At 73.3% G+C, this 56,707-nt stretch carries 49 protein-coding genes and 1 pseudogene (1 of these 50 cut by a window edge); 25 read left to right on the forward strand and 25 right to left on the reverse strand.

What is annotated here, in order from left to right; all coding sequences use genetic code 11:
* Window positions 1-527: 527 nt before the first annotated feature.
* Window positions 528-1,481: an ROK family protein gene (locus ACZ4WH_RS14010; RefSeq protein ID WP_468180004.1), complete on the reverse strand. Its 954-nt coding sequence runs from the start codon at window positions 1,479-1,481 to the stop codon at window positions 528-530.
* Between the two features lie 219 nt (window positions 1,482-1,700).
* Here ACZ4WH_RS14010 and ACZ4WH_RS14015 point away from each other — a divergent pair, with 219 nt between their 5' ends.
* Window positions 1,701-2,750, forward strand: a complete 1,050-nt coding sequence (locus ACZ4WH_RS14015) for a LacI family DNA-binding transcriptional regulator (RefSeq protein WP_468180005.1) — start codon at window positions 1,701-1,703, stop codon at window positions 2,748-2,750.
* Between the two features lie 168 nt (window positions 2,751-2,918).
* On the opposite strand, the gene ACZ4WH_RS14020 is transcribed toward ACZ4WH_RS14015, so the two are convergent.
* Window positions 2,919-4,217, reverse strand: coding sequence for a DUF6986 family protein (locus ACZ4WH_RS14020; protein WP_468180007.1), 1,299 nt, complete (start codon window positions 4,215-4,217; stop codon window positions 2,919-2,921).
* Between the two features lie 206 nt (window positions 4,218-4,423).
* On the opposite strand from ACZ4WH_RS14020, the gene ACZ4WH_RS14025 reads away from it, so the two are divergent.
* On the forward strand, window positions 4,424-5,329 hold the full coding sequence (locus ACZ4WH_RS14025) for an endonuclease/exonuclease/phosphatase family protein (protein WP_468180008.1): 906 nt from the start codon (window positions 4,424-4,426) through the stop codon (window positions 5,327-5,329).
* A 61-nt stretch (window positions 5,330-5,390) separates the two neighbouring features.
* Here ACZ4WH_RS14025 and ACZ4WH_RS14030 read toward each other — a convergent pair whose 3' ends face one another.
* The 4 genes from ACZ4WH_RS14030 to ACZ4WH_RS14045 form a co-directional block, all read right to left on the reverse strand.
* Window positions 5,391-6,353 (reverse strand): electron transfer flavoprotein subunit alpha/FixB family protein, encoded by a 963-nt coding sequence (locus ACZ4WH_RS14030; protein WP_468180009.1) that lies wholly within the window; start codon window positions 6,351-6,353, stop codon window positions 5,391-5,393.
* A 52-nt stretch (window positions 6,354-6,405) separates the two neighbouring features.
* Entirely contained in the window at window positions 6,406-7,191 is a 786-nt protein-coding gene (locus tag ACZ4WH_RS14035) for an electron transfer flavoprotein subunit beta/FixA family protein (protein ID WP_468180011.1), read from the reverse strand.
* A gap of 227 nt (window positions 7,192-7,418) precedes the next feature.
* Window positions 7,419-7,928 carry a flavin reductase family protein gene (locus tag ACZ4WH_RS14040; RefSeq protein ID WP_468180012.1) on the reverse strand — a complete coding sequence of 170 codons (510 nt, stop codon included), beginning with the start codon at window positions 7,926-7,928 and terminating at the stop codon, window positions 7,419-7,421.
* A 208-nt stretch (window positions 7,929-8,136) separates the two neighbouring features.
* Window positions 8,137-8,538, reverse strand: a complete 402-nt coding sequence (locus ACZ4WH_RS14045; RefSeq protein ID WP_468180014.1) for a TlpA family protein disulfide reductase — start codon at window positions 8,536-8,538, stop codon at window positions 8,137-8,139.
* A 333-nt stretch (window positions 8,539-8,871) separates the two neighbouring features.
* Between ACZ4WH_RS14045 and ACZ4WH_RS14050 the strand changes: the two genes are divergently transcribed.
* Window positions 8,872-9,600 carry a lysophospholipid acyltransferase family protein gene (locus ACZ4WH_RS14050; protein WP_468180016.1) on the forward strand — a complete coding sequence of 243 codons (729 nt, stop codon included), beginning with the start codon at window positions 8,872-8,874 and terminating at the stop codon, window positions 9,598-9,600.
* Between the two features lie 30 nt (window positions 9,601-9,630).
* Here ACZ4WH_RS14050 and ACZ4WH_RS14055 read toward each other — a convergent pair whose 3' ends face one another.
* The 5 genes from ACZ4WH_RS14055 to ACZ4WH_RS14075 all read right to left on the reverse strand — a co-directional run bounded on the left by ACZ4WH_RS14055 (window position 9,631) and on the right by ACZ4WH_RS14075 (window position 14,273).
* Window positions 9,631-10,341, reverse strand: a complete 711-nt coding sequence (locus ACZ4WH_RS14055; RefSeq protein WP_468180018.1) for a B3/B4 domain-containing protein — start codon at window positions 10,339-10,341, stop codon at window positions 9,631-9,633.
* 10 nt (window positions 10,342-10,351) lie between these two features.
* A complete protein-coding gene (locus ACZ4WH_RS14060) occupies window positions 10,352-10,942 on the reverse strand; it encodes a transglutaminase domain-containing protein (protein WP_468180021.1) in 591 nt (196 codons plus the stop codon).
* Window positions 10,943-11,020: 78 nt separating this feature from the next.
* Window positions 11,021-12,091, reverse strand: coding sequence for a threonine aldolase family protein (locus ACZ4WH_RS14065; RefSeq protein WP_468180023.1), 1,071 nt, complete (start codon window positions 12,089-12,091; stop codon window positions 11,021-11,023).
* Window positions 12,088-12,837 carry an SDR family NAD(P)-dependent oxidoreductase gene (locus ACZ4WH_RS14070; protein WP_468180025.1) on the reverse strand — a complete coding sequence of 250 codons (750 nt, stop codon included), beginning with the start codon at window positions 12,835-12,837 and terminating at the stop codon, window positions 12,088-12,090. The genes ACZ4WH_RS14065 and ACZ4WH_RS14070 overlap by 4 nt, the downstream gene beginning before the upstream one ends.
* 38 nt (window positions 12,838-12,875) lie before the next feature.
* Complete coding sequence (locus tag ACZ4WH_RS14075; RefSeq protein ID WP_468180027.1) at window positions 12,876-14,273, reverse strand: DUF6421 family protein; 1,398 nt, start codon at window positions 14,271-14,273, stop codon at window positions 12,876-12,878.
* A gap of 403 nt (window positions 14,274-14,676) precedes the next feature.
* Here ACZ4WH_RS14075 and ACZ4WH_RS14080 point away from each other — a divergent pair, with 403 nt between their 5' ends.
* Window positions 14,677-15,360: a glycerophosphodiester phosphodiesterase gene (locus tag ACZ4WH_RS14080; RefSeq protein ID WP_468180028.1), complete on the forward strand. Its 684-nt coding sequence runs from the start codon at window positions 14,677-14,679 to the stop codon at window positions 15,358-15,360.
* 45 nt (window positions 15,361-15,405) lie between these two features.
* Here the strand turns inward: ACZ4WH_RS14080 and ACZ4WH_RS14085 are convergent, their stop codons facing one another.
* Window positions 15,406-15,945 carry a GNAT family N-acetyltransferase gene (locus tag ACZ4WH_RS14085; protein ID WP_468180029.1) on the reverse strand — a complete coding sequence of 180 codons (540 nt, stop codon included), beginning with the start codon at window positions 15,943-15,945 and terminating at the stop codon, window positions 15,406-15,408.
* A 71-nt stretch (window positions 15,946-16,016) separates the two neighbouring features.
* Between ACZ4WH_RS14085 and ACZ4WH_RS14090 the strand changes: the two genes are divergently transcribed.
* Window positions 16,017-16,409: a VOC family protein gene (locus ACZ4WH_RS14090; RefSeq protein ID WP_468180030.1), complete on the forward strand. Its 393-nt coding sequence runs from the start codon at window positions 16,017-16,019 to the stop codon at window positions 16,407-16,409.
* Window positions 16,410-16,467: 58 nt separating this feature from the next.
* Here ACZ4WH_RS14090 and ACZ4WH_RS14095 read toward each other — a convergent pair whose 3' ends face one another.
* Both ACZ4WH_RS14095 and ACZ4WH_RS14100 read right to left on the reverse strand, forming a co-directional pair.
* On the reverse strand, window positions 16,468-17,049 hold the full coding sequence (locus ACZ4WH_RS14095) for a MarR family winged helix-turn-helix transcriptional regulator (protein ID WP_468180032.1): 582 nt from the start codon (window positions 17,047-17,049) through the stop codon (window positions 16,468-16,470).
* On the reverse strand, window positions 17,046-18,758 hold the full coding sequence (locus ACZ4WH_RS14100; protein ID WP_468180033.1) for an FUSC family protein: 1,713 nt from the start codon (window positions 18,756-18,758) through the stop codon (window positions 17,046-17,048). Before ACZ4WH_RS14100 ends, ACZ4WH_RS14095 begins: the two co-directional genes overlap by 4 nt.
* Before the next feature lie 166 nt (window positions 18,759-18,924).
* Here ACZ4WH_RS14100 and ACZ4WH_RS14105 point away from each other — a divergent pair, with 166 nt between their 5' ends.
* From ACZ4WH_RS14105 to ACZ4WH_RS14120, 4 genes are all read left to right on the forward strand, one after another.
* Window positions 18,925-19,476 (forward strand): DUF5134 domain-containing protein, encoded by a 552-nt coding sequence (locus ACZ4WH_RS14105; RefSeq protein ID WP_468180035.1) that lies wholly within the window; start codon window positions 18,925-18,927, stop codon window positions 19,474-19,476.
* Window positions 19,477-19,680: 204 nt separating this feature from the next.
* Window positions 19,681-20,394, forward strand: coding sequence for a phosphatase PAP2 family protein (locus tag ACZ4WH_RS14110; protein WP_468180037.1), 714 nt, complete (start codon window positions 19,681-19,683; stop codon window positions 20,392-20,394).
* A gap of 10 nt (window positions 20,395-20,404) precedes the next feature.
* Window positions 20,405-21,094 (forward strand): HAD family hydrolase, encoded by a 690-nt coding sequence (locus tag ACZ4WH_RS14115; RefSeq protein ID WP_468180039.1) that lies wholly within the window; start codon window positions 20,405-20,407, stop codon window positions 21,092-21,094.
* Window positions 21,095-21,248: 154 nt separating this feature from the next.
* Window positions 21,249-21,917, forward strand: coding sequence for a TetR/AcrR family transcriptional regulator (locus ACZ4WH_RS14120; protein WP_468180041.1), 669 nt, complete (start codon window positions 21,249-21,251; stop codon window positions 21,915-21,917).
* 18 nt (window positions 21,918-21,935) lie between these two features.
* Here the strand turns inward: ACZ4WH_RS14120 and ACZ4WH_RS14125 are convergent, their stop codons facing one another.
* Window positions 21,936-22,475 (reverse strand): DUF6214 family protein, encoded by a 540-nt coding sequence (locus tag ACZ4WH_RS14125; RefSeq protein ID WP_468180043.1) that lies wholly within the window; start codon window positions 22,473-22,475, stop codon window positions 21,936-21,938.
* A gap of 198 nt (window positions 22,476-22,673) precedes the next feature.
* Here ACZ4WH_RS14125 and ACZ4WH_RS14130 point away from each other — a divergent pair, with 198 nt between their 5' ends.
* Window positions 22,674-24,014, forward strand: coding sequence for an FAD-dependent oxidoreductase (locus ACZ4WH_RS14130; RefSeq protein WP_468180044.1), 1,341 nt, complete (start codon window positions 22,674-22,676; stop codon window positions 24,012-24,014).
* Between the two features lie 126 nt (window positions 24,015-24,140).
* A complete protein-coding gene (locus ACZ4WH_RS14135) occupies window positions 24,141-25,532 on the forward strand; it encodes a nucleobase:cation symporter-2 family protein (RefSeq protein ID WP_468180047.1) in 1,392 nt (463 codons plus the stop codon).
* Here ACZ4WH_RS14135 and ACZ4WH_RS14140 read toward each other — a convergent pair.
* Entirely contained in the window at window positions 25,449-25,805 is a 357-nt protein-coding gene (locus tag ACZ4WH_RS14140; RefSeq protein ID WP_468180049.1) for an ArsR/SmtB family transcription factor, read from the reverse strand. The genes ACZ4WH_RS14135 and ACZ4WH_RS14140 overlap by 84 nt on opposite strands.
* A gap of 128 nt (window positions 25,806-25,933) precedes the next feature.
* On the opposite strand from ACZ4WH_RS14140, the gene ACZ4WH_RS14145 reads away from it, so the two are divergent.
* Complete coding sequence (locus ACZ4WH_RS14145; protein ID WP_468180051.1) at window positions 25,934-27,013, forward strand: NADH:flavin oxidoreductase/NADH oxidase; 1,080 nt, start codon at window positions 25,934-25,936, stop codon at window positions 27,011-27,013.
* Window positions 27,014-27,678: 665 nt separating this feature from the next.
* On the opposite strand, the gene ACZ4WH_RS14150 is transcribed toward ACZ4WH_RS14145, so the two are convergent.
* The 4 genes from ACZ4WH_RS14150 to ACZ4WH_RS14165 form a co-directional block, all read right to left on the reverse strand.
* Window positions 27,679-31,968, reverse strand: a complete 4,290-nt coding sequence (locus ACZ4WH_RS14150; protein WP_468180053.1) for an HAD-IC family P-type ATPase — start codon at window positions 31,966-31,968, stop codon at window positions 27,679-27,681.
* A 9-nt stretch (window positions 31,969-31,977) separates the two neighbouring features.
* The gene (locus ACZ4WH_RS14155; RefSeq protein ID WP_468180055.1) at window positions 31,978-32,496 is read right to left on the reverse strand and encodes a hypothetical protein; all 519 of its coding nucleotides are present in this window, start codon (window positions 32,494-32,496) and stop codon (window positions 31,978-31,980) included.
* Between the two features lie 136 nt (window positions 32,497-32,632).
* Window positions 32,633-33,958: an SGNH/GDSL hydrolase family protein gene (locus tag ACZ4WH_RS14160; protein WP_468180057.1), complete on the reverse strand. Its 1,326-nt coding sequence runs from the start codon at window positions 33,956-33,958 to the stop codon at window positions 32,633-32,635.
* A 185-nt stretch (window positions 33,959-34,143) separates the two neighbouring features.
* Window positions 34,144-35,403: an extracellular catalytic domain type 1 short-chain-length polyhydroxyalkanoate depolymerase gene (locus ACZ4WH_RS14165; RefSeq protein ID WP_468180059.1), complete on the reverse strand. Its 1,260-nt coding sequence runs from the start codon at window positions 35,401-35,403 to the stop codon at window positions 34,144-34,146.
* A 526-nt stretch (window positions 35,404-35,929) separates the two neighbouring features.
* Between ACZ4WH_RS14165 and ACZ4WH_RS14170 the strand changes: the two are divergent.
* Together ACZ4WH_RS14170 and ACZ4WH_RS14175 are read left to right on the forward strand one after the other, a co-directional pair.
* Window positions 35,930-36,091 (forward strand): annotated as a pseudogene (locus ACZ4WH_RS14170) (pectate lyase family protein); the annotation flags it as partial.
* A gap of 50 nt (window positions 36,092-36,141) precedes the next feature.
* Window positions 36,142-36,930, forward strand: a complete 789-nt coding sequence (locus ACZ4WH_RS14175) for a pectate lyase (RefSeq protein WP_468180062.1) — start codon at window positions 36,142-36,144, stop codon at window positions 36,928-36,930.
* Between the two features lie 260 nt (window positions 36,931-37,190).
* On the opposite strand, the gene ACZ4WH_RS14180 is transcribed toward ACZ4WH_RS14175, so the two are convergent.
* Window positions 37,191-37,955, reverse strand: coding sequence for a PaaX family transcriptional regulator C-terminal domain-containing protein (locus tag ACZ4WH_RS14180; protein WP_468180064.1), 765 nt, complete (start codon window positions 37,953-37,955; stop codon window positions 37,191-37,193).
* Between the two features lie 71 nt (window positions 37,956-38,026).
* On the opposite strand from ACZ4WH_RS14180, the gene ACZ4WH_RS14185 reads away from it, so the two are divergent.
* Window positions 38,027-39,700, forward strand: a complete 1,674-nt coding sequence (locus ACZ4WH_RS14185) for an acyl-CoA dehydrogenase family protein (protein ID WP_468180066.1) — start codon at window positions 38,027-38,029, stop codon at window positions 39,698-39,700.
* Window positions 39,701-39,851: 151 nt separating this feature from the next.
* Complete coding sequence (locus ACZ4WH_RS14190) at window positions 39,852-42,041, forward strand: HEAT repeat domain-containing protein (RefSeq protein ID WP_468180068.1); 2,190 nt, start codon at window positions 39,852-39,854, stop codon at window positions 42,039-42,041.
* Between the two features lie 128 nt (window positions 42,042-42,169).
* Here ACZ4WH_RS14190 and ACZ4WH_RS14195 read toward each other — a convergent pair whose 3' ends face one another.
* On the reverse strand, window positions 42,170-42,757 hold the full coding sequence (locus ACZ4WH_RS14195; RefSeq protein ID WP_468180070.1) for an Rv1733c family protein: 588 nt from the start codon (window positions 42,755-42,757) through the stop codon (window positions 42,170-42,172).
* A gap of 279 nt (window positions 42,758-43,036) precedes the next feature.
* Between ACZ4WH_RS14195 and ACZ4WH_RS14200 the strand changes: the two genes are divergently transcribed.
* The 3 genes from ACZ4WH_RS14200 (at window position 43,037) to ACZ4WH_RS14210 (ending at window position 46,222) form a co-directional block, all read left to right on the forward strand.
* Window positions 43,037-44,125: a WD40/YVTN/BNR-like repeat-containing protein gene (locus tag ACZ4WH_RS14200; protein WP_468180072.1), complete on the forward strand. Its 1,089-nt coding sequence runs from the start codon at window positions 43,037-43,039 to the stop codon at window positions 44,123-44,125.
* Between the two features lie 129 nt (window positions 44,126-44,254).
* Window positions 44,255-44,932, forward strand: coding sequence for a uracil-DNA glycosylase (locus ACZ4WH_RS14205; RefSeq protein ID WP_468180074.1), 678 nt, complete (start codon window positions 44,255-44,257; stop codon window positions 44,930-44,932).
* Window positions 44,933-45,295: 363 nt separating this feature from the next.
* The gene (locus ACZ4WH_RS14210) at window positions 45,296-46,222 is read left to right on the forward strand and encodes a sirohydrochlorin chelatase (RefSeq protein WP_468180076.1); all 927 of its coding nucleotides are present in this window, start codon (window positions 45,296-45,298) and stop codon (window positions 46,220-46,222) included.
* Window positions 46,223-46,377: 155 nt separating this feature from the next.
* Here ACZ4WH_RS14210 and ACZ4WH_RS14215 read toward each other — a convergent pair whose 3' ends face one another.
* Both ACZ4WH_RS14215 and ACZ4WH_RS14220 read right to left on the reverse strand, forming a co-directional pair.
* Window positions 46,378-47,415, reverse strand: a complete 1,038-nt coding sequence (locus tag ACZ4WH_RS14215) for a lactonase family protein (protein ID WP_468180078.1) — start codon at window positions 47,413-47,415, stop codon at window positions 46,378-46,380.
* A gap of 169 nt (window positions 47,416-47,584) precedes the next feature.
* Window positions 47,585-49,075: an FUSC family protein gene (locus ACZ4WH_RS14220; RefSeq protein ID WP_468180080.1), complete on the reverse strand. Its 1,491-nt coding sequence runs from the start codon at window positions 49,073-49,075 to the stop codon at window positions 47,585-47,587.
* Window positions 49,076-49,313: 238 nt separating this feature from the next.
* On the opposite strand from ACZ4WH_RS14220, the gene ACZ4WH_RS14225 reads away from it, so the two are divergent.
* The 4 genes from ACZ4WH_RS14225 to ACZ4WH_RS14240 all read left to right on the forward strand — a co-directional run bounded on the left by ACZ4WH_RS14225 (window position 49,314) and on the right by ACZ4WH_RS14240 (window position 55,010).
* Window positions 49,314-49,790 carry an Lrp/AsnC family transcriptional regulator gene (locus ACZ4WH_RS14225; protein WP_388326265.1) on the forward strand — a complete coding sequence of 159 codons (477 nt, stop codon included), beginning with the start codon at window positions 49,314-49,316 and terminating at the stop codon, window positions 49,788-49,790.
* 20 nt (window positions 49,791-49,810) lie between these two features.
* Window positions 49,811-50,500 (forward strand): HAD family hydrolase, encoded by a 690-nt coding sequence (locus ACZ4WH_RS14230; RefSeq protein ID WP_468180082.1) that lies wholly within the window; start codon window positions 49,811-49,813, stop codon window positions 50,498-50,500.
* A 110-nt stretch (window positions 50,501-50,610) separates the two neighbouring features.
* Complete coding sequence (locus tag ACZ4WH_RS14235; protein ID WP_468180084.1) at window positions 50,611-53,403, forward strand: beta-L-arabinofuranosidase domain-containing protein; 2,793 nt, start codon at window positions 50,611-50,613, stop codon at window positions 53,401-53,403.
* Between the two features lie 107 nt (window positions 53,404-53,510).
* Window positions 53,511-55,010 carry an MFS transporter gene (locus ACZ4WH_RS14240; RefSeq protein ID WP_468180086.1) on the forward strand — a complete coding sequence of 500 codons (1,500 nt, stop codon included), beginning with the start codon at window positions 53,511-53,513 and terminating at the stop codon, window positions 55,008-55,010.
* 58 nt (window positions 55,011-55,068) lie between these two features.
* Here ACZ4WH_RS14240 and ACZ4WH_RS14245 read toward each other — a convergent pair whose 3' ends face one another.
* Window positions 55,069-55,857, reverse strand: a complete 789-nt coding sequence (locus ACZ4WH_RS14245) for a LysR family substrate-binding domain-containing protein (protein WP_468180088.1) — start codon at window positions 55,855-55,857, stop codon at window positions 55,069-55,071.
* A 130-nt stretch (window positions 55,858-55,987) separates the two neighbouring features.
* Here ACZ4WH_RS14245 and ACZ4WH_RS14250 point away from each other — a divergent pair, with 130 nt between their 5' ends.
* Window positions 55,988-56,398, forward strand: coding sequence for a DUF5997 family protein (locus ACZ4WH_RS14250; protein ID WP_468180090.1), 411 nt, complete (start codon window positions 55,988-55,990; stop codon window positions 56,396-56,398).
* 274 nt (window positions 56,399-56,672) lie between these two features.
* Window positions 56,673-56,707 carry the start of a helix-turn-helix transcriptional regulator gene (locus ACZ4WH_RS14255; protein ID WP_468180092.1) on the forward strand. It continues 766 nt past the right edge of the window, so the window shows 35 of its 801 coding nt (coding positions 1-35); its start codon is at window positions 56,673-56,675; the stop codon falls past the right edge of the window.

Genomic DNA, 56,707 nt, shown 5'->3' on the forward strand with positions numbered 1-56,707 from the left:
CTTTTTCTGGGGAATGCCGTGTTTTTTCTTCTTTCTGGTCTTGTTTTTTTTTTCCCCCCCCCCCCCCCCCCCCCGAGCCCGGGGCGGCTCGCCACCCGGGCCGGCAACCCTCAAGAGCGTGCCGCCGATCCAACGGACCCCTGACGCCTTGTCGCCCGACCGAGCAGCCCCTAACGGCTCGCCACCCGGCCCAGCAAAAGCCTGCCGCCTTACCGACCCACCCAGCCAACCGCTGACGCTTTGCCGCACGGCCCAACAGCCCCTAACGGCTCGCCACCCGGCCCAGCAAAGCCTGCCGCCTTACCGACCCACCCAGCCAACCGCTGACGGTCACCGCCCGACCCAGCAACCCCCTAGCGGATCGCCACTCGGTCCAGTGAACTTCCGACAGCTCGCCGCTCGGTCCAGTGAGCCTCCGACGGCTCGCCGCCCGCCGTTCAGCCACCTTCCGACAGCTCGCCACTCGGTCCACCGAACCTCCGACGGCTCGCCGCCCGCCGTTCAGTGAACCCCGCCCCCGCCAACCCCTAGCGGCTAGCCGCCGTCGCGTCCGGGGTTCGGGTCAGGGCCGCCGCGGCCGCGCCGACCAGGCCCGCGTCGGTGCCCATCTGCGCGGGTACGACGGTGAGGTGCCGCACGAAGGACAGGGTCGCGTAGTCGGTGAGGGCCTTGCGCAGGGGCGTGAACAGGACGTCGCCCGCCTTGCCGACGCCCCCGCCGATCACCGCGATGTCGATCTCGACCAGGGTCGCGGTGGCCGCGATACCGGCGGCGAGCGCCTGCGCCGCCCGCTCGAAGGAGGCCACGGCGACCGGGTCGCCCGCGCGGGCGGCGGCGGCCACCGCGGCGGCCGAGGTGTCGCCGTCGGGGCCGGGGCGCCAGCCCTGCTCCAGCGCCCTGCGGGCGATGTTCGGACCGCTGGCGATGCGCTCCACGCACCCGCGTGAGCCGCACGGGCAGAGGTCGCCGTCGAGGTCGACGCTGATGTGGCCGATGTGCCCGGCGTTGCCGGTCGGACCGGGGTGCAGGCGTCCGCCCAGCACCAGGCCGCCGCCGACCCCCGTCGAGACGACCATGCACAGCGCGTTGTCGTGGCCGCGCGCGGCGCCCTGCCAGTGCTCGGCCGCGGTGATCGCGACGCCGTCGCCGATCAGCTCCACCGGCAGGCCCCCGGTGACCGCGCGCACCCGGTCCACCAAGGGGAAGTCACGCCAGCCCGGCACGTTCACCGGGCTGACGGTGCCCGCCGAGGCGTCCACCGGGCCGGCACTGCCGATGCCGAGCGAGTCCGCGCGTCCCCACAGGGGCGACCCGGCGAGGTCGCCGAGCACTTCCGTCACGGCCCGCATGACCGTTTCGCCGTCCTGCTGGGCGGGCGTGGCGCGCTGGGCCCGGGCCAGGATCCGGCCGTCGCCGTCCACCAGCGCGCCGGCGATCTTGGTGCCGCCGATGTCCAGGGCCGCCACGAGGTCGGTGTGCATCAGAGTCAGATCTCCCCGTTCAAGCTTGAAAACCAAAGAGAAGCAGGCCGGTCAAGCGGTGGGGGCGCAGGCCGGAGACAGCGATGGACAGTCTCTCGCGCATCTGACAACGTTGTCCAGGCTCTATGCTCGACGCCACATCCTCATACAAGCCCACGGACCGCGCACCACCCCGTGGACGAGTCGGACGAGTCGGACGAGAGACAGGACAGACGCATCGTGCCCGAGACCACCCGCCGCGCAGACCGCCTTCCCGGGAACCGGTACGGCAACCGTCCGACGATGAAGGACGTGGCGGCGCGCGCCGGGGTCGGACTGAAGACGGTGTCCCGGGTGGTCAACGGGGAGCCCGGGGTCACCCCGGACACCGAACGCAGGGTGCAGGAGGCGATCGAGGCGCTCGGTTTCCGCCGAAACGACAGCGCCCGGGTGCTGCGCAAGGGCCGTACCGCGAGCATCGGCCTGGTGCTGGAGGATCTCGCGGACCCGTTCTACGGCCCGCTCAGCCGCGCCGTCGAGGAGGTGGCCCGCGCGCACGGCGCCCTGCTGATCAACGGCTCCAGCGCCGAGGACCCCGAGCGCGAGCAGGAGTTGGCGCTGGCGCTGTGCGCGCGGCGGGTGGACGGTCTGGTGGTGATCCCGGCCGGGGACGACCACCGGTATCTGGAGCCGGAGATCAGGGCGGGCGTGGCCACCGTGTTCGTGGACCGTCCGGCCGGGCGGATCGACGCCGACGTGGTGCTGTCGGACAACTACGGCGGCGCCCGCGACGGCGTCGCCCACCTCATCGCACACGGTCATCGCCGGATCGGGTTCATCGGCGACATGCCCCGCATCCACACCGCGGCGGAGCGGCTGCGCGGCTACCGGGCGGCCATGGAGGACGCGGGCATAGCCGTCGAGGAGCGCTGGATGTCCCTCGGCGCGACGAACCCGGAGCGGGTGCGCCGGGCGGCCGAGGAGATGCTGTCCGGCGCCGACCCGGTCACCGCGATCTTCGCCGGCAACAACCGGGTGACGGTGACCGTGATCCGGGTCCTCGCCGAGCGGTCCCGCCCGGTGGCGCTCGTCGGCTTCGACGACATCGAGCTGGCCGACCTGCTCCAGCCCGGCGTCACGGTCGTCGCCCAGGACGCGGCGGCCCTCGGCCGCACCGCCGCCGAGCGCCTCTTCCGCCAACTCGACGGCACCCTCCTCGCCCCCGAGCGCATCGAACTACCGACCCGTCTGATCACCCGCGGCTCAGGCGAACTGCCTCCGGCGGGCTGAGCCCGGCACACCCGTCCCGGCCGGCTCCGCCCCGGGTGGCGTCGCCGCCGGTCGCTCGCCGCCACCCGGCGTCGTCCCCCGGAGGAGGAGCACAGCCGGCCCGGGAGGAGGGGCACAGCCGGCGGCCTCGCTCCTCGTCCCCGCGAAGGAACCCGGTGGTCAGGTCCGCTACTGCGCTGAGGCCGTCAGGTCGCCGCGGCGGGGGGCGGCGAAGGCTTCCAGGTCGGTGCGGGTCAGGCCGGTGAGGCGGGCTACCTCGGGGAGGTCGAGGGCGCCGCAGTCCAGGCCGCGCAGCAGGTAGCCGCTGAGGGCCTTGGCGGTGGCGGGCTCGTCCATGACGTCGCCGCCGGCCCGGTCGGCGTACCGGGCGAGGCGGGCCGCCGCCTGCTCGAAGCCCTCGCGGTAGAAGGCGAAGACGGCCGCGTAGCGGGTGGGGATGTGGCCGGGGTGCATGTCCCAGCCCTGGTAGTAGGCGCGGGCGAGGGCGCGGCGGGTGAGTCCGTAGTGGAGGCGCCAGGCGTCGTGGACCTTGGCGGTCGGGCCGACGGGGAGGACGTTGGTGGAGCCGTCGGAGACTCGGACGCCGGTGCCGGCCGCCGCGACCTGCATGACGGCCTTGGCGTGGTCGGCGGCCGGGTGGTCGCCGGCCTGGTGGGCGGCGGAGAGGCCGAGGCAGGCGCTGTAGTCGAAGGTGCCGTAGTGCAGCCCGGTGGCGCGCCCCTCGGCGGCCTGGATCATACGGGCGACGGTGGCGGTGCCGTCGGTGGCGAGGATGGCCTGGCTGGTCTCGATCTGGATCTCGAAGCCCAGGCGCCCGGCGTCCAGGCCGTGCGCCTTCTCGAAGGCCTCCAGGAGCCGGACGAAGGCGCTGACCTGCTCGGGGTAGGTCACCTTGGGCAGGGTGAGGACCAGGCCCTCGGGCAGGCCGCCGGCCTCCATGAGGCCGGTGAGGAAGACGTCGAGGGTGCGGATGCCCCGGTCGCGTACGGCGGCCTCCATGCACTTCATGCGGATGCCCATGTACGGCGCCGCCGTGCCGTTGGCGTACGCCTCGGCGATCAGGCGGGCGGCGCGGGCGGCCGTCTCGTCCTCCTCGGCGTCGGGGCGCGGGCCGTACCCGTCCTCGAAGTCGACGCGCAGGTCCTCGACGGGCTCGCGCTCCAGCTTGGCGCGGACACGGGAGTGGACCGGCCCGGCCAGTTCGTCGGACAGGCCGAGGAGCGCCGCGAAGGAGGCGGCGTCCGGGGCGTGTTCGTCGAGCAGGGCGAGCGCCTGGTCGCCCCAGGAGCGGATGGTGTCGGCGGCGAAGGCGTCCCCGGGGACGTACACGGTGTGGACGGGCTGCCGGGTGCCGGGGTCTCCGGGGTAGCGGCGTTCCAGCTCGGCGTCGACCGGTGCGAGCGAGGCGCTGATCTCCTCGCTGACGGCACCCGCGAGGCTCGTCGCCACCTTCTCCTGCTGACCCATCCCACACCCTCCAGACTTCCGCTTTACGGAATCAACAATCCGTATGGCGAAGTTATCCGCCGACCTTCCCGCTGGTCAACACCGTCTCCACCGCGCTCCACCCCGCGATCCCGGCATGTTCATCTCCATCCGGCACCCTCCAGGCCGCACCCTGCTCAGCGCATCAGCACCGACTCGCCCCGGAAGCCGTCGCAGAAGGAGCACCCGTGCCGACCAGCAGCCGCGTCACGCGCCGTATGGGCCTGAAGACCGCGTTAGCCGCCTCCGTCTCCGTGCCCCTGTCCAGTACAGCACTCTCCGCCGACCCCGCCTCGGCGGGCGAACGGCACAGCGGTCCGCTCCGCGTCATGTCCTTCAACCTGCGCTTCGCGAGCACCGCCGAGCCCAACAGCTGGGCCGCGCGCAGACCCGTGACACGCGCCCTGCTGCGCCGCGAGCGCCTCCATGTCATCGATACGCAGGAGGGCCTCTACCAGCAGCTGCGCGACATCGAGGCCGACCTCGGAGCCTCTTACGACTGGATCGGCACCGGCCGCGCGGGCGGCAGCCGCGACGAGTTCATGGGGGTCTTCTACGACACCCGCCGGCTCGCCCCCCAGGAGTACGACCACTTCTGGCTCTTCGACACGCCGGACGTGATCGGGTCCAACACCTGGGGCGGCGGCTCCATCCGGATGGTGACCTGGGTCCGCTTCCGGGATCTGTTCGACGGCGACCGGGAGTTCTACGTCCTGAACACCCACCTCGACAACCACAGCCAGAACGCCCGCGCTCGTGCCGCCGAACTGATCGCGGAGCGCATCACGGAACTCGACCGCTCGCTCCCGCTCGTCGTCACCGGCGACTTCAACGTCGCCGCCCACAAGAACCCGGTCCACAACACGATGCTGGGCGCCGGCCTGGTGGACACCTGGGACACGGCGGCCGAGCGGAGCGAGCTGTACGGCACCTTCCACGGCTACCGGCCGCTGACGCCGGACGGCGACCGCATCGACTGGATCCTCGCCACCCCCGGTGTCACGGCGCACCGGGCCTCGATCAACACGTTCTCGCTGGACGGCCGGTTCCCCAGCGACCACCTGCCGGTACAGGCCTCACTGACGCTGGGATGAGCGGAGGCCCCCGTGACCGTCGACGCGGTCACGGGGGCCTCGTACGCCTTCCGGCGGTGGATCAGCCCTTGCGGGTCTTGATCTCCTCGGTCAGCTGCGGCACGACGTCGAAGAGGTCGCCGACCACACCGAAGTCGACCAGCTCGAAGATCGGGGCCTCGGCGTCCTTGTTGACGGCCACGATCGTCTTCGAGGTCTGCATGCCGGCGCGGTGCTGGATCGCACCCGAGATGCCGTTGGCGATGTACAGCTGCGGCGAGACCGACTTACCGGTCTGGCCGACCTGGTTGGTGTGCGGGTACCAGCCGGCGTCGACGGCGGCACGCGAGGCACCGACGGCCGCGCCGAGCTGGTCGGCGAGGGCCTCGATGATCGCGAAGTTCTCGGCGCCGTTGACGCCGCGGCCACCGGAGATCACGATCGCGGCCTCGGTCAGCTCCGGGCGGCCCGTCGACTCACGCGGCGTACGGCCGGTGATCTTCGTGCCGGTCGCCTTGTCCGAGAAGGTCACGGACAGGGCCTCGACGGCGCCCGCGGCCGGGGCGGCCTCGACGGCGGCCGAGTTCGGCTTGACCGTGATGACGGGGGTGCCCTTGATGACGCGGGACTTGGTGGTGAAGGACGCGGCGAACACCGACTGGGTGGCCACCGGGCCCTCGTCGCCGGCCTCCAGGTCGACGGCGTCGGTGATGATGCCGGAGCCGATGCGCAGCGCCAGGCGGGCGGCGATCTCCTTGCCCTCGGCGGAGGACGGGACCAGCACGGCGGCCGGGGAGACGGCCTCGTAGGCGGCCTGGAGGGCGTCCACCTTCGGCACGACCAGGTACTCGGCGTACTCGGACGCGTCGTGGGTGAGGACCTTCACCGCGCCGTGCTCGGCGAGCGTGGCGGCGGTGTCGGCGGCGCCGTTGCCCAGCGCGACGGCGACGGGCTCGCCGACGCGGCGGGCCAGAGTCAGCAGCTCCAGGGTGGGCTTGCGGACGGCACCGTCCACGTGGTCGACGTAGACGAGGACTTCAGCCATGGGATTGCTCTCCTGCGAAACGAAGTTGAGGGGCGGTCAGCGGGGGCGAGCCTCAGATGAACTTCTGGCTCGCGAGGAACTCAGCGAGCTGCTTGCCGCCCTCGCCCTCGTCCTTGACGATGGTGCCGGCCGTGCGGGCCGGACGCTCGGTCGCGGCCTCGACCTTGGTGAACGCGCCGTCCAGGCCGACCTCCTCGGCCTCGATGTCGAGGTCGGACAGGTCCCAGGACTCCACCGGCTTCTTCTTGGCCGCCATGATGCCCTTGAAGGACGGGTAACGGGCCTCGCCCGACTGGTCGGTCACGGAGACGACGGCCGGGAGCTGCGCCTCCAGCTGCTCGCTCGCGGCGTCGCCGTCGCGGCGGCCCTTGACCACGCCGTCCTCGACGGAGACCTCGGACAGCAGGGTGACCTGCGGGACGCCCAGGCGCTCGGCGACCAGCGCGGGGACGACGCCCATGGTGCCGTCGGTGGAGGCCATACCGGAGACGACCAGGTCGTAGCCGGCCTTCTCGATGGCCTTGGCCAGGACCAGGGAGGTGCCGATGGCGTCGGTGCCGTGCAGATCGTCGTCCTCGACGTGGATGGCCTTGTCGGCACCCATGGAGAGGGCCTTGCGGAGCGCGTCCTTGGCGTCCTCGGGGCCGACCGTCAGGACGGTGACCTCGGCGTCGTCCGCGTTCTCCGCGATCTGGAGGGCCTGCTCGACCGCGTACTCGTCCAGCTCGGAGAGCAGACCGTCCACATCGTCGCGGTCGACGGTCAGGTCATCGGCGAAGTGCCGGTCGCCAGTGGCGTCGGGCACGTACTTCACAGTGACAACGATCCTCAAGCTCACGCCGGCTCTCCTACTGCATCGTCATTTCGGGCTGCCTCTTGCAGGCAGCATAGGCGCCTCAAGCGGCCGATCCCGGTCGGGGCGTCCGCGCGCTCCGACCGAAATATTACTCGCCAGTACACCCAGTCCATGCCCGCTAAGCAAGCGCTTTGAACTGTGACCTTCGCAACGCAGCGTAACCGGAACTCGACGGTCTCGCAGGAGGGGGCGGCGCGGCCGGGACGTGATCAATCCCGCAGGCCGTTGAACCGGCCCTGGTGGTAGAGGAGCGGCCGGCCGGCGCCCGAGGGGTCGCCGAGGACCACCTCCGCGAGCACGATCCGGTGATCACCGGCCGGGACCCGCCCGACGATCCGGCACACCAGCCAGGCGAGCACGTCGTCCAGCACCGGTACGCCTTCCGGGCCCTCCCGCCAGACGGTGGGCGCGCCGAAGCGGTCCGCGCCGCTGCGGGCGAAGGTGGCGGCCAGCTCGCTCTGGTGCTCGCCGAGTATGTGCACGCCGACGTGGTCGGCCTCGGCCACCGCGGGCCAGCTGGAGGCGCCCGTGCCGATGCCGAACGAGACCAGCGGCGGGTCGGCGGACACGGAGGTCAGCGAGGTGGCGGTGAAGCCGACCGGTCCTGAGGCGCCGCGCGCGGTGATCACCGCCACACCGGCGGCGTGCCGGCGGAAGGTGGAGCGCAGCAGGTCGGGGGAGGCGAGCTGAGCGGTGCCGAGTTCGGGCGTGGCCGTCATGGAACTGTCCTTCTGCGAACGTCGGGGCGGGGATCCGTGGCAGGTCAACGGCCCGGACAGCGCGCGCTCGCGGTGCGGGCGAGGTCGACGTGGACCCGCCCGTAGAGAAGGAGTTCGGTCGGCATACGGTCAGGCTGACGATAGGTGGCGTGTGCAGTCAAGCGGGTTCCGGGATGTGGAAGACGTCTCACCGTTCCCTGACACCGCCTCACACGGCCTCCCCGAGCGCGGCGATGACGTCGGCTTTGCGCGGCTGCCCGGTGGCGCGCCGCACCACCCGTCCGCCGGCGTCCAGGACCAGGACGGTGGGCGTCCTGAGGATCGCCAGTTCGCGTACGAGGTCCAGGTGGGCCTCGGCGTCGATCTCGACATGGGTCACGCCCGGGACCATTCCGGCGATCTCACCGAGGACACGCCGGGTGGCCCGGCACGGCGCGCAGAAGGCGCTGGAGAACTGCACGAGGGTGGCGCGCTCCCCCAGTTCGCCGCCGAGTTCGGCCGCACCGAGCCGCTTTCCGCCGTCGTGCCCGCGCACCCGCGTTCTCCCCTTCCGCCGCTCGCGCGGCACTCCCTGGGCGCCCGCCGTCGCGAGCGCCGCCCGGCACACCACCGGTCCGTCATCTTCCCCACAAGCGTTCCCGGGACCGCGAAGATTCCCGGTGTGCGCCGGGATTCCCGTGTGCGCCGGACGCGGCGGCTGCCGTCGCGGTCGGACATGTTCCCGCTTCCGCGGGGAACGATGACACGGGTGGAGTAAAGGAGCGAGAGGATCCACGGTGGGATGTAGGCCGACGTGACGAGGATCTCGCCGCCGCGGGGCACCAGGACTGGCTCCCCGTCCGTTCTTCGGGCACGATCTGCGAGACGCCGTAAACCTACGGCTGCGTAACTTTCCCGCCGGGAGCCCCTTTCCCGAGCAGAGCAGAAAGGGTCCACCCCGCCCATGGCAGAGTTGGTCTACCGTCCCGTCATCGGTTTCGCCAAGACGCTCTTCAAGGTCTGGGACCTGAAGATCGACTGCCAGGGTTCGGAGAACATCCCGCGCACGGGCGGCGCGGTGCTGGTGAGCAATCACATCAGTTACCTGGACTTCATCTTCAACGGCCTGGCCGCGCTGCCGCAGAAGCGTCTGGTGCGGTTCATGGCGAAGGAGTCGGTCTTCCGGCACAAGGTCTCCGGGCCGCTGATGCGGAGCATGAAGCACATCCCGGTGGACCGCCAACAGGGCGAGGCGGCGTACGCGCACGCACTGGACTCGCTGCGCTCCGGCGAGATCATCGGGGTGTTCCCCGAGGCGACGATCTCGCAGTCCTTCACGCTGAAGAGCTTCAAGTCGGGCGCGGCCCGCCTGGCCCAGGAGGCCGGCGTCCCGCTGGTCCCGATGGCGGTGTGGGGCACGCAGCGGCTGTGGACGAAGGGCCACCCCCGCAACTTCAAGCGCAGCCACCTGCCCGTCACGATCCGCGTCGGCGAGCCGGTGGAGGCCCCGCGCGACCAGTACGCCGGCGCCATCACCCGCCGCCTGCGCGAACGCGTCCAGGAACTTCTCGACGCCGCCCAGCGTGCGTACCCCGGCCGTCCCAAGGACCCGGAGGACACCTGGTGGCTCCCCACCGACCTGGGCGGCACGGCACCGACCGCCGAGCAACTGCGCACGGCAGAGGCCCACTGAGGCCTGCGCCCCCGGAACGCGAGCCCAGCCTCAGCCGGCGCTGCTCGAAGACACCGGCTCATGTACCTCGACGCGTGCTCCCGGGCTGCACTTCTCCAGGAGTTCGGCGAGTTCGGTGGCCGCTGCCCGGGCGTCCCCGACCGGGAGGGGAGCCAGGGTCTCCAGGAGGAAGATCGCGGAGGTCGTGTCCTCGGTGAGCCGGGTGCGGGGACCCTGGCGCCAGTTCCAGCGGCGGCAGGTGACGCCGGCGTCGTCGCGCCACACCACCTCGCCGGGCTCGGGGTGTTCGACCGTCTCCGCGCCGGCCGCGACCGTCACGAAGTCCTCCTCGCCCGTGGCCCGTACCAGCCGCATCCCGCCCCGTACACGGTCGATGTCCTCACCGCCGACGGGGATCAGGTGGGCCACGCTGATGGCGTTGTACAGGTCCACGAGCAGGTTGATCCGGGGCAGCCCGGCGTCGGACAGGGCCCGCTTGGCCAGCGCCTCGGCGGAGTTGCGGGTGCGCGAGGGCTTGGCGCCGAAGGCCGTGTAGACCTCGCGCCAGGCGACCATGTGCGGATCCTCGTGCGGCGCGCGCCCGGACAGCCGGGTGGCGAGGCGGCGGGCCGCGTCGTCCAGCAGAGCCGAACTCGCCTCGGTGCTGGGTCCGTTGACGATGTCGTGCGCCTCGACGGCGACATGGGTGAAGCCGGGCGCGAGGGCGCGGACCTCGTCGGACACGGTGAGGGTGAAGGTCATCTGTCCCGCCTCAGAGGGTGCTGGGGAGCGTCTTCCACAGGTACGGCCGGTCGGGCGCGGCCCGCAGGGCAGCGACAACGACCGGGTGTGGTTCAGCGTACAGGACCGGATAGTCCATCTCATTGGACGAGGGGTCCGGGGTCCAGGCCAGCCGCTCGCCGTCCAGCGAGAACCGGGCGTCGACGCCCGGCTTGTTGCCGCGAGGGTCCTGCCGGTGCCAGGCCCCGCGGAAGCGGACGGCGACCAGGCCGTGGATCGCGTGACCGCCCGCGTCGTCCGCCAGGCGCTGGTAGCACAGGGCGGTCGGGATGTCCTCGGCCCGCAGCAGGGCGGCCAGGGCGTGGGCCTTGGCGTAGCAGATGCCGGTGCCCTGGGCCAGCACGTCGGAGGCGCGCCAAGTGACGCGGAGGTCGCCGGAGTCCTGGGAGTGCGGGATGGCGTCCCGGACGTATTCATAGGCGGCCCGCGCATATTCATACGAATCGGCTACCTCTGCCGCCAAGCGGGCGGCGGTCTCCCGGACCACCGGGTGATGATGGTCTACGACCTCGTCGGCGGCCAAATATGCGGACAGGTCGGCAGTGTCCTGGATCAGCTCCATGCCCGCAGAGCATAGGAATGCGATCACCCGATCGTCAATGACTTTTCAGGCGATCGCATACCTATGCACACTCGGTGACTAGCGCGCCATCTCCTCCTTCAGCGCCGCCACGAACGTGTCGACGTCGTCCTCCGTGGTGTCGAAGGAGCACATCCACCGCACGACCCCGGCACCCTCGTCCCAGAAGTAGAACCGGAACCGCTTCTGGAGCCGCTCGCTCACGTCGTGCGGCAGCTTGGCGAAGACACCGTTGGCCTGCACCGGGTAGAGGATCTCCACGCCGTGCACCGCGCGGACGCCCTCGGCGAGCCGCTGGGCCATCTCGTTGGAGTGCCGGGCGTTGCGCAGCCACAGGTCCTTGGCGAAGAGGGCCTCCAACTGCACGGAGACGAAGCGCATCTTGGAGGCCAGCTGCATCGACATCTTCCGCAGGTGCTTCATCTGCCGCACCGCGTCCTGGTTGATGACGACGACCGCCTCGCCGAACAGCGCGCCGTTCTTCGTCCCGCCCAGGGAGAGGATGTCGACGCCGACCGCGTTGGTGAACGTCCGCATGGGCACGTTCAGGGAGGCGGCGGCGTTGGCTATCCGGGAGCCGTCCAGGTGCACCTTCATGCCGTGCGCGTGGGCGTGCTCGCAGATCGCGCGGATCTCCTCGGGCGTGTAGAGGGTGCCCAGCTCGGTGCTCTGGGTGATCGACACGACCTGGGGCATCGCCCGGTGCTCGTCCTCCCAGCCCCAGGCCTGCCGGTCGATCAGCTCGGGCGTGAGCTTGCCGTCCGGCGTGGGCACGGTGAGCAGCTTGAGCCCGCCCATGCGCTCGGGCGCGCCGCCCTCGTCCACGTTGATGTGCGCACTCTCGGCGCAGATCACCGCGCCCCAGCGGTCGGTGACCGCCTGGAGCGCGACGACGTTCGCGCCGGTGCCGTTGAAGACCGGGAAGGCCTCCGCGGTGGCCCCGAAGTGGCTCCGGATGATCCGCTGGAGGTTCTCGGTGTAGTCGTCCTCGCCGTACGCCACCTGGTGGCCGCCGTTGGCCAGAGCCAGGGCGGCCAGCACCTCGGGGTGGGCTCCGGCGTAGTTGTCACTGGCGAAACCGCGGACCTGCGGGTCGTGATGGCGACGCGCGTCGGTCTTCGGAGGGTTCACGGCTTCTCGGTCAGCCACAGACGGTTTCCGTTCACTTCCGCGGCGGGCTTGTTCCAGACGCCCTCGACGGCCTCGGCCAGGTCCTTGACGTCCGTGAAGCCCGCGAACTTCGCGTTGGGGCGTTCGGCGCGCATCGCGTCGTGCACCAGCGCCTTCACCACCAGGATGGCAGCCGCCGAGTGCGGGCCCTGCTCGCCCCCCGCCTTGCGGAAGCCGTCGGCCATGGCGAGCGTCCACGCCTCGGCGGCGGCCTTGGCCGCGGAGTACGCCGCGTTGCCCGCCGTCGGCTTGGACGCACCGGCCGCGCTGATGAGCACGTACCGGCCGCGGTCGCTGCGCTGCAAGGCGTCGAAGAAGGCGAGCGAGGTGTGCTGGACGGTACGGATGAGCAGCTTCTCCAGCAGATCCCAGTCGGCCAGGTCGGTCTCGGCGAAGGTCGCGCTGCCGCGCCAGCCGCCCACGAGGTGAACCAGACCGTCGACGCGGCCGTGCTCCTTCTCGATGCGCGCGGCCCAGTCGCGGGCCGAGCGCAGGTCGAGCAGGTCGACGGTCTCGCCGGTGACGATGGCGCCGCCGCGGGCGTAGCGGGCCGCGTCCACGGACTCCGCCAGCCGCTCCGGGTTGTTGTCGGCGCCGACCACGACCGCGCCCGCCTCGGCGAGCCGGACCAGCGTCGCGTGCCCGGCGGGCCCGCCCGCGCCCGCCACCGCGATCACAGCACCACTGAGAGACCCGTTCCCCACCATGTTCTTCCCCTTTTGAGCAGCGTTCCGGAGGCGGTCGCTCACGCGGCGATCCGCTCGGCGGTGTCCGCCGTGATGCCCTTCGTCGAGGCGATCACGTTCTTCAGCTTCTTGGACAGCGCCTCATAGAACATGCTCAGCGGAAACTCGTCCGGAAGCACGTCGTCCACGAGTTTGCGCGGGGGCTGGGTCAGGTCCAGGGCGTCCGGACCCTTGGCCCACCTGGAGCCGGGGTGCGGGGCGAGGTAGGTGGAGACCAGCTGGTAGCCGGCGAACCAGTGCACCAGCTTCGGGCGGTCGATGCCGTCCCGGTAGAGCTTCTCTATCTCGGCGCACAGCTGGTTGGTGACCTGCGGGGCGCGCTCCCAGTCGACGGAGAGCTTGTTGTCGGTCCAGCGGACGACGTCGTGCTTGTGCAGGTAGGCGAAGAGCAGCTGGCCGCCGAGACCGTCGTAGTTGCGGTTGCGGTCGCCGGTGACCGGGAAGCGGAACATGCGGTCGAAGAGCACCGCGTACTGCACGTCACGGGCCTGCGGGACGCCGTCCGCCTGGAGCTTCACGGCCTCCTTGAAGGCGGTGAGGTCGCAGCGCAGCTCCTCCAGGCCGTACATCCAGAACGGCTGGCGCTGCTTGATCATGAACGGGTCGAACGGCAGGTCGCCGTGGCTGTGGGTGCGGTCGTGGACCATGTCCCAGAGCACGAAGGCCTCTTCGCAGCGCTTCTGGTCGTGGACCATCGCGGCGATGTCCTCGGGCAGCTGAAGGCCCAGGATGTCGACGGCGGCCTCGGTCACGCGACGGAAGCGGGCGGCCTCGCGGTCGCAGAAGATGCCACCCCAGGAGAAACGTTCCGGCGCCTCACGGACGGCGATCGTCTCCGGGAAGAGAACGGCGGAGTTGGTGTCGTAGCCCGAGGTGAAGTCCTCGAAGGTGATGCCGCAGAACAGCGGGTTGTCGTAGCGGGTGCGCTCCAGTTCGGCCAGCCAGTCCGGCCAGACCATGCGCAGCACGACCGCCTCCAGGTTGCGGTCCGGGTTGCCGTTCTGCGTGTACATCGGGAAGACGACCAAGTGCTGGAGACCGTCGGCGCGGTTCGCGGCCGGGTTGAAGGCCAGCAGGGAGTCCAGGAAGTCCGGCACCTGGAAGCCCCCCTCGGCCCAGCGGCGGAGGTCCTTCACCAGCGCCTGGTGGTAGGCGGTGTCGTGCGGCAGGAGCGGGGAGAGCTGCTCGACCGCGCCGGCGACACGCTCGACGGCCGCCACGGCGTCGACCCGCCGCGGGGCGCCCTCGGCGTCGAAGTCGATCGATCCGTCCTTCGACTGCCATGGCCGGATCTGCTCCACGGCATCCTTGAGCACGGGCCAGGCGGGGTGCTCAACCACCCTGGTCAGCGGAGAAACCCGATCCTCCGCACCCGACTGCACAAGAATTTCCGTCATGTCCCATCCTCCACAGGAGAACCTCGCGTATGGACACCGTATGCATACCCGGTTTCTCTCAGCAAGAGCAGGATCGGGAAATTATTCTGCACATCCCCTTGGTCACCGATGTTTTTCCTGCCGTAAACCGTGACGACGCTCACTTCGGCGACAGCGTGCGATCCGCCCGCAGGCGTGATCCGATGGTCGAGAGCCGTGGGGACTGGCCCACGGAAGGGTGAAGGCAACGGCGCATACCGGCCAGCCGGCGCCCGAGCCGGGTGGCGAATGCCCGGTGCAGCCACGGGTTCAACGCGCGGCCCGGCCATTAGGCTGCGAGCCTGCCGCGTGGACGACGACGTCCGGTACGGGGGCCGCCGGTCCGCGCGTCGCCGAGCCGCCGTCGACGGAAGCGAGTTGAACCTTGAACTTCCTTACCATCGGTCACCGCGGTGTCATGGGCGTCGAGCCCGAGAACACCCTCCGTTCCTTCGTCGCCGCGCAGCAGGCCGGCCTCGACCTGATCGAACTCGATCTGCATCTGAGCAAGGACGGCGCCCTGGTCGTCATGCACGACACAGAGGTGGACCGTACGACCGACGGCTCCGGACCCATCGCCGAGAAGACCCTGGCGGAGCTGCGCGCCCTGGACGCGGGCCGCGGGGAGCGGGTGCCCGTCTTCGAGGAGGTCCTGGAGGCGGTGGACTCGCCGTTGCAGGCCGAGATCAAGGACGTGGCGGCGGCACGGGCGCTGGCCGAGGTGATGCACGCGCGCGACCTGACCGCGCGGATCGAGGTGTCCTCGTTCCACGACGAGGCGATCGCCGAGATCGCGCGGCTGGTGCCGGGCGTACGCACCGCGCTGATCGCGAGCCGGTACGGCACCGACGTGGTGGACCGGGCCGTCGCCGTGGGTGCGGCAACGGTGTGCCTCAACATCCGCCGGCTCACCCTGGAGATCGTCGAGCACGCGCGCGCGTCCGGGCTGCGGATCATCGGCTGGGTGGTCAACACGCAGGACCAGCTGCGGCTGGTCCGCGCCCTGGAGCTGGACGGGGCGACGACCGACTACCCGGAGATCAAGCGCACGGGCCGCTTCACCGCGTGACCCGGCGTCCGGCCCCGTGCCCGGACGCCCGCGGAAACGTCACAGTCACACCAGCGGCTTGACCAGCAGCTCGAACCGCAGGTCGGCGCGCTGCGGAATGCCGTAGCGCTCGTCGCCGTACGGGAACGGCTTCGTCTGCCCCGTACGGCGGTAGCCGCGGCGCTCGTACCAGGCGATCAGGTCCTCCCGCAGGGAGATCACGGTCATCTGCATCTCGGTGGCCCCCCAGGTCTGACGGGCCTGGCGCTCCGCCTCCGCCATGACGATCTTGCCGAGGCCCGCGCCCTGGAGGGCGGGGCTGACCGCGAACATGCCGAAGTAGGCGTGGTCGCCATGGTGTTCCAGCTGGCAGCAGGCGACGATACGACCGTCCCGCTCGACGGTCAGCAGCCGGCTGTCGGATGCCTTGATCACCTCCAGCACGCCCTGCGGGTCGGTCCGCTGCCCCTCCAGGAGGTCCGCCTCGGTGGTCCACCCGGCCCGGCTGCTGTCCCCCCGGTACGCCGACTCGATCAGTGCGACGAGGGCGTCGACATCGGCGTCGGTGGCATCGCGGAAAGTGAGTCCGGTGGCGGGGGTGTCCATGGTCGCGGTCTCCGATCTCGGGCGTGGCTGAGCCAGGGATGAGGGTAACGCTGCCGCTAGGCTCCCCCCGCATGGTGCATGTACTCAGCAGCCGGATTCTGCTCCGGCCCACCGACCCCGAACGCTCCCGCGCCTTCTACGGCGAGCAGCTGGGGCTGTCCGTCTACCGCGAGTTCGGTACCGGCCCCGAGCGCGGCACGGTCTACTTCCTCGGCGGCGGTTTCCTGGAGCTGTCCGGCCGGTCCGAGGGCCCGTCCTCGCCCGCGGTACGGCTGTGGTTGCAGGTCGAGGACGTGAAGGCCGCGAGCGAGGAGCTGCGGGCGCGGGGCGTGGAGATCGTCCGGCCTCCGGTGCGGGAGCCGTGGGGCCTGGTCGAGATGTGGACCACCGACCCGGACGGCACCCCGATCGTCCTGGTGGAGATCCCGTCGGACCATCCGCTTAGGTACCGGCCGGGGATCTAGGGTCTTTCGTTCGGATCAGGCCGGATCAGCGAGCCGGGCATGATCCAAACAAGAGGCCCTAGGGCCGGAGCCCGCTCGTCCGGCCCTCCAGTCGGCTGAGCAACTCGGCGAGAAGGCTCGCCAGTTCGCCGTGGCCTGCCGGGTCGAGGACGGACAGTACGGCTGTCTCGTAGGCGAGTTGCTCGGGGAGGATGCCGTCGACCAGGTCGCGGCCGGTGTCGGTGAGGCGGACATGGGCCACGCGGCGGTCGCGGGTGTCGCCGCGCCGTTCGATCAGGCCGCGCTCGGTGAGCTGCTTGATCCGCTTGGTGACGGCGGCCCCGGAGGAGAAGGTCTCCCGGGCCAGCTCGCCCGGGGTCAGCTCGTGGCCGGTGCGGCGCAGCGCGCCGAGCAGGTCGAACTCGGCGCGGCTCAGGCCGGCCCGGCGCAGCGGGGCGTCCTCGGCCTGCTGGAGCAGGGCGGCGCAGCGGTTGATCCGGCCGATGATCTCCATGGGACCGGTGTCCAGCTCGGGGTGGACGGCCCGCCACTGGCGGACGACGGCGGAGACGGTGTCGCCGCGCGCGGGGTCGGCGCCGGCCCCGGGCCGGGCACCGCTCGCGTCGCTTCCGGGCGTCGGTCCGCCGTTCGTCGCCGTCATGGCCGTATGTCCTCCGTCGTCCTGCCCGGGTCCTGGACCCGGTCCCGGTCCTGGTCACGGCCCGGTGCCTGGTGGCTGTCCGGGTCCTGCGGTACGAGGCCCTGACGCCGTACCGTCGCCGCGAGCGTACGGTGTCCGGACTGCTCGGTGAGCACGACCCGCTCCTCGGGCAGGGCCCGCTGCCACCACTCGCCGGCGGCGGCGTCGGCCGTGGCCCGCAGATCGGCCAGGGCGGCGGCGAGGGCACGCCGGGCGGACTCCAGGGCACGGGGCTCGGGGTGCGGCTCGGCGAGCAGACGGGCGGCGTGCTCGCGGGCCCGCTCGGCCGCGGTCAGCGCGTGCTCCAGGCGGTCGCCCGCGCGCCGGTTGGTGACGGCGACGGCGGCGACGAAGCCCACCAGGGCGCCGACGAGGGTGTCCGCGATCCGGTCGGTGATCAGCTCGGCCGGGTCCTGGCTGCGGGCGAACTCGGTGATGAGCAGGGCCATCGGGGTGACGCAGACGCTGCCCAGCCAGTAGTTCCGGCCGATCAGCGCCTCGGCGCCGAAGTTGAGGGCGAGCGAGCACAGCACCAGGGCGGCGGGGTGCAGATGGGCGAGCGGGACGAGCGCGGCGAAGAGGAGGACGCCGACGAGGTTGCCGACGACCCGCTGGACGCCCCGACTCCAGGTGAGGGTGACGTTGGCCTGGTAGAGGGAGGCCGCGGTGACCAGCGCCCAGTAGGGGCGGCCGACGCCGAGCGCGAGGGCGGCGTATCCGGCGAGGGCGCAGCCGAGCGCGGTGCGGACGGCGAGCGGGGCGAGAGGGGCCAGGCGGTGCCACGGCGAGCGGGGCGGCAGGGCCTGTTCGGCGGCCAGGCCGAGGAGTTCGTCGGCCGACTCGCGCGGGGCCTCGACGCGCGGGACGCGGCCGGTGCCGCGCAGGTCGCGGGCCCAGGCGCGCAGCCGTGCGGGGTCGGTGTCGGCGGGCGCGGCCAGGGCGACCTCGGCGCGGACCAGGAGCTGTTCGAGGGCGCGCCGGGTGCGGTCGGTGCGGGCGCCGGTGGCGAGCAGCGACTGCCAGGCGGCGTGGATCGCGGCGGCGGTCGCGGCGCGGGCCCGGGCGTGGCCGTCGGCGCTGCCGCGTGTGTCGGCGTACGCGGCGGCGGCGTTCAGGGCCTGGGCGGTGGCGCGCCGCTCGGGGCCGTGCGGGCGGAGCAGCCCGGGGGCCATGCCGACCAGCCAGGCCCAGGCGCCGGCGGCCAGGGCCAGCCCGATGTGTCCGGGGACCTGGCCGGGGGTCTGCGGCGCGAACAGCGAGGCGGAGCTGATGAAGGTGAGGACCACGTTGCCGGGCGGTCCGATCCGGGTGGCGTCGCACACGGCCTTCTGGACCGCCGCGAGGACGGCGCCGACGGTGACGAGGACGACGGCGTTCGTGGTGAGCGCCGCGGCGAGCAGGGAGACGGCGAGACCGCCGACCATGCCGAGCACGACCCAGGCCAGTGCGCGGGCGCGGGCCGCGTAGGGCCGGTTGTGGCCGTAGAGGGCGCACAGGGAACCGGCCATCGTGTACATCGCGAGGTCGAGGCGGCCAAGCGCGAGCAGGGTGAGGTTGGGCGGGGCGACCGCGGCGACCACGCTCAGCGCGGGCTTGAACCAGATGTCGGAGGGGCGCCCGAGGCGGAGGGTTCCGGCCAGGGGAAGACGGTGGGGGGTCGCACTGCTCATACCCATCAATTTAGCATGTGTTTTACTCGTAAAATAGATATCCCCAAAGGGCCTGGTCACCGACCGTGCTCCCCCGCATGCTCCCCGTGTACACCCTTGCGCTCGCGTGCGCTCCGCCGACGGTGGGCATCGCACCCTCGACCGACCGTCGAGCGTGGAGGTGCGCGTGCACGGACCGGTGTCGATCGCCTGGCTGCTGGTCGCGCTGTGCGCGCTGACCGGGGCCTACTGCCTGCTGCGGATGCGCAGCGGTGTCGAGGAGCAGCGCCGGGCCGCGGGCGGGGAGGCGCTGATGGGCTTCGGCATGGCCGCGATGGCCGTCCCGGCGGCGGTCTTCACGCCGCCGGGATGGGCGTGGCCGGTGTACGCGGCCGTGTTCGGCGCGGCGGCCCTGCGCGCGCTGTGGGCCGCGCGCGGCGCCCCGCACCATCTGCACCACCTGGTGGGTAGCGCCGCGATGGTCTACATGGCGGTGGCGATGGCCGCGTCCCCGCCCGCCGCCCACCATGGACACGGCGGCACCGGCGTGCCACTGCTGACCGGCGCGCTCCTGCTGTACTTCACGGGCTACGTGCTCCTCTCCGGCGCCCGGCTGGTGCCCGCCACCACCCCGGCGGGCGGAACCGGCCCGGCCCGCTGGGGCGACCGGCCGGAGCTGGCCCGGGCCTGCCGGCTGTCGATGGGGATCGGCATGGTGACGATGCTGCTGGCGATGTGACGACCGGACTCCGAAAGGCCCAGGGCCGTCCTGTGGTGCCGCGCCGCCTGAAAGGCCGTCAACTCGATGCGCCGCTCCCCACGGACAGGGACACACGCAGACGCGGCACTGCCGCGCTGGTGCCGGTGATCCCGGTGCTGGTGGCACGGAACCCCGGTCCCGCAAGGACTTGGCCACGGCCCCCGGTTCCACAAGGATCACGGCATGCACCATCGCCCCTCCGCTCCCCCGTCACCCCCCGCGCCCGAGCCACCGACGGCGCTCCGTACGGCCGCCCGCGTGGCCGCCGCTCTCGGCGCCTGCTTCCTGGTGTTGCTGGTCCTCGTCGCCCTGCGTTGGCATCCCCTGCTCACCGTGGACAGCGACATCTCCGGCACCACCCACCGCTGGGCGGTCCGCGACCGCGAGCTGACCCATGTCTTCCGGGTGCTGACGGACTGGGTGTGGGACCCGACCACCATGCGCCTCGTCTGCGCGGCGGCGGCGGCGTGGCTCGTCTGGCGGCGCGCGGCCTGGTGGACGGCACTGTGGCTGGCGATCACCTGCGCGGTGGCCACGATCGTGCAGCAGTCGGTGAAGGCCGTCGTCGACCGGCCCCGCCCGGTCTGGCCGAACCCGGTCGACTCCGCGCACTACGCGGCCTTCCCGTCCGGTCACGCGATGACCGCCACCGTCGTCTGCGGCCTCTTGCTGTGGCTGCTGCACCGCCACGGCCCACGCCGCGCCCTGTGGCGTACGGCGGTGGCGGCGGCGCTCGTGTCGGTGGTGGGCGTGGGCGTCACGCGGGTCTGGCTGGGCGTCCACTGGCCCTCGGACGTGCTCGGCGGGTGGCTGGGCGGCGCGGCGCTGGTCGCGGTGGCGGTGCTGGTCCACGAGTGGCCGCGCGACGGCCGGACGCGGCCATCGGTGGACCGGTAGAGTCCGGCGCATGACCGCCGTGCTGTTCGACTTCTCCGGGACGTTGTTCTGCGCCGAGCCCGCCGAGTCCTGGCTGCGCGCGGTGCTGACCGAGACCGGCCACACCCTGTCCGAGCCCGAACTGGCCGGCACCGCCCGGGCTCTGGAGGCGGCCGGCGCGCTGCCGGGCGGCGCGGAGCCGGCGGAGCTGCCGGCGGACCTCGCGGGGCTCTGGGCGGTGCGGGACGAGAGCGCGGAGCTGCACCGGGCCGCCTTCACGAGCCTGTCCCGCCGGGTGCCGCTGCCGGACCCCGGGCTGCACGACGCCCTGTACGAACGGCACATGTCCCCCGCCGCCTGGACCCCGTACCCCGACGCCGAGAAGGTGCTGCGCACGCTGCGCGAGCGCGGGATGGGCGTCGGCGTGGTCAGCAACATCGGCTGGGATCTGCGCCCGGTCTTCCGGGAGCACGGGCTGGACACGTATGTGGACGCGTACGTGCTGTCGTACGAACACGGGGTGCAGAAGCCCGATCCGCGGTTGTTCGCGGTCGCCTGCGAGGCGCTCGGCGCCGATCCTCGGCGGGTGCTGATGGTCGGCGACAACAGGGCGGCGGACGGCGGCGCCGCCGCGCTCGGCTGCCGGGTGCACTTCGTGGATCATCTGCCGGCGCCCCGACGCCCGGACGCGCTGCTGCCGGTACTGGATCTCGTGGACTGAGCGCCGACGCGAGCGGGCACGCCGCACCGTCCGTCTGAGACGATCCCCCGCGTCGCCCCAGACGGACGGCTGTTTCGGGCGGGCCCCAGCCATGGGGGTGCCCCGCTGCGATGAGTATAGTTGGCTGGCAGCCAGTCAACGCAGGAGTTACAGAATGTCCCCGCGCAGCGCCTCGGTCAATGAAGAATTGCGGCGGCGTTCCCGGGAACGGCTGCTACAGGCCGCCGTGGAGCTGGTCGGCGAGCGCGGGTTCGAGGCCACGACACTGGGCGACATAGCGGACCGGGCCGGTTCGGCGCGCGGCCTGGTGTCGTACTACTTCCCCGGCAAGCGCCAGTTGGTGCAGTCCGCCGTGCACCGGCTGATGCACCGCACGCTGGAGGAGGCGCTGGAGCGGGAGCCGCGCACCGAGGACGGCCGGGAGCGGCTGGCCCGGGCCATCGACGCGATCCTGGGCCTCGCCCGGGACCGGCCCGTGCTGATGCGCCAGCACATGGCGGGCCTGCTCCAGGCCGAGGGCTTCGTGCAGTGTCCGGAGCAGCGCCGGCTGGCGGAGCTGCTCAGCGAGACCGTCGCCCGGTACGGCGCGCAGAACGTCTCGGCCGACTACCCGATGCTGCGGGCCCTGTTGATGGGCGCCGTGTTCGCGGCGCTGGTGCCGGGGGTGCCGATGCCCGTTCCGGTGCTGCGGGCGGAGCTGTTCCAGCGGTACGGGCTCGACTGGGAGATGGGCGTGCCTCCGGAGAGCGACTCGCAGGCGGGGGCCGGTCAAGACGATCTGTCCCGGTTCTTCGCCACGGAGGAGCGGCCGGGCACCCCCTGACGGGGTCGAGTCATGCGGTCAGCGGCGGGCGTGACGGGGGGCCAGAAGGCCCGCGTCCCGCGCCTGGGCGATCAGCCGGAGAGCGCGCCGGCGACCGCGTCCGGTCGCGTTCATCACGGCGAGCACCGGGTCGGTGCCCTCGTCCTGCGCCGCGCGGTACTCCCGCGCGACGAGCCGGCGGCCCTCGGTGCCACGCGGCCAGGGCGGCCGGGCGCGGCGCACGGCCGGGTGGCCGACGTCCGGTTCCGGTTCCTCGGCCTGCGGGCCCCCGGCGCCCGGGTCCGCCTCTTGGCACTCCTCGCCCGTGTCCACGGCGCACACCACGTCCATGTCGGCGTCCACACCGCACGCCTCGAACAGCGGTCCCTCGATCCAGTCGGCGAGCGCCGTCAGGTCGGCGAGGGAGAGGGCCGGCTCGGCCCGGACGTCCTCGATGGAGAGGCGCCCGGCGGCCACCACGGCCAGGGCGTCGACCCGGGCCCCGTCGGGGAAGACCAGCCGGACCTGGAACCAGGACGTGACGCCGCTGTGCTCCCGCAGTTGCCACGCGGGCCGCACGGAGACCGCGCCATCCTCCGGGTTCCGATCAGAAAGATCAAGAAAGGATGCTTCTGGCACACACGCAACGTAACGTCGTGACCACACCCATACGTATGGACACGCGTCCGGGTCACCCCACCGGCCCCTGCCGTCGGGGGCCGCGCGGTGCGATGCTGGAGCCGTCCGCACACCCTCCTTCGGGCGAGGAGTACCGCTGTGCTGCGTGTCGCCGTCGTCGGTTCCGGGCCGAGTGGGTGTTACACCGCCCAGAGCCTCGTTCAGCGTGATCCGGAGGTCCGGGTGGACGTCCTGGACCGGCTGCCGTGTCCGTACGGCCTGGTCCGCTACGGCGTCGCCCCGGACCACGAGAAGATCAAGTCCCTCCAGGGCAGCCTGCGGACGGTGCTGGAGCACGAGCGGGTGCGCTTCCTCGGCGGGGTCCGGGTGGGCGGCCCCGGCGGGCTGCCGGTGGAGCGGCTGAGGAGGCTCTACCACGCGGTGGTGTACTGCGTGGGCGCGGCCACCGACCGCCGGCTCGGGATTCCCGGCGAGGACCTGCCGGGCAGCTGGTCGGCGACCGAGTTCGTGTCCTGGTACAGCGCGCATCCGGACGCGGCCGACGCGGGCTTCCTGCGCGGGGTGCGCTCTGCGGTCGTCATCGGGGTGGGCAATGTCGCGGTGGACGTCACCCGGATGCTGGTCCGGGGTGCGGCGGAGCTGCGTCCCACGGACATCCCCCAGGCCGCGCTGGACACGCTGGCGGCGAGCGGGCTCACCGAGGTGCAGATGGTGGGCCGGCGCGGCCCGGCGCAGGCCCGTTTCACCACCAAGGAGCTGCGCGAGCTGGGCGGGCTGCCGGGCACCGACGTGATCGTGGACAAGGCCGAGCTGGCGCTCGACCCGGCCGATCCCGACGCGCTGCCCGCCGGGCCGCGCCGCAATGTGGAGGTGCTGCGCGACTGGGCGGCACGGCCGCCCGCCGTGGCCGCCGCCCGGCGGATCCGGCTGCGGTTCTTCCTGCGGCCGGTGGAACTGCTCGCTGACGGCGGCCGGGTGGGTGCCGTGCGCTTCGAGCGGACGGCGCCGGACGGCACGGGCGGAATGACCGGCACGGGCCGGTACGAGGACGTGCCCGCGCAGCTGGTGCTGCGCTCGGTGGGCTATCGCGGAGTGCCGCTGGAAGGCCTGCCGTTCGACCCGGCGAGCGGCACGGTCCCGCAGCAGGAGGGCCGGGTGCTGCGCGACGGCGTCCCCTCCCCCGGCGAGTACGTCGCCGGGTGGATCAAGCGCGGTCCGACGGGGGTCATCGGCTCCAACCGGCCCTGCGCCAAGGAGACGGTGATCTCCCTGCTCGCGGACGCTCCCGCACTCGGCCGCGCGGACGTGCCGGAGGAGCCGGTGGCGGCGCTGCGGGCGGCCGGCGTCGAGCCCGTGCCCTGGGACGGCTGGCTGGCGATCGAGCGTGCCGAGGCCGAACTGGGGGCGCGGCTGGGGCGGACCGTGGTCAAACTCTCCGACTGGGACGCGCTGCTCGGGGCGGCGCGGGTGCTGTCGTAGCGCGGCTGCCTCAGGGTGGGCAGGACACACATCGGCAACAGACCGGAAATCAACAAACTGTTCAAGGCGCCTACGGTCTCGTCCTGTCAGGATGCCACCCCCGACCCACCGCTGATGGAGTCCCCCATGGCCACGACCGCAGACGTGCACCCCGTCGACGAGATACCCCCGGTACGACAGCTGGCCGCCTTCGGGCTCCAGCACGTGCTCGCGATGTATGCGGGCGCCGTCGCCGTGCCGTTGATCGTGGGTGGCGCGATGAAGCTGTCGCCCGCCGACCTGGCGTATCTGATCACCGCGGACCTGCTGGTGTGCGGCATCGCCACGCTGATCCAGTGCGTCGGGTTCTGGCGGTTCGGGGTCCGGCTGCCGATCATGCAGGGGTGCACGTTCGCCGCCGTGTCACCGATGGTGCTCATCGGGACGACGGAGGGCGGGCTGCCCGCCATCTACGGCTCGGTGATCGTCGCCGGGCTGGCCATCATGCTGCTCGCGCCGCTCTTCGGCCGGCTGCTGCGCTTCTTCCCGCCTCTGGTGACCGGCACGGTGATCCTGATCATCGGGGTCTCGCTGCTGCCGGTCGCGGGCAACTGGGCGGCGGGCGGCGCCGGGGCGAAGGACTTCGGGGAGCCGAGGAATCTGGCGCTGGCCGGCTTCGTACTGGCCGTGGTGCTCGGCGTGCAGCGGTTCGCCCCCGCCTTCCTCTCCCGTATCGCCGTGCTCCTCGGCATCGCGGTCGGCCTGGCGGTCGCGGTGCCGTTCGGGTTCACCGACTTCAGCGGGGTCGGGGACGCCGACTGGGTGGGCGTCAGCACGCCGTTCCACTTCGGGGTGCCGGAGTTCCGCGCGTCCGCGATCGTGTCCATGCTGGTCGTCGCGCTGGTCACCATGACCGAGACGACGGGTGACCTGATCGCCGTCGGTGAGCTGACCGGGCGGAAGGTCGAGCCGCGCCCCCTCGCCGACGGACTGCGCGCGGACGGCCTGTCGACCGTGCTGGGCGGGGTGTTCAACACCTTCCCGTACACGGCGTACGCGCAGAACGTGGGCCTGGTCGGCATGACCCGGGTGCGCAGCCGCTGGGTGGTGGCGGCGGCCGGCGGGATTCTGGTGCTGCTCGGTCTGCTGCCCAAGCTGGGCGCGGTGGTCGCGGCGATCCCGGCGCCCGTGCTCGGCGGGGCCGGCCTGGTGATGTTCGGGACGGTCGCGGCGAGCGGGCTGCGGACGCTGGCCCGGGTCGACTTCCGGGGGAACAACAACCTGACCGTGGTGGCCGTCTCGGTGGCGATCGGCATGCTGCCGGTGGGCGTGCCCACGGTGTACGCGAAGTTCCCGGACTGGTTCCAGACGGTGATGAACAGCGGGATCAGCGCGGGCTGTCTGTCCGCGATCGCGCTGAACCTGCTCTTCAACCACCTTCCGGCGAAGGGCGGGTCAGCCACCGGTCCGGAGTCGGCCGGCCTGTCGGCCCGCGGCGGTGAGGAGGCTGTCGAGCAGCCCCGGGAAGAGGCCGTCTAGATCGTCCCGGCGCAGGCCGTTCATCTTGGCCGTGCCCCGGTAGACCTGCCGGATGACCCCGCTCTCCCGCAGCACCCGGAAGTGGTGCGTGCTGGTGGACTTGGTCACCGGCAGCTCGAACTGCGAACAGGTCAACTCGGCTTCCTTCGCCGCGAGTTCGCACACGATCTGGAGCCGCATCGGATCGGAGAGCGCGTGCAGCACGGACTCCAGCCGGATCTGCTCCCGCGCGGGATGCGGCAACGCGCGGCCGGCGGTGGCGGTGTCGGTCACGGCGACTGCCCCTTCCTCACAGAAGCTCGACTGTGAGCATTGTACGAGAGGCGTCGTAGTTTGACATCTCTCGTAGTACGAGGGGTACCGTACAACCGATCAGCGGTCCGTGACGAATGGAGTCCGTCGTGAGTGCGCTCTTCGAGCCCATCACCCTGCGCGAAGTGACCATCCCGAACCGGGTGTGGATGCCCCCGATGTGCCAGTACTCGGCCGAGCCGGAGGGGCCGCTGACCGGCGCTCCGCACGACTGGCACTTCGCCCACTACGCGGCGCGGGCAGCCGGTGGCACCGGCCTGATCGTGGTGGAGGCCACCGCGGTCTCGCCCGAGGGCCGGATCACCCCGTACGACCTCGGGCTGTGGAACGACACCCAGGTGGAGGCCTTCCGCCGGATCACCCGCTTCCTCGCCGCGCAGGGCACGGTGCCGGCGATCCAGCTCGGACACAGTGGCCGCAAGGCGTCCACCGACCGGCCGTGGAAGGGCGGCGCGCCCGTCGGCCCCGAGGCGTACGGCTGGCAGCCGCTCGCACCGAGCGCGCTGCCGTTCGACGAACGCCACCCTGTCCCGACGGAGCTGTCGGTGGACCGGATCACCGAGATCGTCGGGCAGTTCGCCACCGCCGCGCGCCGGGCGCTCGCCGCGGGGTTCGAGGCCGTCGAGATCCACGGCGCCCACGGCTATCTGATCAACGAGTTCCTCTCCCCGCACTCCAACCACCGCACCGACGCCTACGGCGGCTCGTACGAGAACCGCACCCGGTTCGCCCTGGAGGTCGTGGACGCCGTACGGGAGGTCTGGCCCGTGGAGAAGCCTGTGTTCTTCCGCATCTCGGCCACCGACTGGCTGGAGGACGGCGGCTGGACCGCCGAGGACACGGTCCGCTTCGCCGCCGACCTGCACGCCCACGGCATCGACCTGCTCGACGTCTCCACCGGCGGGAACGCCGCCGGCGTCACCATCCCGACCGGGCCGGGCTACCAGGTCCCGTTCGCCGCCCGGGTGAAGGCCGGGACCCCGATGCCGGTCGGCGCGGTGGGCCTGATCACCGAGCCCGAGCAGGCGGAGAAGATCGTGGCGAACGGCGAGGCGGACGTGGTCCTGCTCGGCCGCGAACTCCTGCGCAACCCGTCCTGGGCCCGGCATGCGGCACGCGAACTGAACGCTGAGATCCGGGTCCCGGACCAGTACCACCGCTCGGTCTGAGCCCAGGCCGGATGGTGTCCGGTCCGGCCCGGCTCCTGGCTGCGGTCGACCTGAGCCCGAAACCCTGCCTGCGGGCGGTCCGGGCCCGGTCTGTCACTGCGGTCGCCCTGAGCCCGGCTCCCGCCTCCGGTCGGCTGGACGCGGAGGCCCGGGGGCCGGCCCGGCGCCTTCGGCCGGAGCGAGTCAGCCCCGCGTTTCCGCCTGAGCCAAGCCCGGCCTCCGCCCGGCCCGAGCCAGAGCACACCTCCGGCCGGTCTGAACCGGGCCCGGGTGGTGTCCGGTCCGGCCCGGCTCCTGGCTGCGGTCGACCTGAGCCCGCACCCTGCCTGCGGTCGGTCCGCGCCCGGCCTGTCACTGCGGTCGCCCTGAGCCCGGCTCCCGCCTCCGGTCGGCTGGACTCGGAGGCCCGGGGGGCCGGCCCGGCACCTCCGGCCGGAGCTAGTCAGCCCCGCGTTTCCGGCTGAGCCAGCCCCGGCCTCCGCCCTGCCCGAGCCAGAGCAGCCCCCGTCCCCGACCGGGCCGAGTCGGGCCACGCGGGCCGGGCCGGGCCGAGTCGGGCCACGCGGGCCTGCCCTGGCCCTGCCCCGGCCCTGCCAGGGGGCACCCTCGGCCCCCTGCCCTGTGCACGACCCCCTGGTCGCCCGCGCGGCGCGGTGCCCCGCCGCTCACCCCGGCAGCAGGCGGCCGATCGTTCGCTCCAGGTGGGGAAGGGTCCGCTGGCCCGCCAGGGCGAGTGCGATCGCGGCCACGACGCCCGCCCAGGCGAAGGGGCCGAGCGGGGTGCAGCCGACCACGCGGCTGATGCCCGGGGTCTGGACCACGGCCACGAGGGCCAGCGCGGAGCCCAGCGAGGTGATCTGCACGAGGCGGCTGTCGCGCCGGTCGAGCAGGGTCTGCACCAGCTGGGTGCCGACCACCCCGCACAGCGCCATGGTGCTGGAACGGCGGGCGGTGCCCGGCGTGAAGCGGCCGATCAGCCAGGCCGTGACCGCGCCCAGGCAGGTGGTGAGGGCCCGGTGCCGGATCTGCCGCAGCAGGGGCTCGCCCAGCACCCCGGCCGCCTCCTCCACATGGCCCAGGTCCGCCTCGCCCTCCTTCTCCGTGACGGCCACCGCCATCGACGGGAACAGGTCGGTGAAGAGGTTCACCATGAGCATCTGCCGGGTGGACAGCGGCGCCCGCCCGGACAGCAGCGTGCCGAGGATGCCGAACCCGACCTCGCCCGCGTTGCCGCCGATCAGGATGGCGATCGCGTCGGCCACGCTGTGCCACAGCGCGCGGCCCTCGCCGACCGCGTCGATCAGCACCGTCAGGTCGTCGTCGGTCAGCACGATGTCCGCGGCGTTGCGCGCGGCGGCCGACCCTCGCGCGTTGATGCCGACGCCGATGTCGGCGGCGCGGATGGCCGCGGCGTCGTTGGCGCCGTCGCCGACCATGCCGACCACCCGGCCCGCGTCCCGCAGCGCCTCCACGACCTGGAGCTTCTGCTCGGGCGCCACCCGGGCCACCACGCCCGCGTCGCGCAGCATCCGGGCCCGGGACGCGCGGTCGGCCGCGGCCAGCTCGTCGCCGGTGACCACCACGGTGTCCTCCGGCCAGCCCAGGTCGGCGGCGATGGCCCGCGCGGTCTGCGGATGGTCGCCGGTGAGCATGACCGGCCGTACGCCCGCCCCGTTCAGCCCGTTCACCAGCGCCGTGGAGGTCTCGCGCGGTACGTCGGACAGCGCCAGCAGACCGATGAACTCCAGCTCGCTGAACGGCTGTTCGAGAACATCCGACTCCTGCTCGCCCGCGCCGAGCCGGCGTTCGGCCACCGCCAGGACCCGCAGACCGGCACCGGCCAGCTTCTGCGCGGACTCGGAGGCGTGCGCCGGCAGCCCGGAGCAGGCGGGCAGCACGGTCTCCGGGGCGCCCTTGACCACCAGTACGGGCGGGCCGTCCCCGATCCTGCCGACGGCGGCGGCGTACCCGCGCGCGGCCTCGAACGGCAGGTCGGCGAGCTGTGTCCAGTCGGGGTCGGGCGGCGCCGCGACCAGCACGGCCTCGTCGGTCGCGTGCACCGGCCGGTCGGAGCCGCCGTTCAGCTGCGGGCAGGCCCGCGCGGCGGCCCGGATCGTCTCCTCGGAGCCGGCGTCGTCCACCGCGCGGACCGTGCCCTCGGCGTCGGAGGTGCGCACCAGCCGCAGCCGGTTCTCGGTGAGCGTGCCGGTCTTGTCGAAGCAGATGGTGTCCATGCGGCCCAGCGCCTCCAGCGTGCGCGGGGTCCGGACCAGGACACCGCCCCGGCTCAGCCGCCGGGCGGCCGCCAGCTGCGCGACCGTCGCCACGAGTGGCAGCCCCTCCGGTACGGCCGCCACGGCCACCGCCACCCCGCCGCTGACCGCCTCATGGATCGCGGTGCCGCGCAGCAGCGCCAGCCCCGTCACCGCGGCGCCGCCCGCCAGGGTCAGCGGCAGCGCCTTGCGGGTGAGTTCCTGGAGCCTGGCCTGGACACCGGCGGCCGGGGGCGTGCGAGCGGCGAGGTGGACGGCACGGGCGGCCTCGGTGCGGTCGCCGATGTCGACGACGACGGCCCGCGCCTGTCCCGCCACCACGGTCGTCCCCTCGAAGACCATGCAGTGCCGGTCGGCCACGGCGGCGTGCGGGGTGGGGTCCGTCTGCTTCTCCACCGGCAGCGACTCGCCGGTCAGGGCGGACTCGTCCACCTCCAGGCCCTCCTGCCACAGCAGCCGGGCGTCGGCGGGCACCACGTCGTCCGCCTTGAGCTGGATCAGGTCGCCCGGCCGGAGCTTGCCGGCCTCCACGGTGCGGGTGCCTCCGACCGGGGCCTCGGTCTCCGGCGGCACCAGGCGCGCCTTCTGCTTCTGCTCCGCGACCAGCCCGGACAGCGCCCGCTCGGCCCGCAGCCGCTGGATGCCGCCGACCAGGGCGTTCAGGTCGAGGGCGCCGACGACGAGCAGCGCGTCCACGACGGAGCCGAGGATCGCCGACGCGGCCGAGCCGACGGCCAGGACGGGGGTGAGCGGGTCCTGGAGTTCCCCGCGGACGGCGCGGCCGAGCCGGTAGGACCAGCGGGCGGGCGCGGCGACCGGGTGCCGTCCGACGCCCTCGGCGGCCTTGCGCATCCGGGTGGTGACCGCCTCGAACGGGCCGATGTCGGCGGCCGGTTCGTGGGCCAGCCGTTCCCGGGCCTGGTCCGGGTCCAGCTCGTGCCAGTGCACGCGGGGGCGCGGGTGCGGGGCGCGGGCCACCGCCACGGCCAGTGCGGACCGTATCCCGGAGAGCAGGGCCGTCGCGGCGCCGGCGTCCACGGGCGCGTGCCGGAGCCCCGGCAGCAAGGACCGGCGGCCACGCCCGCCGCCGGACTCGCCGACGGCGACGAGCAGCCCGGACAGCGCTGCGCCGGAGCGGGCCAGGGTCTGGGCCCGGTGGCCGACCCGGCGGGCGGCCGGGACCGCGGTCAGCACTCGCCACACGTCGGGCAGGCCGTGCAGGGCGAGGACGTCCGCGCCCCAGACGACCGCTCCGTCCCGGTCGGTCAGGGCGACCGCGACATCGGCGGCCCGCAGGGCGCCGATGACGTCGTGCTCGTCGGCCGTGCGGACCCGGGCGACCACCAGGACGGCGCCCTCGTCGCCGCGCGCCTCGTACACGACGTCGTCCAGCGGTCGGCGGGCGTCGACGACCTGGTCGGCGAGGCCGGTGAAGTCCTCCAGGGCGGGGTCGTCCACGAGGACGACGCGGAGTCCGGCCCGGCGGGCCGCGTCCAGTACCGGTTCGGCCCACGGGTCGGCCTCGCCGTCCTCGGTGCGCAGCGCGCTGGGGTGCAGGACGACCGTGCCGGCCATCTCCAGCTGGCGCAGCCGCTCCGGGTCGCGGACCAGCACGCCGGTGCGGGCCAGGGCGGCGCTGAGCACGGCGTGGAAGGCGGCGGGGCCGTAGCGGGCGGCCTTCGGGGAGCCGGCCAGCACCGCTTCCGCCGCCTCGGCGCCGTCGTGCTTGACCAGGAGGGTGGCGGCCGCGCCCAGGACGCTGCCGGCGGAGGCGTGGGCCGCGTACTCCTGGGCCGGGGAGACGCGCAGCGGCGGGCGCGGCGGGCCCTGCGCGGCGATGCTGACGCGGTCGGGGGCGCACAGCTGGTCGTGCACGGCGTCGAAGGCGGCCGAGCGGGCCACCGTCTCGGCCACCTGGCAGGCCCGCAGGGCGCCGTCGAGCACCAGGGAGGTGGGGGTCTGGCCGGCGCCGTGCACGACGGCGTTCGCGCAGGCCAGCAGGAGGTCCATGCGGGTGTCGCCGAGCCGGGCACGCAGCCAGGCGCGGAAGCGCGGGTTCTCCCGCAACAGGGTCACGGCCGCGGTCGCCATCCGGGGAGTGGGCGGCAGCCGCAGCGCGTACGCGGTGAGGGCCACGGCGATCCCGGCGCCGTCGGCGGCGAGCGTGGCCGCCGCGGCGCGCACCCCGGCCGGGTCGGCCGGATGCGTGGTCTCCTCCACGTCTCCGCCCGCCAGGACGAGCCCGTGCCGCTCGGCGAGGTCGGCCGCGTGGTCCAGGACCCGGTCGGCGGCCTCCTCTTCGGTCGCGGTCACCACCAGGCGGGCGAGTCCCTGGTCCCAGTAGGCGACGAGCACGTCGGGGTGGTCCGCCAGCGCCTCGGCCAGCCGGCGCGCCAGGTGGGCCGTGCCGCCCGCGCGCCGGGCGTGCTCCCGATCCAGGGGCCGTACCGTCAGGTGGGCGCGGGCGCCGGACCGCCAGTGGGCACCGGAGCCGGGCAGCGCGTTGCGCGCCACCCGTCCCACACGCGCGGCGGCGTCCCAGCCCCGCACACCGGCGCGCGCGGTTCCGGCAGCGGCACCGGCGGCCATTCCGACCGCCGGTGCCGCCGCCCGCGCGAGCAGGCGTGGTGCCGCCGGCACCAGGCGGGCGGCGGACGACGGCGCTGTCAGCAGACCGAGCACATGACCTCCTCAGAGCGTGGTGCGGTCGGGTCGCGCGGTGGGCCCGAGGGAACCGGAGGACGTCTTGTCCGCCGGCGCCCGGACACCGTGGGAGGCCTCCGGCGGGCTGGACGGGGATGCGGGTTCCTGGGCCGGCCCAGGCGTCGTGGTACCGCCCGACGCCTGGGTGCCCGTGGGAGTCCCGGTCCCGGCCGCCCGCCCGGCGCTCCCGGCGCCGGACACGTCGTGCGCGGGTTCGGGGGGTGCGGCCACGTCCCCGGCGTCCGACGGCTGCGGACGCCGGGGCTGGGTGAGCCAGGCCACCGCCGCGCCGGTGAGGGCCACGGGCCACTCCACCACGCCGGCGGCGCCGAGCACACCGGCCCCCGCGTAGACCGCCATGCGCCGCCCGCGGGGCGAGACCGCGCCGACCTTGTCCAGTGTTCCCTCAGCGGCCCTGGTCACCGTTCCGGCGCCGGGCACCCTGCGCAGTACCGAGGCCGCGCCGCGCAGGGGCGCCGTGAGGGCCGACGACTTCTGCTCAGCCATGACTCTCCTCGGGTGAGATCGTCTTGCGTGCTCCACCGAGTGCCCGCGACCGTGCTGGTCATCCCCTCCTTTCGCGGGGAAACCACCCCTTCCAAGGAAATGCCACGAATCCCGTCGGCGCCACCCGCCCCACGGGTCAGGAGGTGTGCCGGAACAGCCCCGCCGGCACGGCCGCGGCGAGGGCGCCGTACCCCTGGGGGTTGAGGTGCAGCCAGTCCCCGGCGTGCAGCGCGGGCCGGAGCCGGCCGGGGGCCGCGGGGTCGCGTACCGCCCGGTCGAAGTCGATCACCGCGTCGAAGTGGCCGGGGGTGCGGATCCAGGCGTTGACGCGCTGCCGGGCGGCCTCCCGCTCGCCCGCCGGATCGTCGTACAGGGTGCTGCCGCCGAACGGGGTGAGCGTCGCACCGTAGACCCGGATGCCCTGGGCGTGGGCGCGGACGACGATCTGCCGGTACCCGGCGATCAGGTCGTCGGTGACCGCGCGCTGCGCTTCGGGGATGGCGTCGGCGGTGCCGATGTCGTTGACGCCCTCGAAGAGGATCAGCCAGGCCACACCGCTGCGGGAGAGGACGTCCCGGTCGAGGCGGGCGAGCACATTGGGGCCGAGCCCGTCGTTGAGGACGCGGTTGCCGCCGGCGGCCTGGTTGAGGACGGCGATGTCCGAGGTGGCCGGGCGGCTGCGCAGGCGGTCGTGGAACTGGTCGGGCCAGCGGTCGTTGCCGTTGGTGGTGGAGCCGCGTCCGTCGGTGAGGGAGTCGCCGACGACGGCGACCGCCTCGGTACGGCCGGAGGCCAGCACCTCCACGTCGCTGAGCAGGTACCAGTGGTCGACGGCGGTCGCGTCCGGGAGGTCCTGGTCTCCCGTGTGGTCGCCGTGCGCGAGGTACGACGTGGTGCGCGAGCCGGGGTGGGAGGTGAGCGCGAGCGACGCCTGGCCGCGCGCGGTGTACGCCGTCACCGTCAGCTCGGATCCGGCGCGCAGCGGGAAGTCGAGGGGGTCGGAGACCATCTGGGCGCCCACCGGGACGGTCGTGGAGTCCCGGCCCGCGAAGGTGACCCGGCGCAGGGTTGCGGGTTCGACCGCGCTGACGCCGGCCTTGCCGTCGCGGGGCACGGCCACGGTGACGGCGGTCAGCGGCAGCGGGGTGTCGCCGTAGGCGTTGGAGAACCGTAGCCGGATGCGGGGGCCGCCGGCGGTGACCCGTACCGTCTGCCGCAGGGTGGTGTCGACGAGCACCGATTTCTCACCGGTGTACGGCGCGGGCGGCAGGTTGGCGGGCTCGGTCAGCTGGGGCATTCCGGTCCAGGTGTTCACCCAGTGCCGGCCGGGGCCGGCCGCGGCGGTGGCCGGTGCCGCCCTGGTGACCAGCGCCGTGAGCGCTGAGGCCGTCGCGGCGAGGGCGAGGACGAGGACGCAGGTGCTGAGGACGGTGGCGAACGGCGTTCTGCTGGGCGACTTCACGGAGACCTTTCCGGGACGCTGGGCGACGACGGGCGCGGCGGGACCGGGCGCGGGACCGGGTCGATCCCGGAGCGGTACGGGAGGCCGGCGCCCCGGCGCGGCGGGGTGCGCGCCGGACGGGCCTCACGGTCCGGGCTACGGGGTGCGCGCCGACGGGCCGTGCCCGCTCCGGCGCGCACCCCCGGTCATCGACCGACCGTGCACGCACTGTCGTTGAGGCTGTACGCGGCCGGTGCCGCGCTGTTGCCGGTGTGCGTGGCCTGGTAGCCGATGGTCACGCTCGCGCCGGGGGCGAGAACGGCGTTGTACGGCGTGTTGGTCGCCGTCACAGCCCCGGAACTCGGGCTGTAGGCGGCGTTCCAGCCGTTGGTGATGGTCTGGCCGGCCGGGAGGGTGAAACCGAGTTTCCAGCCGTTCACCGCGGTCGTGCCGGTGTTGGTGACGGTCACGGAGGCGGTCAGCCCGGTGCTCCAGGCGTTGACGCCGGCCGTGACCTCGCAGGCGCCGGCGGGTGGTTGCGGTGCCGTGCCGCCGCCGTCGAGGCCGAAGAAGGTGAGTGCCCGGGAGGCCATGCCGGTGCTGTAGAGGTTGTGGCCGACGCCCTGGAGGCTGATCGCCTCGACGGGAGCCTGCTCACCGGTGGCGCCGTAGCGGGTGCGGGTCCAGCCGGAGACGGGCGTGTCGGTGGCGGCCGGGGTCTGGCTCACGCCGAGCACGTTCGTCCACTGCTTGATCTCCTCCCCGAAGTCGGGGTAGCGCAGGGTGTCGTCCGCGGTGCCGTGCCACAGCTGCATCCGCGGGCGCGGACCGGTGTAGCCGGGGTAGGCGGCGCGCACCAAGGTGCCCCATTCCTGGGGGGTGTGGGTGACGGTGCCGCCGGAGCAGGCGCTGTTCCACTCGGAGCCGTCGGTGGTGGCGAAGCAGCCGAACGGGACACCGGAGAAGGCGGCGCCCGCGGCGAACACGTCGGGGTAGTCGCCGAGCAGGACGTTGGTCATCATCGCGCCGGAGGAGATGCCGGTGACGAAGATCCGGCCGGTGTCGGCCGCGTAGGTGCGGGTCGCCCAGTCGACCATGGACCGGATGCCGACCGGGTCGCTGCCGCCGTCGTGGCGGAGCGCCTGCGGGGAGGAGACGTCGAAGCACTTGCTGGCGCGGGTCACCGACGGGTACACGACGACGAACCCGTACTGGTCGGCCAGTTGGGCCCATTCGGTGCCGGAGTACATCGCGGAGGCGGAGCCGCCGCACCAGTGCACGGCCACCACGACCGCCGGGTGCGCGGTGACGTTGCCGGGCGCGTAGACGTACATCCGCAGGTTGCTGGGGTTGGTGCCGAAGCCGGTGACCTCGGTGAGGGTGGCCGTCGGGACGGCCCGCGCCCGGGCCGTGGCCGGGGGCGCGGCGAGGGCCAGCGCCGCGAGAAGCGGCAGGAGGGCACCCAAGAGGGTGACAAGTGCCTTGCGAGGGCCGGTTCTTGAGCGGTGCGGTGTGGGGGGCACGTCACCTGTCCCTTCTGATCGCGGCTCGTGCGAGGGCGCGTTGCGTGCGCGTCGTGCGAGGAACACCCGGCATCGTGGCATGGACACGCAATTCATGGAAGCGCTCCCACGCGACTTCTCACCGACCCGGAGCGCTCTGCGCGACCTGTTGACTAGAAAGCGCTTGCACTCTACGGTCCGTTCATCAGCGTGACCGACTGGCACCCCATGGAGCCTCGTCGGCCACCAACCCCCACATTTGTGTTCCGTATGGCGTACGTGGTTCACGTACACAATCCCTCCCCCCGCAGAGAAGGGACGGACCCCCATGCGCATCAGAGGAGTTACAGGCGCGGCAGGGACGGCCGGCGGCGGCAACGCCCCCGCGGTGACGCGGGCAGGTCGACATCGGCTCCAACACCGCCGCGCTGGGCGTCGGTTCGTCCTCCGGCTTCACGAACATCAGCGAGGCCGTCAAGACGGACGCCACGTCGACGGATACGCCGTCCTGCGCGGCAACGACCTCGGCGGAGCCGCCACCGAGATCTCGCAGGCCGGCGCCTTCACCACCCCGCCGTACAACTACACGGCCGAACCCGCCTCCGGCGTCGTCGCTTCGGTGACGTCGGGCGCGGGCGCAGGAAAGATCTGAGCCCACTCGGACTCCCACCCCGACCCCACTCGGAAGAAGGCATTCGGGACATGACCTCATCAGCATCCGCGCGCGGTCTGCTGGGCGGCCTGGCCACCCTCGGACTCACGCTTGGCATGATCATGACATCCGGCGCTCCGGCGGGCGCGGCCACCTGGCCGAGCGCCAACGGCAGCCAGGCGGTCTCCGCCACCATCTCCCTGTCCGGCACCAAGGACTACGGGATGAAGCGGCTGTACGGCACCGGCGACCTCGGCAGCGACAGCCAGGACGAGGACCAGGGCCCCATCCTGGAACTGGCCCCCGGCACGGTCCTCAAGAACGTCATCATCGGCTCCCCCGCCGCGGACGGCATCCACTGCCTCGGCAGCTGCACGCTCCAGAACGTGTGGTGGGAGGACGTCGGCGAGGACGCGGCCACCTTCCTCGGCTCCTCGTCGTCCAACGTCTACACCGTCAGCGGCGGCGGGGCGAAGGAGGCCGGCGACAAGGTGTTCCAGTTCAACGGCGCCGGCACGCTGAACGTCTCCGGCTTCGCGGTGCAGAACTTCGGCACGTTCGCCCGCTCCTGCGGCAACTGCAAGACGCAGTACAAGCGGACGATCAACCTCAGCGGCATCGAGGCGACCTACAAGGGCAGCAGGCTCGTCGGCATCAACACGAACTACGGCGACAGCGCGACCCTGAAGAACATCACCATCGTCGGGGACACCAGCAAGAAGATCGTTCCGTGCCAGAAGTACATCGGCAACAACACCGGCAAGGAGCCGACCACGAACGGCTCGGGCCCGGACGGCACGTACTGCAAGTACTCCAGCTCGGACATCACCTACAAGTGATCGCCGACCGAGCGCCCGGGGGTGTCACCGCCGCCCCCGGGCGCTCGCGCTGCCCGGACACCGCGACGAGCGGCGCGTGCCCACGGCGACGAGCGCCCGCCTACGCTCCGGAGAGCGCCGGCGCCACGCTCCGGACGTATGGGGGACAAGACGCCGTCCCCGTGGGCCGCTGTCCCCGCGCGCGGGGTGAACGGAACCCCGCCCGAGCCGTCGTGGCGGGCTGATCCCCACCCGGTGCCTCCGGCTGGCGGGCCGTGCGGTCAGCGTTCGCCTTCCTGTTCCGGGGTGCCCAGGGTCGTGGTCAGTTCCCGCCGGTAGTCGGCGTAGGCCGTCCGCAGGGCCTCGCCCGGCCAGTCGGGGGGCAGCAGCGCGGACGGCAGGACCGGGTCGGTGAGCAGGTGGCGGACGGCCGTCGCGTAGGTGGTGAACCGGTCGGCCGGGTGCTCGGCCCCGGACGCGTGGGCGAGCAGGGACCGCGCGGTGGCCGCCCAGTCGGCCAGCGGCCAGAGCCGGGCGGCCAGGTCGCGCGGGGGCTCGTCGGGGCGCGTGGTGTACGTCAGCGCCACCTGGCGCAGATCACCCGGCAGCGGGCGGTCGAGGTTGGCCGGGCGCAGCCACACGCCCTCGCGGAGTTCGGCCAGGCGCAGGGCGGTCAGCCGGGCGCGCAGGTCGGCGCGTTCGGCGGGGCCACGACCCGTCGCCGTGATCACCACCATCTCCCAGTCACCGTCCCACGCGCGCGTGCGCGGACGCACGGCTTCGTCCTGCCTGCGCTGCCGGGCCAGCAGCCGGTCGCTGAGCCGGTAGACGGCGTCGGTGCGCCGGAGGTCGCCGGAGGCCACCATCCGGCTCAGCGCCGCACGCAGCGTGGAGCCGCCGACCCCGAACGGCTCCACCAGCCGGACCAGGTCCTTGACCGGCAACTGCGGCGGATGCACGCCGAGGAGCAGGCTCAGCACGACCGACCGGGCGGACAGCGGTCGCAGGCCGGCCGCGTCCGGCTCCGCGGAGACGTTCATGCGCATGGCCCCGTACTGTACGTGCGTTCCCTTGTTGCATCATTGCTACAGCCGCAGGAAAGGTGCAACATGCTTGTATGGTCTCCATTCCCGAGCAGCCGCAGACGCCGTCCCAGCCGTCGTACGCCACGCACGACGTGACCAACCAGCCACCGCCGCTCGCCCCCTACGACGCCTCTGCCGACTCCGCCCTGCTGGAGGGGCTGCGCCGGGAGGGCGCGGAGTGGGCCGAGGAGGGCATCCGGCGGCTGGGGGCGCGCGCCGGCAGCGCGGAGGCGCAGGAGTGGGGCGAGCTGGCGAACCGGTACGAGCCGGTGCTGCGCACCCACGACCGCTACGGCCACCGTGTCGACGAGGTGGAGTTCCATCCCAGCTGGCACCACCTGATGCGGACGGCGGTCGCCGAGGGTCTGGCCGGCGCCCCGTGGGCCGACGACCGGCCGGGCGCGCACGTCGCCCGGACCGCGGGCGGCCTGGTGTGGGGGCACACGGAGGCGGGCCACGGCTGCCCCACGTCGATGACGTACGCCGCCGTGCCCGCCCTGCGCGCACAGCCGGATCTCGCCAAGGTGTACGAGCCGCTGCTCACCAGCCGCGAGTACGACCCTCAGCTGCGCGTTCCCACCGAGAAGCCCGGGCTGCTCGCCGGGATGGGCATGACCGAGAAGCAGGGCGGCTCCGACGTCCGCACGAACACCACCACGGCCACGCCCACCGGGGAGGCGGGCGTCTACACGCTGCGCGGGCACAAGTGGTTCACGTCGGCGCCCATGTGCGACGTCTTCCTCGTGCTCGCGCAGGCCCCGGGCGGGCTGTCGTGCTTCCTGGTGCCGCGGGTCCTGCCGGACGGCAGCCGCAACACCTTCCGCATCCAGCGGCTGAAGGACAAGCTCGGCAACCGGTCCAACGCCTCCTCGGAGCCGGAGTTCGACCGGACCGTGGCCTGGCTGGTCGGACCGGAGGGGCGGGGCGTGAAGACCATCATCGAGATGGTCAACTGCACGCGCCTGGACTGTGTGATGTCCTCGGCGACCCTGATGCGCAAGACGCTGGTCGAGGCGGCGCACCACGCCCGGCACCGCAGCGCGTTCGGCGCCCGGCTGATCGACCAGCCGCTGATGCGCAACGTCCTGGCCGATCTCGCGCTGGAGTCGGAGGCGGCGACGACGCTCACGCTGCGGCTGGCCGGCGCGGCCGACCGCGCGGTGCGCGGGGACGCCGGGGAGCGGGCCTTCCGGCGCATCGCCACCGCCGTCGGCAAGTACTGGGTCACCAAGCGGGGCCCGGCCTTCACCGCCGAGGCCCTGGAGTGCCTGGGCGGGAACGGGTACGTCGAGGACTCCGGCATGCCCCGGCACTACCGGGAGGCCCCGCTGCTGTCGATCTGGGAGGGCTCCGGGAACGTCAACGCGCTCGATGTGCTGCGCGCCCTCGGGCGCGAACCGGACACCGCCGAGGCCCTGTTCGCCGAACTCGCCCTCTCGCGCGGGGCGGACGCCCGGCTCGACACGGCCGTCGCCGCGCTCAAGGACCAAGTGGCCGGAACCGATCAGGTCGGCGCCCGCCGGCTGGTCGAGCGGATGGCGCTCGCACTCCAGGCCTCCCTGCTCGTCCGGCACGCTCCGCACCCGGTCGCGGACGCCTTCTGCGCGAGCCGGCTGGGCGGCGACTGGGGCCACGCGTTCGGCACCCTGTCCCAGGGAACCGACCTCGACACCATCCTGGAGCGCGCCCTGCCCGGCCTGAACTGACCCCTTCACGCGCGCGTGCGGGCGGCCGCGCTCCAGTGGCCGGTCACCGCCGACGGATCGCACACAGTCAGCGTGCGGTTCCGGACCGCTGTCAGTGCCGTGGTGCACACTCCCGATCAGGTGCCACTCGCCTGGGGACGGGGAGGACAACGTGTTCACGGGGATCGACGACGTCGACTGGGCCTCGCTGCGGCACGCGCACGGCAGCGCGGAGGACGTGCCCGGAAGGTTACGGGCCCTGGCGTCCCCGGACACCGCCGAGCGAGCGACCGCGCTCGACGGGCTGTACGACGCGGTGCACCACGAGGGGAGGGTGTACGAGGCGACACCGGCCTGCGTGCCGTTCCTTTTCGCGCTGGTGACCCGCGAGGAGGTGCCGGACCGGGGCTGCATCGTGGAGCTGCTGGTCAGCGTCGGTGGGGAGGGCGCGGGTGCGGAGGGCTCGGGTCCGGGGAACGCCAAGGGCACGGTTGCAGGGGGCCCTGAGGACCCGGGGGGCGCAAAGGGCGCGGGCGCCGGTGCCGGGGCTGAGGGCGCGGGCGCGAAGGACGCGGGGTCCGGCGGCACTTCAGCCGCAGCGCCGGATACGTCGGTGCGGTGGGCGCGGACGGGCGCGGAGAGCGCGGCGAACGGCGAGAAGGACCGGCTGGCGGTGTGGGAGGCGGTGTGCGCCGGTGCCGAGGCCTTCGTCGGGCTCGCCGGGGACCCTGATCCGGTGGTGCGTCGGGCGGCGGCCGGGGCGCTCGTGCGCTTCCTGGACGAGCCCGCGCGGGTCCTGGAGCTGTTGCGGCGGCGGCTGCGGGTCGAGCGCGACGACCACGTCCTGACGGGGCTCACGGAGGCACTCGGCGTGTTCGCGCACCGGTACCCCGCGCAGGCCGTCGACGCGCTGGACCTCCTGGCCGAACAGAGCGCGCCGCCCTACGCTCCGGGACCACGGCTCGCGGCGCTCGGCCAACTCGCGCTCCACGCGCCCGTCCGGCTCCCCGCCGACCTGGTGCCGACGGCGGTACAGCTGCTGCACGAGCGGTCCGCGCAGCGCCGGCCGGCCCCGGAGCGGTCCGGCACGGACACCCTGGTGCGCCGGATACGGCGGCTGCGCCCCTCGGACGAACAGGGCGCCGTCCTGCTGCGTACCCTGCACAGCGCGCTCGGAGACCGGGTGGACGACCGGATCGCCCTGCTCGCCGGGCAGTTGACCAGCCCGGACCCGGTGGACCGCTGCAACGCCGTCTGGATGTCGGCAGGCCTGTTCCGTGGCTGGCGCGGCGACTACGCCACGCCCGTCCGGCTGCTCGGCGCGCAGCTGCACACCGAGCAGGACCGGTTACGGGACGCGGCGGTCTCGGTCCTGGCGGAGCTGTACACGCTGGCCGCGCCCGCCGCGGACGACCTGTACGCGCTGGTGACCACCCGGCCCGACCTGTGGACGCACCGCTGGGAACGCGGCTCGCCCACGCTGGGCGGCCCGCTCAAGGCGCTGGCCAGGACCGGCGACCCCCGGGCTGTCCCGGCCCTGGCCCAGCTGCTGGCCGTTCCGGCGGCGCCCGTCGGGCTGGGCTGCGAGGCCGCGCACCTGGGCCGGGCCGCCGCACCGCTGGCCCCCGCGCTGAGGCTCCGTCTCGGCCGCGTTCCGCTCGCCTCCCCCACCGCCGCCCGGCTCGCCGCCCCGCTGCTGACGGCGATCAGGGCCATCGGCGACCATGAGGCCGTCCCCGAACTGCTACGACTGCTCTCGGGCGCCCCCGACGGCCTGGGAGCGCGGGACGCGGTCGCCGGCCAGGTGATCGAGACGCTGGCGGAACTGGGCGCCGCCGCGCAGACGGCACCGCTGCTACGCAGACTGCTCCACACCCGGCACGCGGCCACCGCGGCGGGCGCGCTGTGGTCGGCGGACGGGGACGTCACCGCCGTACTCCCCGTTCTGCTGCGGGAGTTGACGCGAGACGATCCGGGAGCCCGCCGCAGCGCGGCCCGGCAACTGGGCAGGCTGGGCCCGGCCGCGCGCCCCGCGCTGCCCGAACTGCGCCGGCTTGCCCGGTCCGGACCCGTGCGGGAGCGGATACCGGCGGCGTGCGCGCTGTGGCGCATCACCGGGGACCCGGACCCGGTCCGGCCCGTCTTCCGGTCCGCCTGGGCGGCGGACCCCCGCACCCGCGGCCCGATCGCCCGGTGCCTGACCACGATGGGCCGGGCCGCCGCACCGCTGCGCGACCTGATCACCACGGAACTGACCCGCCCACACCGGCACATGGCCCACGAGGGCGGGTACGGCAGCCGTGACATCCCGGACGACGAGGAACTGCTGACGAGGTGCCGGGAGGTACTGGCGAGGCTCTAGCCGGGGCGCGGCGCCGCTGGGGCTCGGCCCGCTTTCCCGCGCTTGGTTGGGAGCGGGTCGCCGACGGCGTCCGGAGCCTCGCCCGGGCGGGGCCGACGTACCCCCTGCGCCACCGGACGGCCCCGGGGTCAGACCATTCGGCCCCACTGGGGGCCCAGGCGGGCCCATTCCGTGTCCCAGGCGTCCATGCGGCGGCGTTCCAGGCGGCCCCGTACGGCCAGGCCGGCGACGAAGGGGACGGCGGCGGCGCTCGCGCCGACCAGGAGGCCTATCAGGGTGGACCGGAACGCGGCCTCGGAGGCGGTGGTGGGGCGGGAGACGAGGTGTCCCTGCGGGTCGGTCCAGACGGTCACCGGCGTACCGGACTTGCTGCCGGGCTCCACCCGGATCCGGCCGGTGTGGGCGGAGCCGTCGGCGACCGTCCAGCGGACCTCGGCCCAGACCCGCTCCCCGGCGGAGGCATGGCTGCTGTGCGCCGGGGACTTCCCCGGGGCCTGTGCGACGACCCGGGCCACGGCGGGCCGCCAGGTGGCCCGCTCCCGGGCGAGTCCGTGCTCCACCGAGCCGGCCGCCGCGAGGCCTGCCAGCACACCGGCCAGGACGGTCAGCAGACAGGCACCGAGCACCACCCAGGCCTCCACGACGTCGGCCCGGCGTTTGAGCGGGTTGCGCCGCCAGCGCCACAGCCACACCTTCGGACCACGGAACGCCTTCAAAGGCATCCTCCTCACGAGCGCACCGACCGGCCGGACCGCCCTCCCATACGCGGGAGATCGCTCCGTTGCTCACGACGAGCCGTCTCCCCGACGGTCGCACGGGACACCCCTTTCGCGCAGGCGCATCCCGGAACGGAACCGGCCGATCTTCGCCACACTCCGGCGACACAGAGGGTGACCTGCGCGAACACGGACGCGGGGGGAGAGTGTCAGTGGTGGGGTGCACACTGGCCGATATCTGACGGCTATCCGGACAACGGCGTCCCGGAGGTGATCGGCATGACCGAGGTACTGCTGACGGTGGGCACCCGCAAAGGTCTGTTCATCGCGCGGCGGAGGGGCGAGGGCCCCTGGGAGTTCGACGAGAGTCCGTATTTCAACGCGCAGGCGGTCTATTCGGTCGCGATCGATACCCGGGGCGCCCGGCCCCGGCTGCTGGCGGGGGGCGACAGCGCGCACTGGGGCCCGTCGGTGTTCCACTCCGACGACCTCGGCCGCTCCTGGACGGAACCGGCCCGGCCCGCCGTGAAGTTCCCCAAGGAGACCGGCACTTCCCTGGAGCGCGTCTGGCAGCTGCACCCGTCCGCCGCCGAGCCCGACGTGGTGTACGCCGGCACGGAACCGGCCGCGCTGTACCGCTCGGAGGACCGCGGCGAGACGTTCGAGCTGGTCCGCCCGCTGTGGGAGCACCCGTCCCGCTCGCAGTGGGTACCGGGCGCGGGCGGCGAGTGCCTGCACACGGTGCTCACCGACGCGCGCGACCCCAGCGCGGTCACGGTGGCCGTCTCCGCGGCGGGCGCGTTCCGCACGACCGACGGCGGCGCGAGCTGGTCGCCGTCCAACTCCGGTGTCTCGGCGGTGTTCCTGCCGGATCCGAACCCCGAGTTCGGCCAGTGCGTGCACAAGATCGCCCGAGACTCGGCCGACCCGGACCGGCTGTATCTACAGAACCACTGGGGGGTGTACCGCAGCGACGACGCGGGCGCCCACTGGACCGACATCGGCGAGGGCCTGCCGTCGACGTTCGGCTTCGCGGCGGCCGCGCATCCGCACCGGGGCGACACGGCGTACATCTTCCCGATCAGCGCCGACGAGGACCGGGTGCCCGCCGGGCACCGCTGCCGGGTCTTCCGCACGGCCGACGCCGGCCGCACCTGGGAGCCGCTGTCCAAGGGGCTGCCGGAGGAGGACCACTACGGCACGGTCCTGCGGGACGCCTTGTGCACGGACGACTCCGACCCCGCCGGGGTGTACTTCGGCAACCGCAACGGCGAGGTCTACGCCTCGGCCGACGACGGCGACAGCTGGCAGCTGCTGGCCGCGCATCTGCCGGACGTGCTGTGCGTACGGGCGGCGGTGATCGGCTGACCCCTCACTCGGCTGACCTCTCACTCGGCTGACCCCTCACAGAGACGGGCGGGCGGCGAGGCGCCGCCCGCTGTCGTGCTCCGGTCATCGGTTGATCACCGGCAGGTGTACGGCAGTAGGGTGACGCCCGTGGCACCACGACCCTTGCATGAAATCGTCGAACCGGGCTGGGCGAAGGCCCTGGAACCCGTCGCCGGACGGATCGCCGAGATGGGCGACTTCCTGCGCGCGGAGATCGCCGCGGGGCGCACGTACCTCCCGGCCGGACCGAACGTCCTGCGGGCCTTCCAGCAACCCTTCGACGAGGTACGGGTTCTGATCGTCGGTCAGGACCCGTATCCCACCCCGGGACACGCGGTGGGCCTGTCGTTCTCCGTGGCACCCGAGGTGCGCCCGCTGCCGCCCAGCCTGATCAACATCTTCCGCGAGCTGAACAGCGACCTGGGGCTGCCTCAGCCGTCCACCGGGGATCTCACGCCGTGGACACAGCAGGGCGTGCTGCTGCTCAACAGGGCGCTCACCACCGCGCCGCGCAGCCCGGGCGCACATCGCGGGAAGGGCTGGGAAGAGGTCACCGAGCAGGCGATCCGGGCCCTGGCGGGGCGTGGCAAGCCGCTGGTGTCCATCCTGTGGGGCCGTGACGCCCGCAATCTGCGTCCGCTGCTGGGCCGTCTTCCGGCGGTGGAGTCCGCGCACCCCTCACCGATGTCGGCCGACCGCGGCTTCTTCGGCTCGCGCCCGTTCAGCCGGGCCAACGACCTGCTGATCCAGCAGGGCGGACAGCCGGTGGACTGGCGCCTGCCCTGACCGCTCCCGGTATCTCGCCGTGGACTCCGCCGGTTCCGGTCTCCGGATCGCCGTCGGCGCCCCGGGGCGGGAACCCGGCAGGGATCGCGGCCGAGCCGGCGGCGGGACGGCTCACCCTGCCGGGTGAACCGGCGCCGCTGTGCGTGGTGCGTGCGCGGAGTGATCGGCGGCCCCGCTCGGCTTCGCGCTGCCTCGAACCAGCGGTTCCGTCCCGGTTCCTCCCCGGCATCCGGCATATGCGCTCGGCACGTGCCCTCTACACGCGTCTTCCGTGCGTAACTCATCAGACAAAACCGGACGGATACCGCTCACCTGCACCCTCCCCGAACGGCGGTGGCCAGGAAGCCAGTAACATGCGGCGCCATGAGCTCCCCCACTGGACCCGCGTCCGGCCTGCCCGTACGAATGCCGCGACCCCGCCAGCCCGGACGGCACCGCCGCCCGGAACCGCTGGTGGCTCCCGAGGGCGCGCCCGCGCTCGTCCTCGCGGTGCCCGGTGTGCCCAGCACCACCACGCGCAGCCTCGCCGAGGAGGTCGTGAGCATCGCTCGCTCCGAGCTGCCCGGCCTCGACGCCCGGATCGGGTACCTGGACGGGGACGACGCCGAGTTCCCCGCGCTCCGTTCCGTGCTGGCGCGCGCCGCCGAGGAGCGCACCGCCCGGTACGAGCAGGCCGTCGCCGCCGGTGTCGAGGGAATCAAGGAGCCCGACGGTCCGGTGGCCGTCGTCGTCCCGCTGCTGGCCGGCCCGGACAGCGCGCTACTGCGGCAGATCCGTCAGGCCGTGATGGACAGCCGGGTCGCGGCCGACCTGACCGATGTCCTCGGCCCGCACCCGCTGCTCGCCGAGGCGCTGCACGTGCGGCTGTCGGAGGCGGGTCTGGCCCGCGCCGACCGTGCCCGGCTGTTCACCGTGGCCACCGCCGCGGACGGCATCATCCTGGCTTCCGTGGGGGGCGAGGAGGCCGTCCAGGCGGCCGGGATCACCGGCATGCTGCTCGCCGCGCGCCTCGCCGTGCCGGTGATGGCGGCGGCTCTGGACCAGGAGGGTTCCATCGCCTCCGTGGCCGAGCAGCTGCGCTCCGCCGGCTCGCAGCAGCTGGCCCTGGCGCCGTACCTGATCGGCCCGGAGATCGACCCGGCGCTGCTGGCCGCGGCGGCCGAGGAGGCGGGCTGCTCCACGGCCGAGCCGCTCGGCGCGTACCCGGCGATCGGCAAGCTCGCGCTCGCCAAGTACACGACGGCGCTGGGCATCGCCCCGCAGCAGCCGCAGAGCACACCGGTCCGCTGACGCCCCGGCGTCCGGCCTGCGGACCACCCGGCACCTGTACGACACAGGGCCCGCTCCCCTCCCGGAGCGGGCCCTTTCCTGTGCAGCGCGACCTCGTGGGCGCGACCTCATGGAGCCGGCGCCGGGCGACGGCTCCGCAGGTCTGCGGCGCACGCTCAGCCGAACACCACGCAAGAGGCCGCCGGAACCCGCACGGAGCCGTCGTAGCGGGGGACGCCCGTCGTCTTGTCCACGGCGAACCAGGTCACGTCGCCGGAGCGCTCGTTCGCGGCGTAGAGGAAGCCGTCGTGCTCGGCCAGCGCGCGCGGCCAGTGGCCGCCGCAGGGCACCGTACCGGTCAGCCGGAGCCCGTCCGCCTCCACCGTGAGCACGGACAGGACGTCCTCGCCACGGGTCGCGGTCCACACGAAGCGGCCGTCGGGCGAGACGACGATCCCCGAGGGATAGGCATCGCCGGTCGGTGCGCCGGGCAGCACCGGCACCTCGGTCAGCGGCTTGAGGGAGCCGCTCGCGGCGTCCCAGCGGCACACCGTGACCGTGGGGGTCAGCTCGTTGACCACGTAGGCGTGTTCGCCGTCCGGGTGGAAGGCGAGGTGGCGCGGCCCGGAGCCGGGGCGCAGGGCGATCTCGCGGTGCACGGCGGGGCTGCCGTCCGTGAGGGTGCACACGCGCGCGGAGTCCGTCCCGAGATCGACGCTGACTGCCCACCGCCCGCTGGGGTCGGGCTGCACCTGGTGGGCGTGCGGGCCGCGCTGGCGCCGGTCGTGCGGTCCTGAGCCGGTGTGCTGGAGCCGTCCGGAGGGCGCGCCGGCGAGGGTGCCGTCCGGGCGCAGGGGGACGGCGGTGACGCTGCCGCAGCCGTAGTTGGCGGTCAGCACATGCCCTTCGTACAGGCTGAGGTGGGTGGGGCCGCTGCCGGCCACCGGCACCGGGGTGCCGACGGGTTCCGGCCGGTCACCGGTGACGCGGTAGGCGGCGACGGCGCCCTCAGCCGTCTCGCTGACCGCGTAGAGCGTGTGCCCGTCCTGCGACAGGGCCAGATAGGAGGGGTCGGGGACATCCCGCACGGCGGAAACGAGGGTGAGGGCCCCCGTGTCCGGCGCGACGTCGGCGGTCACCAGTCCGGGGCCGCCCGCCGCCGTGAACGATCCGATGAACGCCCGGCGCCTGCCCGCCCTGCCGTCCTGTGCCACCGCTGTCCCCTCTCGGTCGAGCCCGTCGAGCCGGTCCGGGGCCGACGGTAGCAGTCGATCAGCCGAGGTCTAGACCAAGGGGCCGGGGTGGCCGGGCAGTTCTTCCCGGAGTTGGCGCACTTCCTTCCGGGGTGGGGGCGCACTCAGGTCTCGTGCGCCCCCACCCCGGTCACGCGCCGACCAGCCGGGAGCCCGAGGGCGTACGCAAAGGCTCCGCCAGTTCGGCGAGGGCGCGTTCCAGGCCGTGCAGATGCGCCAGGGCCGGCTCGGCGGGCTGCTCGGCGGGGCGATGGAGGGGTTCGGCGCGGCCCGCGGTGAGCGCCTCCACGGCGGCCTCCACACGCCAGCAGGCGGCGGCGAGGCGGGCGTCGTGGGAGGCCTCGGGGTCGGCGGCGACCGCGACCAGGCCACGGACCTCGCGGGCGCAGTCGTCGAGGAGCGCCAGGACGCGGCGGGCCCGTGCCTTGCGCGCCGGCATCGGGTTCAGCGGGTGCACCAGCGGGGCCACCGAGAGCCGGACCCGGCCGAGCAACTGCTCCAGTTCGGCCACGCGCGGCGCGGGGTCGGCCGTGGCGGAGCCGGCGAGGCGGGCGGCGGCCTCGGCCGTGCAGGCGTGCACGCAGCGCAGGGCCCGCTGGATCCAGGCGTCGGTGGTGGCGTGTGTGGTGACCGGCAGCACGAACAGGACGGCGAGCGCGGCGCCGAGCGCCCCGACACCGGTCTCGGCGAGGCGCAGCGCGAGCAGTCCGGGGGTGAGGACGCCGAGGAGGCCGTAGAGGGACTCGGCGAGGAGGGTCACCCAGAGCATCATCCAGGTGTAGGAGACGGCGGCCGTGTAGAAGATGCCGAACACGGCGACCGCGACGAGGACGGCCGTCGGCAGGGGCGCGCCGTGCACGGGGACGGCGATCAGGAAGCCCAGGCAGATGCCGATCACCGTGCCGAGGACCCGGCGGAAGCCACGGACCAGCGTCTCGCCGCGCGAGGTGGTGTTCACGAAGACCCACCAGGTGGCGCCGACGGCCCAGTACCAGCGCTGTCCGGACACCAGCTGGCCCACGACGAGCGCGAACCCGGCGCCCGCGGTGGCCTGGACGGCCTGCCGGGTGGTCACCCGGGCCAGCCCGGTCCCGGCGGGCGGGGCGGGTGCGGCGGCCGGGGGCAGCCGGCGCTCGTAGCACCACAGGCCGAACCGCACGACGGCCGCGCTGAGCAGGGAGAGCAGGACGGCGGCGTACAGCTCGGGCAGCTGTCCCGGGGTGGCGTGCAGGAACTGGGCCACGAAGAACGTCATGAAGGCGAACACGCCGAGGCTGTGCCCGCGCGGCCCCCACCGGCGGGCGTAGACGCCGGCGCCGACGACGGCCAGGAAGGTGAGGTCGCGGGCGACGGGGTGGTCGTGCAGCTCGGCCGCGGCGGCGAGCACCGGTACGCCCACGACGGGCAGCAGGGCGGTGGTGACCGCCTGCCCGCGCACGGTCGCGTCGGTGACGGTGAACAGCGTGAGCAGCGCGGCGAGGCCGCCGGTGACCGCACCGGCGACGGAGTGTCCGGCGAGTCCGCAGACCACCACCGCCAGTCCGATGCCGAGGACGGCCCGCGCGGCGAAGCGCAACCGCGCCCGGCCCGGGTCCGGAGCCACGAACATCCTCTTCAGCACTGCTGCCCTCCCCTGGGTGCGTGGGTACACCGGCACAGAAAAGGCGCCGCGGGGATCCGCAGCGCCATCGACACCTCCATGAGAGCATCACTGAGGTCACTGGCTCAAGTGGGACGCGAATCGCTGAGCCATTGGCACTGCATCAGCTCGGCAGGCGCGCTCACCCGGATGCCAACGGACCAGGTCGGACGGCACACGCGACTCCAGGTCGGCTGGACCATTGGTACAGTCGTCCATCATGGCCGTGGACGAACTCGACACCCGCATCCTGCGACTGCTCCTGGAGCAGCCGCGCACCAGCGTGCGCGAGTACGCCCGCATCCTCGGCGTGGCCCGCGGCACGCTCCAGGCCCGGCTGGACCGGATGGAACGGGACGGCGTGATCACCGGCACGGGTCCCTCCCTCTCCCCCGCCGCGCTCGGGCATCCGGTGCTGGCGTTCGTGCACATCGAGGTCACCCAGGGGCACCTGGACGACGTGGGGGACGCGCTGGCCGCCGTACCGGAGATCGTGGAGGCCTTCTCGATCACCGGTGGCGGAGACCTGCTCGCGCGCGTGGTGGGCCGGGACAACGCCCACCTGGAGGACGTGATCCAGAAGCTGATCAGCCTTCCGGGCGTGGTGCGCACCCGCACCGAGGTGGCGCTGCGCGAGCGCGTCCCGCACCGGCTGCTGCCCCTGGTGGAGTCGGTGGGCCGGGCGGCCCGCGCCTGACGCTTGGCATCCTGGACGCCATGAGCGATCTCGGCAGCCTCTCGGTCATCTTCGATCTCGACGGAACGCTGGTGGACAGCGAGCCGAACTACTTCGAGGCGAGCCGGCGGACCCTGGCCGAGCACGGCGTCCCGGACTTCACCTGGGCGGACCACGAGAGCTATGTCGGCATCAGCACCCGGGAGACGGTGACGATCTGGCGGGAGCGCTACGGCCTGCGCGCCTCGGCGGCGGAGCTGCTGGCCGCGACCAACCGCCGCTATCTGGAGCTGGCCCGCACCGGCACGCGCGCGTACCCGGAGATGCGCGCGTTCGTGGAGCTGCTGGCCGCCGAGAACATCCCGATGGCGGTGGCGTCGGGCTCCTCTCCTGAGGCCATCGAGGCGATCCTGGCGGGCACCGGCCTGGCGGCCTTCCTGCCCACGGTGGTCTCGGCCGACGAGGTCCCCCACGGCAAGCCCGCCCCCGACGTCTTCCTGGAGGCGGCCCGCCGGCTCGGCGCGGACCCGGCCGACTGCGTGGTGCTGGAGGACGCGGCCCCGGGGGCGGCCGCCGCCCATGCGGCCGGCATGCGCTGCGTGGCCGTCCCGTACGTCCCCGCCCAGGCCGACGCCCCCGAGTTCGGCACCGCGACCCTGCTCCTGCGGGGCGGCCAGGCGGAGTTCACGGCGCGGTCGGCCTACGCGTGGCTGCGGGACGCGCGCCGCTGAACAACTCCCTTACCGGTCAGTACCGTTGACGCTCCTCCGCCCCTTCTCTATCTTCTGGGCGACTTATCGAACGCTGTTCGACATGCCGAACCCATGGAAACGAGGAGCACATGGTCCCGCCCCTGTCGCGACGCACCCTCCTCCGAGCGACCGCACTCACCGCCGCCGCCACCGGCCTGAGCGTCTCCGCCACCGGCGGTGCCGCCGCGGCCGAGCCGGCCGGCACGCTCCGGCCGTTCGCCCTGGGCGACGTCACCCTCGACCCGGGCCTGTTCGCCGACAAGCGCGCCCTGATGCTCGACCACGCCCGTGGCTACGACGTGAACCGGCTGCTCCAGGTCTTCCGGGCGGGCGCGGGGCTGGACACCGGCGGAGCCGTGGCACCCGGCGGGTGGGAGGGGCTGGACGGGGAGGCCAACGGGAACCTGCGCGGGCACTACACCGGGCACTTCCTCACCATGCTCGCGCAGGCCTGCGCGAGCACCGGCGAGAAGGTGTTCGGCGACAGGATCCGGACCATGATCGGCGCGCTGTCCGAGGTGCGGGAGGCGCTGCGCCGGGACCCGGTCGTGCTGCCGGCGGACGGCCCCTTCGGACCGGCCGTCGAGCAGGTGCGCGGCTCCTACCAGTACGTCGACCTGCCCGGCGAGGTGCTCGGCGGCGCCCCGGCCGTCACGCTGTCGGTCTGGGTGAAGCCCGGGCACGACGCGAACTGGGCGCGGGTGCTGGACTTCGGCGACGACACCACGCGGTACCTCTACCTCGCCGTACGCAATGCCGCCGGGATGCCGAGGTTCGCCGTCACCGCCTCCGGCGCGGGCGGCGAGCAGGGGCTGAACGGGACGGCTCCGCTGCCGCTGGGCCGGTGGAGCCACCTGGCCGTGACGCTCGGCGCCGGCACCGGCACCCTCTACGTCGACGGCATCCCCGTGGCCCGCAACACCGCCATGACGCTCACCCCAGCCGCCCTGGGCGGCCTCGCCGACCACTGGCTGGGCCGCTCGCACTACGCCGCCGACCCGGTGTTCGCGGGCGGCCTGGCGGAGTTCCAGATCTGGTCGCGGGTACTGAGCCCCACGGAGATCGCGGAACTCCAGGGCGCCCGCGCGGCCGACACCTCCGCCGGGCCCGGCGATCTGGTGTCGTACCGGCTCGACGAGACGTCCGGCTCCCGCTTCGCCGACTCCTCCGGACGCGGCCTGGCAGCCACCCTGCGGCGCACCTGGGGCGGCCCCAGCCATCCCGGGTTCCTCGCGGCCTACCCGGAGACGCAGTTCGTCCAGCTGGAGTCGATGACCGGCAGCGACTACACCAGGGTCTGGGCGCCGTACTACACCGCGCACAAGATCCTGCGCGGGCTGCTGGACGCCCACCTCGCCACCGGCGACGCGCGGGCGCTGGACCTCGCCTCGGGCATGGGCGACTGGATGTACGCGCGGCTGTCCCGGCTGCCCGCGGCGACCTTGCAGCGCATGTGGGGGATCTTCTCCAGCGGCGAGTACGGCGGGATCGTCGAGGCGATCTGCGATCTGCACGACCGCAGCGGCAAGCCGGAGCACCTCGCGCTGGCCCGGCTGTTCGACCTGGACCGGCTGATCAACGCGTGCGCCGCCGGCACCGACGTCCTCGACGGACTGCACGCCAACCAGCACATCCCGATCTTCACGGGCCTGGTCCGGCTGTACGACGCGACCGGCGAGCGGCGCTACCTGACCGCCGCGAGGAACTTCTGGCGGATGGTCGTACCGCACCGCATGTACGGGATCGGCGGCACCAGCACCGGTGAGTTCTGGAAGGCGCGGGACGTCATCGCCGGGACGATCACCGCGACGACCGCCGAGACCTGCTGCGCGTACAACATGCTGAAGCTGAGCCGGGCGCTGTTCCTGCACGAGCCGGACGCGGCCTACATGGACTACTACGAGCGTGCCCTGTACAACCAGGTGCTCGGCAGCAAGCAGGACAGGCCGGACGCGGAGAAGCCGCTCGTCACCTACTTCATCGGGCTGACGCCCGGGCACGTCCGGGACTACACGCCCAAGCAGGGCACGACCTGCTGCGAGGGCACCGGCATGGAGAGCGCCACCAAGTACCAGGACTCGGTGTACTTCGCCGCACCCGACGGCAGCGCGCTGTACGTGAACCTGTACAGCCCCGCCACCCTCACCTGGGCCCAGCACGGTGTCACGGTCACCCAGCGCACGCGCTTCCCCGAGGAGCAGGGCAGCACGCTCACCATCGGCGGGGGCCGCGCCTCCTTCGCCCTGCGGCTGCGGGTGCCCGCGTGGGCGACCGCGGGGTTCCGGGTGACGGTCAACGGGCGCGCGGTGGAGGGCACCCCGGTGCCGGGCAGTTACTTCACCGTCTCCCGGACCTGGCGGGCCGGGGACACGGTCCGGCTGAGCATGCCGTTCCGGCTGCGGACCGAGCGGACCCCGGACGACCCGTCGTTGCAGGCCCTGTTCTACGGCCCGGTCAACCTGGTCGGCCGCAGCGCCGCCACCACGTACCTGGAGGTCGGCCTGTACGGCAACGCGGCGCTCTCCGGCGATCTCCTGCCGTCCCTGACCCCGGTCCCCGGCTCCCCGCTCCACTTCAGCCTGCGCGGCACCGAGTTCGCCCCCTTCCTGGAAGGGACCGAGGACCCGACCCACGCCTACGTCCGCCGCTCCGAGCCCCGGGTGGTGTTCGGCGGTCTCGACTCCGGCGTCGCCAACCCCGTCCGCCCCGACGGGACCACCCTGCTCGACGCGGTGTGGGCGGGGGCGCCCTTTCGGAGCAAGGGCGCGCTTGTCGTACACGTGGAGAGGACCGTGGACGCCTGGGTGGCCGACGGGCGACTGGGGCGTGCGGACGGCGAGGCCGTGGTGCGTACGGCGCGAAGGGCGTCGTACGTCTCCTGAGCTGCCTCGGACGGTGAGGGGACCGGAGGCGCGGAAGGCGCCGTTCCGGGGCTGCGCACGGTCGTTCCCGGCGTGCGCACGCGACCATGACTGCATAGCGTGACCCCATGAGCACAGAACAGGCCCGGACCGCCCCCGACGAGCGGCGGTGGAAGGCGCTCGGGGTCTGTCTGGCAGCGGGCTTCATCTCGCTCCTCGACACCTCGATCGTGAATGTGGCGCTGCCCTCGCTGGAGCGCGGACTCGGGGCCTCGGAGGCGACCCAGGCATGGGTGGTCTCCGGGTACGCCCTCACCTTCGGCCTGGCGCTGGTGCCGGCCGGCCGGCTCGGCGACATGCGTGGCCGACGCCAGGCCTTCCTCTTCGGGCTCGCCCTGTTCACGGTGGCCTCGGCGGCCTGCGGGTTCGCGCCCAGCACCGGCTGGCTGGTGCTGTTCCGGCTGATCCAGGGCACGGCGGCGGGCATCGTCGCGCCGCAGACCTCGGGGCTGATCCAGCAGATGTTCCAGGGCTCCGAACGAGCCAAGGCCTTCGGCGTGCTCGGCACCGTCATCGGCGTGTCCACGGCGGCGGGCCCCCTGGCGGGCGGCCTGCTGATCGATGCCGCCGGCACCGACGACGGCTGGCGCTGGGTGTTCTTCGTCAATCTGCCGATCGGCGTGGCCGCCTTCGCCGCGGGGCTCCGGCTGCTGCCGCGTTTCCCGGCGACCGGGAAGCACGAGGTGTTCGACCTGTTCGGCGTACTGCTCCTCGGCTCGGGCGTACTCGCGCTCATGCTGCCCCTGGTGCAGGAGCAGCAGTGGACCGGCCGGGAGAAGTGGGCGCTGATGCCGCTGGCCGTGTTGCTGCTGGGCGCCTTCTGGGCGTGGGAGAGACGGCAGGGGCGGCTCGGCCGGGCCCCGCTGGTCGACCTGGCGCTGTTCTCCCTGCGCTCCTTCACGCTCGGCGCCCTGATCAGCCTCAGCTACTTCGCGGGCTTCACCACCGTCTTCTTCCTCTACGCCCTGTACCTCCAGAACGGCGTGGGATACAGCGCGCTGGCGTCCGGGCTCACGGTCCTGCCCTTCGCGGCGGCCTCGGCCGTCGGGGCCGCCATCGGCGGCCGGCTGGTGGTGCGCTTCGGCCGCAAGCTGGTCGTCATGGGCCTGGCCGGGGTGGCCTTGGGCGTGCTCGGGGTGGTGGCGGCGGTGGAGCTGGTGCCCGGACGGAACGTGGGATGGGCGTCGGCGCTGCCCCTGCTCATCGGCGGCATCGGGTCCGGCCTGACCGTCTCCCCGAACACCACCCTCACCCTCACCCGCGTCCCCGTGCACCGAGCGGGCGCGGCCGGTGGCGTCCTCCAGACGGGCCAGCGCGTCGGCTCCGCGGCCGGGATCGCCGTGGTGGGCGCGGTGTACTTCGCCCACCTCGCCAATCACGGCCGCGCCGACACGGCACTCCAGCTCGGGCTGCTCGCCGTCGTGGGGATCATCGTGGTCGCACTCGTGCTGGCGGTCGCCGATCTACGGGAACGTCACGTGCGTCCCGAACCGGAGAAGGCCGTGGAGCCGGTCGGGCGGGGGTGGGAAGAGGGGGGCGCCGTGGAGGGGGTGCGGCCTCGTTCGTGAGGGGGGCGGGTGAGAGAGCAGGGTGCTGGGCACCGAGCGCACCGGGCGCGCTCCCGCCTCACGACCTGCGGCGCGGCTTCCCCCGTTTGGCCGGCTTGCCGCCGCCCGTGCGGGCGCGCGCCGTGCGGCCGGCAGGCTTGCCGGACGACCTGGCCTGCGACTTCGCCGCCGGTGCCTGGCGGGTGCCGCCCTGGTCGGAGCGCTTGCGCTGGTCGTCGGCCGAGGGCTGCGCCGCCGTACGGCCCCGGGTGCTGTTGACCGTGCGTCCGCGCACGATGCCGATGAAGTCCTCCACCAGGTCGGTGGTGGCCTCCTCCGGCCAGGACAGGCCTATGCTCGACTGGGGGGCGTCGACGACCGGGCGGTAGGTGAGGTCCCGGCGGTGGTACAGGCGGGCCAGGGACTGCGGGACGACCAGGAGGCCGACGTTCGCCGCCACCAGCTCGATGGCGTCCGGGGTCGTGGCGGGCCGCTCGAAGGCCGGTTCACCGGGCGGGGCGTCCCAGTCGAAGACGTCGTCCAGAGGGTGGAAGAGCACCTCGTCGGCGAGGTCGGCCAAGGTCACCTCGTCCGCCGCCGTGATCAGGTGGTCCTTGGGGACGACGACCACCGAGGTCTCGCTGTAGAGCGGGATCGCGCTGAAGAACGTACGGTCGACCGGCAGCCGGACGAAGCCCGCGTCGGCCTCCCCCGCGCGCAGCACCTCGGGCGCCTCGGCGGCCGGGACCTGGACGAGGGTGAGCGGGATGTCGGGCAGGCGCTCGTTCCAGATCCTCACCCACTTGGCGGGCGTCACTCCGGGAACGTACGCGAGCCGGAACGACGGTGAATCCTCCGAGCCTGTCACCCGGCCAGGTTACCGGCCCCGGCCGGAACCCTCCGCCACCGGCCGCCGCCAGGCACCGTCACCGGCCGTCACCAATCCTGGTCACCGGCCGTGGTCGGCCCTTCCGTACGCGGCCGATACCCTGGACGGTATGAAGTCGCAGCAGAGCACCCAGACGATGAAGCCCGCGACCGCGGCGAAGAAGCTGGGTGTGTACCTCCCCGCCACCCCCGCCTCCTTCCAGGAGGGCGTGGTGACGCGCGCCGAGCTGAACGAGTTGCAGGCCAACCCGCCGGAGTGGCTGCGCGAGCTGCGGAGCAACGGCCCCCACCCGCGTCCGGTGGTGGCCGCCAGGCTGGGTGTGTCCATCGCGGGCCTGGCCCGGGGCGGGGTCATCGAGCCGCTGACCACCGAGCAGATCGAGGCGCTCAGGCAGGAGCGGCCCGAGTGGCTGGAGAAGGAGCGCGCCACCCAGGCGGAGGTCCGCAAGGAGGCCGCGCGACTCAAGGACCTGAAGAAGGAGAAGGCGGCGAAGGCGGAGAGCGGCGCCGAGCGCGGCTGATCCGTCCGCCCGTCCCCGACGCCCTCCGGCTCCGCCCGGGGGGCGTTGTCCGTTGTCCGGGCGAGGAACTCCAGGCGAGGAACCGGCACGCGAAAGGGCGACACCGGACGGGCCGCCGTTCCCCCGTACCGGCGGCCCTTCGGACACGCTGTGTCCGACCGGGCCGGTGTCGCCGGGTTGAAGTCTGCGACAGCCGGGGACCGCAGGGATATGCGTACAACTACGTACGCCGACGGGGAGGACGGGTACGCAAGGCAACCGGAGAGGAACCCCCGTGCGGCTGGAGAAGGCCTACGAGCGCATGATGGC

Source organism: Streptomyces sp. NPDC029138 (assembly GCF_055564375.1).

Bases quoted from the DNA above. Each gene is read 5' to 3' on its own strand.
- ACZ4WH_RS14060 (WP_468180021.1), bottom strand. From the start codon at position 10,942: ATGGAGCTGATCCAGGACACTGCCGACCTGTCCGCATATTTGGCCGCC.
- ACZ4WH_RS14020 (WP_468180007.1), bottom strand. From the start codon at position 4,217: ATGGGTCAGCAGGAGAAGGTGGCGACGAGCCTCGCGGGTGCCGTCAGC.
- ACZ4WH_RS14040 (WP_468180012.1), bottom strand. From the start codon at position 7,928: ATGACGGCCACGCCCGAACTCGGCACCGCTCAGCTCGCCTCCCCCGAC.
- ACZ4WH_RS14030 (WP_468180009.1), bottom strand. From the start codon at position 6,353: ATGGCTGAAGTCCTCGTCTACGTCGACCACGTGGACGGTGCCGTCCGC.
- ACZ4WH_RS14110 (WP_468180037.1), top strand. From the start codon at position 19,681: ATGCACCATCGCCCCTCCGCTCCCCCGTCACCCCCCGCGCCCGAGCCA.
- ACZ4WH_RS14100 (WP_468180033.1), bottom strand. From the start codon at position 18,758: ATGAGCAGTGCGACCCCCCACCGTCTTCCCCTGGCCGGAACCCTCCGC.
- ACZ4WH_RS14235 (WP_468180084.1), top strand. From the start codon at position 50,611: ATGGTCCCGCCCCTGTCGCGACGCACCCTCCTCCGAGCGACCGCACTC.
- ACZ4WH_RS14175 (WP_468180062.1), top strand. From the start codon at position 36,142: ATGACCTCATCAGCATCCGCGCGCGGTCTGCTGGGCGGCCTGGCCACC.
- ACZ4WH_RS14155 (WP_468180055.1), bottom strand. From the start codon at position 32,496: ATGGCTGAGCAGAAGTCGTCGGCCCTCACGGCGCCCCTGCGCGGCGCG.
- ACZ4WH_RS14120 (WP_468180041.1), top strand. From the start codon at position 21,249: ATGTCCCCGCGCAGCGCCTCGGTCAATGAAGAATTGCGGCGGCGTTCC.
- ACZ4WH_RS14210 (WP_468180076.1), top strand. From the start codon at position 45,296: ATGAGCTCCCCCACTGGACCCGCGTCCGGCCTGCCCGTACGAATGCCG.
- ACZ4WH_RS14240 (WP_468180086.1), top strand. From the start codon at position 53,511: ATGAGCACAGAACAGGCCCGGACCGCCCCCGACGAGCGGCGGTGGAAG.
- ACZ4WH_RS14115 (WP_468180039.1), top strand. From the start codon at position 20,405: ATGACCGCCGTGCTGTTCGACTTCTCCGGGACGTTGTTCTGCGCCGAG.
- ACZ4WH_RS14070 (WP_468180025.1), bottom strand. From the start codon at position 12,837: ATGGTGGGGAACGGGTCTCTCAGTGGTGCTGTGATCGCGGTGGCGGGC.
- ACZ4WH_RS14050 (WP_468180016.1), top strand. From the start codon at position 8,872: ATGGCAGAGTTGGTCTACCGTCCCGTCATCGGTTTCGCCAAGACGCTC.
- ACZ4WH_RS14250 (WP_468180090.1), top strand. From the start codon at position 55,988: ATGAAGTCGCAGCAGAGCACCCAGACGATGAAGCCCGCGACCGCGGCG.
- ACZ4WH_RS14180 (WP_468180064.1), bottom strand. From the start codon at position 37,955: ATGCGCATGAACGTCTCCGCGGAGCCGGACGCGGCCGGCCTGCGACCG.
- ACZ4WH_RS14090 (WP_468180030.1), top strand. From the start codon at position 16,017: ATGGTGCATGTACTCAGCAGCCGGATTCTGCTCCGGCCCACCGACCCC.
- ACZ4WH_RS14230 (WP_468180082.1), top strand. From the start codon at position 49,811: ATGAGCGATCTCGGCAGCCTCTCGGTCATCTTCGATCTCGACGGAACG.
- ACZ4WH_RS14055 (WP_468180018.1), bottom strand. From the start codon at position 10,341: ATGACCTTCACCCTCACCGTGTCCGACGAGGTCCGCGCCCTCGCGCCC.
- ACZ4WH_RS14095 (WP_468180032.1), bottom strand. From the start codon at position 17,049: ATGACGGCGACGAACGGCGGACCGACGCCCGGAAGCGACGCGAGCGGT.
- ACZ4WH_RS14225 (WP_388326265.1), top strand. From the start codon at position 49,314: ATGGCCGTGGACGAACTCGACACCCGCATCCTGCGACTGCTCCTGGAG.
- ACZ4WH_RS14010 (WP_468180004.1), bottom strand. From the start codon at position 1,481: ATGCACACCGACCTCGTGGCGGCCCTGGACATCGGCGGCACCAAGATC.
- ACZ4WH_RS14200 (WP_468180072.1), top strand. From the start codon at position 43,037: ATGACCGAGGTACTGCTGACGGTGGGCACCCGCAAAGGTCTGTTCATC.
- ACZ4WH_RS14135 (WP_468180047.1), top strand. From the start codon at position 24,141: ATGGCCACGACCGCAGACGTGCACCCCGTCGACGAGATACCCCCGGTA.
- ACZ4WH_RS14085 (WP_468180029.1), bottom strand. From the start codon at position 15,945: ATGGACACCCCCGCCACCGGACTCACTTTCCGCGATGCCACCGACGCC.
- ACZ4WH_RS14185 (WP_468180066.1), top strand. From the start codon at position 38,027: ATGGTCTCCATTCCCGAGCAGCCGCAGACGCCGTCCCAGCCGTCGTAC.
- ACZ4WH_RS14075 (WP_468180027.1), bottom strand. From the start codon at position 14,273: ATGACGGAAATTCTTGTGCAGTCGGGTGCGGAGGATCGGGTTTCTCCG.